The 57671-nt window shown below is 70.1% G+C and carries 47 protein-coding genes (1 of these 47 running past the window's edge); 19 read left to right on the top strand and 28 right to left on the bottom strand.

Features of this window, described 5'->3' with window-relative positions; genetic code table 11:
* Positions 1-35: 35 nt before the first annotated feature.
* From ADK54_RS11400 to pglZ, 4 genes are all read left to right on the top strand, one after another.
* Positions 36-227 (top strand): hypothetical protein, encoded by a 192-nt coding sequence (locus ADK54_RS11400; protein ID WP_053725530.1) that lies wholly within the window; start codon positions 36-38, stop codon positions 225-227.
* Complete coding sequence (locus ADK54_RS11405) at positions 224-487, top strand: hypothetical protein (RefSeq protein ID WP_053725462.1); 264 nt, start codon at positions 224-226, stop codon at positions 485-487. Before ADK54_RS11400 ends, ADK54_RS11405 begins: the two co-directional genes overlap by 4 nt.
* Positions 488-672: 185 nt before the next feature.
* Positions 673-4569, top strand: a complete 3897-nt coding sequence (gene pglY / locus ADK54_RS11410) for a BREX-2 system ATPase PglY (protein WP_053725463.1) — start codon at positions 673-675, stop codon at positions 4567-4569.
* Positions 4566-7469: a BREX-2 system phosphatase PglZ gene (pglZ, locus tag ADK54_RS11415; RefSeq protein ID WP_053725464.1), complete on the top strand. Its 2904-nt coding sequence runs from the start codon at positions 4566-4568 to the stop codon at positions 7467-7469. Before pglY ends, pglZ begins: the two co-directional genes overlap by 4 nt.
* A 9-nt stretch (positions 7470-7478) precedes the next feature.
* On the opposite strand, the gene ADK54_RS11420 is transcribed toward pglZ, so the two are convergent.
* Together ADK54_RS11420 and ADK54_RS11425 are read right to left on the bottom strand one after the other, a co-directional pair.
* Complete coding sequence (locus ADK54_RS11420) at positions 7479-8525, bottom strand: CBS domain-containing protein (protein ID WP_053725465.1); 1047 nt, start codon at positions 8523-8525, stop codon at positions 7479-7481.
* Positions 8522-10345, bottom strand: coding sequence for a DUF262 domain-containing protein (locus tag ADK54_RS11425; RefSeq protein ID WP_053725531.1), 1824 nt, complete (start codon positions 10343-10345; stop codon positions 8522-8524). The genes ADK54_RS11420 and ADK54_RS11425 overlap by 4 nt, the downstream gene beginning before the upstream one ends.
* Before the next feature lie 148 nt (positions 10346-10493).
* On the opposite strand from ADK54_RS11425, the gene brxD reads away from it, so the two are divergent.
* Both brxD and ADK54_RS11435 read left to right on the top strand, forming a co-directional pair.
* Positions 10494-11828 (top strand): BREX system ATP-binding protein BrxD, encoded by a 1335-nt coding sequence (gene brxD, locus ADK54_RS11430; protein ID WP_053725466.1) that lies wholly within the window; start codon positions 10494-10496, stop codon positions 11826-11828.
* Complete coding sequence (locus ADK54_RS11435) at positions 11828-14041, top strand: DEAD/DEAH box helicase (RefSeq protein ID WP_053725467.1); 2214 nt, start codon at positions 11828-11830, stop codon at positions 14039-14041. Before brxD ends, ADK54_RS11435 begins: the two co-directional genes overlap by 1 nt.
* 595 nt (positions 14042-14636) lie before the next feature.
* Here the strand turns inward: ADK54_RS11435 and ADK54_RS11440 are convergent.
* Positions 14637-15977, bottom strand: a complete 1341-nt coding sequence (locus ADK54_RS11440) for a class I SAM-dependent RNA methyltransferase (RefSeq protein WP_053725468.1) — start codon at positions 15975-15977, stop codon at positions 14637-14639.
* Positions 15978-16167: 190 nt separating this feature from the next.
* Positions 16168-18213 carry an APC family permease gene (locus ADK54_RS11445; protein WP_053725469.1) on the bottom strand — a complete coding sequence of 682 codons (2046 nt, stop codon included), beginning with the start codon at positions 18211-18213 and terminating at the stop codon, positions 16168-16170.
* A gap of 228 nt (positions 18214-18441) precedes the next feature.
* On the opposite strand from ADK54_RS11445, the gene ADK54_RS11450 reads away from it, so the two are divergent.
* Together ADK54_RS11450 and ADK54_RS11455 are read left to right on the top strand one after the other, a co-directional pair.
* On the top strand, positions 18442-19110 hold the full coding sequence (locus ADK54_RS11450) for a potassium channel family protein (protein ID WP_053725470.1): 669 nt from the start codon (positions 18442-18444) through the stop codon (positions 19108-19110).
* Positions 19110-19778 carry a potassium channel family protein gene (locus ADK54_RS11455; RefSeq protein WP_053725471.1) on the top strand — a complete coding sequence of 223 codons (669 nt, stop codon included), beginning with the start codon at positions 19110-19112 and terminating at the stop codon, positions 19776-19778. The genes ADK54_RS11450 and ADK54_RS11455 overlap by 1 nt, the downstream gene beginning before the upstream one ends.
* 69 nt (positions 19779-19847) lie before the next feature.
* On the opposite strand, the gene ADK54_RS11460 is transcribed toward ADK54_RS11455, so the two are convergent.
* The 8 genes from ADK54_RS11460 to ADK54_RS11495 all read right to left on the bottom strand — a co-directional run bounded on the left by ADK54_RS11460 (position 19848) and on the right by ADK54_RS11495 (position 27417).
* Positions 19848-20579, bottom strand: a complete 732-nt coding sequence (locus ADK54_RS11460; RefSeq protein WP_053725472.1) for a DUF3159 domain-containing protein — start codon at positions 20577-20579, stop codon at positions 19848-19850.
* 3 nt (positions 20580-20582) lie between these two features.
* Positions 20583-20981: an OB-fold nucleic acid binding domain-containing protein gene (locus ADK54_RS11465; protein WP_078966308.1), complete on the bottom strand. Its 399-nt coding sequence runs from the start codon at positions 20979-20981 to the stop codon at positions 20583-20585.
* Positions 20982-21087: 106 nt separating this feature from the next.
* A complete protein-coding gene (locus ADK54_RS11470; RefSeq protein WP_053725474.1) occupies positions 21088-21780 on the bottom strand; it encodes a response regulator in 693 nt (230 codons plus the stop codon).
* Positions 21781-21823: 43 nt separating this feature from the next.
* Entirely contained in the window at positions 21824-24367 is a 2544-nt protein-coding gene (locus ADK54_RS11475; RefSeq protein ID WP_053725475.1) for a sensor histidine kinase, read from the bottom strand.
* A 128-nt stretch (positions 24368-24495) separates the two neighbouring features.
* Entirely contained in the window at positions 24496-25251 is a 756-nt protein-coding gene (locus ADK54_RS11480) for an ABC transporter ATP-binding protein (RefSeq protein WP_053725476.1), read from the bottom strand.
* Positions 25252-25518: 267 nt separating this feature from the next.
* Positions 25519-26301 (bottom strand): DUF3710 domain-containing protein, encoded by a 783-nt coding sequence (locus ADK54_RS11485; RefSeq protein ID WP_053725477.1) that lies wholly within the window; start codon positions 26299-26301, stop codon positions 25519-25521.
* A gap of 1 nt (position 26302) precedes the next feature.
* Positions 26303-26836, bottom strand: a complete 534-nt coding sequence (gene dut, locus ADK54_RS11490; protein WP_053725478.1) for a dUTP diphosphatase — start codon at positions 26834-26836, stop codon at positions 26303-26305.
* Entirely contained in the window at positions 26833-27417 is a 585-nt protein-coding gene (locus ADK54_RS11495; protein ID WP_053725479.1) for a PaaI family thioesterase, read from the bottom strand. The genes dut and ADK54_RS11495 overlap by 4 nt, the downstream gene beginning before the upstream one ends.
* 57 nt (positions 27418-27474) lie before the next feature.
* Between ADK54_RS11495 and ADK54_RS11500 the strand changes: the two genes are divergently transcribed.
* Positions 27475-27933 carry a DUF3093 domain-containing protein gene (locus ADK54_RS11500; protein WP_053725480.1) on the top strand — a complete coding sequence of 153 codons (459 nt, stop codon included), beginning with the start codon at positions 27475-27477 and terminating at the stop codon, positions 27931-27933.
* A 10-nt stretch (positions 27934-27943) separates the two neighbouring features.
* Here ADK54_RS11500 and ADK54_RS11505 read toward each other — a convergent pair whose 3' ends face one another.
* The 4 genes from ADK54_RS11505 to ADK54_RS11520 all read right to left on the bottom strand — a co-directional run bounded on the left by ADK54_RS11505 (position 27944) and on the right by ADK54_RS11520 (position 31550).
* On the bottom strand, positions 27944-28951 hold the full coding sequence (locus ADK54_RS11505; protein ID WP_053725481.1) for a hypothetical protein: 1008 nt from the start codon (positions 28949-28951) through the stop codon (positions 27944-27946).
* Positions 28952-28962: 11 nt separating this feature from the next.
* Complete coding sequence (locus tag ADK54_RS11510; RefSeq protein ID WP_053725482.1) at positions 28963-29259, bottom strand: DUF4193 domain-containing protein; 297 nt, start codon at positions 29257-29259, stop codon at positions 28963-28965.
* 393 nt (positions 29260-29652) lie between these two features.
* On the bottom strand, positions 29653-30891 hold the full coding sequence (locus tag ADK54_RS11515) for a sensor histidine kinase (RefSeq protein ID WP_053725483.1): 1239 nt from the start codon (positions 30889-30891) through the stop codon (positions 29653-29655).
* 5 nt (positions 30892-30896) lie between these two features.
* Complete coding sequence (locus ADK54_RS11520) at positions 30897-31550, bottom strand: response regulator transcription factor (protein WP_053725484.1); 654 nt, start codon at positions 31548-31550, stop codon at positions 30897-30899.
* Between the two features lie 345 nt (positions 31551-31895).
* Between ADK54_RS11520 and ADK54_RS46715 the strand changes: the two genes are divergently transcribed.
* Positions 31896-32066 (top strand): hypothetical protein, encoded by a 171-nt coding sequence (locus tag ADK54_RS46715; RefSeq protein ID WP_189965484.1) that lies wholly within the window; start codon positions 31896-31898, stop codon positions 32064-32066.
* Between the two features lie 78 nt (positions 32067-32144).
* Here the strand turns inward: ADK54_RS46715 and ADK54_RS11525 are convergent, their stop codons facing one another.
* Together ADK54_RS11525 and ADK54_RS11530 are read right to left on the bottom strand one after the other, a co-directional pair.
* Positions 32145-32945 carry an inositol monophosphatase family protein gene (locus tag ADK54_RS11525; protein WP_053725485.1) on the bottom strand — a complete coding sequence of 267 codons (801 nt, stop codon included), beginning with the start codon at positions 32943-32945 and terminating at the stop codon, positions 32145-32147.
* 9 nt (positions 32946-32954) lie between these two features.
* The gene (locus tag ADK54_RS11530) at positions 32955-34112 is read right to left on the bottom strand and encodes a ferrochelatase (RefSeq protein WP_053725486.1); all 1158 of its coding nucleotides are present in this window, start codon (positions 34110-34112) and stop codon (positions 32955-32957) included.
* A gap of 186 nt (positions 34113-34298) precedes the next feature.
* On the opposite strand from ADK54_RS11530, the gene ADK54_RS11535 reads away from it, so the two are divergent.
* Positions 34299-35540, top strand: a complete 1242-nt coding sequence (locus tag ADK54_RS11535; protein ID WP_053725487.1) for an MFS transporter — start codon at positions 34299-34301, stop codon at positions 35538-35540.
* Positions 35506-36819 (top strand): D-arabinono-1,4-lactone oxidase, encoded by a 1314-nt coding sequence (locus tag ADK54_RS11540; RefSeq protein WP_053725488.1) that lies wholly within the window; start codon positions 35506-35508, stop codon positions 36817-36819. The genes ADK54_RS11535 and ADK54_RS11540 overlap by 35 nt, the downstream gene beginning before the upstream one ends.
* A gap of 5 nt (positions 36820-36824) precedes the next feature.
* Here the strand turns inward: ADK54_RS11540 and ADK54_RS11545 are convergent, their stop codons facing one another.
* Positions 36825-37793 (bottom strand): hypothetical protein, encoded by a 969-nt coding sequence (locus ADK54_RS11545; protein ID WP_053725489.1) that lies wholly within the window; start codon positions 37791-37793, stop codon positions 36825-36827.
* 499 nt (positions 37794-38292) lie between these two features.
* On the opposite strand from ADK54_RS11545, the gene sepH reads away from it, so the two are divergent.
* On the top strand, positions 38293-39336 hold the full coding sequence (gene sepH, locus ADK54_RS11550) for a septation protein SepH (protein WP_053725532.1): 1044 nt from the start codon (positions 38293-38295) through the stop codon (positions 39334-39336).
* Between the two features lie 177 nt (positions 39337-39513).
* On the opposite strand, the gene ADK54_RS11555 is transcribed toward sepH, so the two are convergent.
* Positions 39514-40362 carry a sulfurtransferase gene (locus ADK54_RS11555; protein ID WP_053725490.1) on the bottom strand — a complete coding sequence of 283 codons (849 nt, stop codon included), beginning with the start codon at positions 40360-40362 and terminating at the stop codon, positions 39514-39516.
* A gap of 211 nt (positions 40363-40573) precedes the next feature.
* Between ADK54_RS11555 and ADK54_RS11560 the strand changes: the two genes are divergently transcribed.
* Together ADK54_RS11560 and ADK54_RS42640 are read left to right on the top strand one after the other, a co-directional pair.
* Positions 40574-41347, top strand: coding sequence for a VOC family protein (locus ADK54_RS11560; protein WP_053725491.1), 774 nt, complete (start codon positions 40574-40576; stop codon positions 41345-41347).
* 163 nt (positions 41348-41510) lie between these two features.
* Positions 41511-41891, top strand: coding sequence for a helix-turn-helix domain-containing protein (locus ADK54_RS42640; RefSeq protein WP_078966309.1), 381 nt, complete (start codon positions 41511-41513; stop codon positions 41889-41891).
* Positions 41892-42770: 879 nt separating this feature from the next.
* Here ADK54_RS42640 and ADK54_RS11570 read toward each other — a convergent pair.
* Positions 42771-43259 (bottom strand): tetratricopeptide repeat protein, encoded by a 489-nt coding sequence (locus tag ADK54_RS11570; RefSeq protein ID WP_053725492.1) that lies wholly within the window; start codon positions 43257-43259, stop codon positions 42771-42773.
* On the opposite strand from ADK54_RS11570, the gene ADK54_RS11575 reads away from it, so the two are divergent.
* Positions 43252-43932 carry a hypothetical protein gene (locus ADK54_RS11575; RefSeq protein ID WP_159047730.1) on the top strand — a complete coding sequence of 227 codons (681 nt, stop codon included), beginning with the start codon at positions 43252-43254 and terminating at the stop codon, positions 43930-43932. The genes ADK54_RS11570 and ADK54_RS11575 overlap by 8 nt on opposite strands.
* 142 nt (positions 43933-44074) lie before the next feature.
* Here the strand turns inward: ADK54_RS11575 and ADK54_RS11580 are convergent, their stop codons facing one another.
* The 4 genes from ADK54_RS11580 to ADK54_RS11590 all read right to left on the bottom strand — a co-directional run bounded on the left by ADK54_RS11580 (position 44075) and on the right by ADK54_RS11590 (position 47170).
* Entirely contained in the window at positions 44075-45064 is a 990-nt protein-coding gene (locus tag ADK54_RS11580; protein WP_053725494.1) for a hypothetical protein, read from the bottom strand.
* 299 nt (positions 45065-45363) lie between these two features.
* Entirely contained in the window at positions 45364-45582 is a 219-nt protein-coding gene (locus tag ADK54_RS45875) for a hypothetical protein (RefSeq protein WP_159047731.1), read from the bottom strand.
* 41 nt (positions 45583-45623) lie between these two features.
* The gene (locus tag ADK54_RS11585; RefSeq protein WP_053725495.1) at positions 45624-46364 is read right to left on the bottom strand and encodes an SDR family NAD(P)-dependent oxidoreductase; all 741 of its coding nucleotides are present in this window, start codon (positions 46362-46364) and stop codon (positions 45624-45626) included.
* A gap of 167 nt (positions 46365-46531) precedes the next feature.
* On the bottom strand, positions 46532-47170 hold the full coding sequence (locus tag ADK54_RS11590; protein ID WP_053725533.1) for a thymidine kinase: 639 nt from the start codon (positions 47168-47170) through the stop codon (positions 46532-46534).
* A gap of 315 nt (positions 47171-47485) precedes the next feature.
* Between ADK54_RS11590 and ADK54_RS11595 the strand changes: the two genes are divergently transcribed.
* A complete protein-coding gene (locus ADK54_RS11595) occupies positions 47486-49081 on the top strand; it encodes a translation initiation factor 2 (RefSeq protein WP_234392012.1) in 1596 nt (531 codons plus the stop codon).
* Here ADK54_RS11595 and ADK54_RS11600 read toward each other — a convergent pair.
* On the bottom strand, positions 49069-50982 hold the full coding sequence (locus ADK54_RS11600; protein ID WP_234392013.1) for an NB-ARC domain-containing protein: 1914 nt from the start codon (positions 50980-50982) through the stop codon (positions 49069-49071). The genes ADK54_RS11595 and ADK54_RS11600 overlap by 13 nt on opposite strands.
* A 394-nt stretch (positions 50983-51376) precedes the next feature.
* On the opposite strand from ADK54_RS11600, the gene ADK54_RS11605 reads away from it, so the two are divergent.
* Both ADK54_RS11605 and ADK54_RS11610 read left to right on the top strand, forming a co-directional pair.
* The gene (locus ADK54_RS11605) at positions 51377-51778 is read left to right on the top strand and encodes a hypothetical protein (RefSeq protein ID WP_053725536.1); all 402 of its coding nucleotides are present in this window, start codon (positions 51377-51379) and stop codon (positions 51776-51778) included.
* Between the two features lie 319 nt (positions 51779-52097).
* On the top strand, positions 52098-55844 hold the full coding sequence (locus ADK54_RS11610; protein ID WP_053725496.1) for a hypothetical protein: 3747 nt from the start codon (positions 52098-52100) through the stop codon (positions 55842-55844).
* Positions 55845-56338: 494 nt separating this feature from the next.
* On the opposite strand, the gene ADK54_RS11615 is transcribed toward ADK54_RS11610, so the two are convergent.
* A complete protein-coding gene (locus ADK54_RS11615) occupies positions 56339-56986 on the bottom strand; it encodes a thymidine kinase (protein WP_053725497.1) in 648 nt (215 codons plus the stop codon).
* A gap of 38 nt (positions 56987-57024) precedes the next feature.
* On the bottom strand, positions 57025-57671 hold the 3' portion of the coding sequence (locus ADK54_RS11620) for an alkaline phosphatase family protein (protein ID WP_053725498.1). It continues 541 nt past the right edge of the window; the window shows 647 of its 1188 coding nt (coding positions 542-1188); the start codon falls outside the window, past its right edge; its stop codon occupies positions 57025-57027.

Here is a 57671-nt window from a genome sequence, read left to right on the forward strand (position 1 = left end):
CCCACCACCCCTCCACCACCGCCCCCCAGCGCAAGATCAAGGAAGCCCTGGACGCCCGTGATGCCCTCGCCACCGCGCTCACCCGGGCCGGCATCCAGTTGCCCGCCATGGACGTCCGTTCCCCATATCCCGACGAGACCCGCTACGCCCTCGTCCACCTCGGACTCTGCTCCGCGCCCGTGGCACACGCCCTCGCGGAAGTGATCACCCGGGGCGCCTCCCGGTGACGGTCGACGACGGCTCCCACTCCAGCCCCGGAACCCGGCCCAGTCCCACCATCGGCGACACCGTCCGGGACACCCGCCGCAACCGCTTCGGCATCGTCACCGACCGCATCGGCCCCTACCTCCGGCTCCGCCCCCTCACCGGCGGCCGGGCATGGGAAGCTGCATCGGAAGACACCGAGCCGGTCAGCGAGCCCGAAGCCCTTCGTGCGCGCCTCGCGGAAGTGAACGCCCGGAGCAGCAAGCCCTGTCCCGGTGGCTGAAGCGGCCTGCCGGGTCCGTGACCGCCGTTCGCTGTCAGTGGTCGCCGCCATCCTGCTCTATGGGATGTTTCCGCACATCAGGCCCGTAACCAGCGCCGATGCCGGACAATGTCCCGGGGGACTTCCTCCCGGTACCGGCACGGACTGCGACGGCGTACGCCGTCAGAAGGTGAGCGAGACGCGCAATGGCCCAGCAGCCGCCCCTCCTCCGCGATGTGATCAACATCAAGGAGTCGATCTCCACGTCCGACTTCGTCCTGCAGCTCTCCGAGGCCACCACCCCCGAAGGTGCCAAGGCCGCGCTCAAGGACTACGTCGTCACGGAACGGCTGCTGGAAAACTTCGACGAGGCTCTCGGGCTCATCAAGGCCTCCCTCGACGGGCACACCTCCAAGGCCGCGTACCTCCATGGATCCTTCGGTTCCGGTAAGTCGCACTTCATGGCCGTCCTGCACGCCCTCCTCAGCGGCAGCCCCGCCGCCCACGACCGCGCCGACTTCGACACCGTGCTCACCAAGCACGAGTGGCTCACCACCGACGGCAAGAAGTTCCTCCTCGTCCCCTACCACATGCTCGGCGCGAAGGCCCTGGAGCAGCGGGTCCTCGGGACGTACGTGAGCCACGTCAAGAAGCTCCACCCCGAGGCAGCGACCCCCCGGGTCTACCGCACCGACTCCCTCTTCGCCGACATCCACGCCATGCGCGAGCGGATGGGCGACGAGGCCGTCATCAAGGGACTCGCCACCATCGGCGGAGAGGCCGACGAGGACGACGAGTGGGGCGAGTCCTTCGCCTGGACCCCCACCCTCCTCGACACCGCGCTCGCCGCTGAGGAGATCCACGAGGCCGGGTACGCGCTCAACCTCGTCGCCCCCTCCACCCCCGTCGAGCTGCGCGCCCGCCTGGTTCAGGACGCCAGCACCAACCTGCTGCCCGGCTTCACACAGAACGCGCACGAGAACGAGCACGGCTTCATCTCGCTCGACGCCGGCCTGTCCGTGATCGCCGAGCACGCGAAGTCCATCGGCTACGACGGCCTCATCCTCTTCCTCGACGAGCTGATCCTGTGGCTGGCCACCCTCATCCACGACCAGAAGTTCGTGGGCCGCGAGGCCGGCAAAATCACCAACTTCGTGGAGGGTGCCGACGCCCGCCGGGCCATCCCGATCGTGTCCTTCATCGCCCGCCAGCGCGATCTGCGCGAGCTGGTCGGCGAGGAGCTGTCCGGGGCCGCCGAGTCCTCCATCCAGGACACCCTCAACCAGGCATCCGGCCGGTTCGACAAGATCACGCTCGAGGACCGCAACCTCCCCCAGGTCGCGCACGCCCGCCTGCTCCAGCCCAAGGACACCGAGGCCGCCGGCCTCATCACCACCGAGTTCGAGAAGACCCGTAAGGTCCGCCAGGAAGTCTGGGACACCCTCCTCGGCTCCGACCGCGGGGCCGACGGCGTCGGGGCCGACGAGGAGAGCTTCCGGCTCACCTATCCCTTCTCCCCCGCCTTCATGGACACCCTCGTCCACGTCTCCTCCGCGCTCCAGCGCAACCGCACCGGTATGAAGCTGATGGGCCAGCTCCTCGCCGACCACCGTCACGAGCTGCGCCTGGGCGACCTGATCCCGGTCGGCGACCTGTACCCGCTGATCACCGCGGGCGGCGACAAGCCGTTCACCGACAGCCTCAAGGTCGTCTTCGAGGCCGCCGACAAGCTGTACCGGACCAAGCTCCGCCCGTTCCTCCTCGCCACGTACAACGTGTCGGAGGAGGACGTCGAGCAGTACACGCAGCGCCCCGCCAGCATCACCGACGAGGAGCTGCGCGGCCGGGTGAAGACCTTCGTCGGCGACAACCGGATCGTCGGGACCCTGCTGCTCTCCGCGCTCGCGCCGAGCGTCCCAGCCCTCGCCGACCTGACGATCCGTCGCCTGTCCGCGCTCAACTACGGCTCGGTCGTCGCCCCGATCCCCGGCCGCGAGTACGGGATCCTCGGCAGCAAGGTCGACGACTGGGCGGGGCGCTTCCCGGAGATCAAGGTGACCGGGCCCAAGGGCAACCAGGTCGTCCGCCTGGAACTCTCCGGCGTCGACGTCGACTCGGTCATCGCCAACGCCAACGTCAACAACAACCCGGGCAACCGGCAGGCCCTCGCCAAGCGGCTGCTGACCGAGGAGCTCGACGTCGCGCACGGCAAGCTGACCGAGGAGGTGCAGTTCGTCTGGCGCGGCACCGACCGCGCCATCGAGGTGATCTTCGGAAACCTCGCGGACGAGGACGATCTCCCCGACCACGACCTGGTGCCCCGCGAGGAGGGACGCTGGCGCCTCGCCATCGACCTTCCCTTCGACGACGGGGAGTACGGGCCCGTCGAGGACGCCAACCGCATCCGGCGCCTGCGCGAGAAGCAGCAGGACGAGCGGTCGCGCACCGTCGCCTGGCTGCCCACCCACCTCTCCAGCCAGCGGTTCGCGGACTTCTGCCGGCTCGTCGTCATCGACAAGGCCCTGGCCGACGACCAGCGCTTCGACAGCCAGTACGCCGGCCATCTGAACGCCGACAACCGGGCCCGCGCCAAGGGGCTCCTGGAGAGCCAGCGCGAAACGCTCCTCACCACCGTCAAGGCGGCCTTCAAGCAGGCGTACGGACTCGCCGAGAAGAAGCCTGCCGACGTGGAACTGGGCTTCGGCGACCACCTGGAGTCCTTGCGTGAGGTCGAGGGGCTCACCCTCGCCTTCGGGCAGACGCTGCGCGACGGCGTCCGCCACATCGCGGGCAAGCTGCTCGCGAGCCAGTTCCCGGAGCACCCGGAGCTCGACCCGGAGAACACCGGGACGGTCGTCAAGGCAGCCGACGCGAAGAAGGTCTTCGGGCACGTCCGGGCCGCCGCCGAGGCGCGCGATCACCGGACCGAGGTTCCGGCCGGAGACCGGGCGCTCATGCGGCGGATCGTCGGTCCGATGCGCCTCGGGCAGCAGAAGGAGGCGTACTTCGAGCTGTCGACGTTCTGGGCCGATCACTTCCGCCAGCTCGCCCGCGACAAGGGTGTCACCAGCGATCTGACCTTGATCACGCTCACCGACTGGATCGACAAGCCGTCTCCTCGAGGACTGCCCGACTTCCTCGCCCGGCTCGTCGTGGCTGCCTTCGCCGAGATGGACGACCGGGTCTGGGTGCGCGAGGGCATGCCCCTCGACCCGGCCCCGGAGCTGACGCAGATCAAGGACCGCGACGCCCTGCGCAGCCAGCCCCTGCCCTCCCCCGAGGACTGGGAGACGACCCGGCAGCGCTTTGCCGCCGTCTTCGGACGGCCGGCGCCGACGATCCTGCGCGGCCGCATCGTCAACCAGTTCGCCCGGCAGATCACCGACCAGGCCCGTGCCGCACAGGAGTTCGCTGCCGAACTGCTCCAGCGGCTGGAGGCGCACGCCGGTTTCCTGCACCTCGACCAGACCGGCGATACGGGTCGCCTCGCGCTCGCCCGGCAGGCCGTGGAACTGCTGAAGGCCGTGACCGCCGCGTCGGGTCAGGGCGCCGCCGGTGCGAAGAAGACGGTGGAGGCCCTCGCCCGGTTCGACCTCGGGCAGCCGAGCGCCGAGCAGTACGGCACGTCCATCGCCCAGGCGCGCAAGGTCGCCGAAGCGCTCGCCGCCGCGTCCTGGAGCACCCTGGAGCTGGCTTCGGCCGAGGGCCCCGAAGGCGAGGCCCTGCTCGACTCCCTGCGCAATGTGGCCCGCAGCGAGCAGCAGCGGACGGACAAGCTGGAGGAGGCCCTCGTACGCACCCAGCGCGAGGTCCTGGCTCTGATGAAGCGGAACCGCGCAGTCGCCCCGCCCGCGCCGCCCGTATCTCCCAGCCCCGCCCCGGGCCCCTCCGACGTCTCTCTGAACACGAGCACCAGCGATCCCCGTATCCCGTTCGACCCCCAGCAGAAGTCCTCTGCCTCGGGGCAGAAGCACCGCACGAGCGGCGCCCGTACGACCACGGCCTCCCGCGCGGTGGCCGAGCTCCAGGCGGAGCTGGCCGAGCTGGCCGCGGCGGAGCCCGGTGCCACCGTGGAGATCGTCTGGCGGGTCGTCGGCGGATGAGTATCGCCTCCACCACGGTCGCCGTACGGCTGAACCTCGCGACCGTCACCCAGTACCTGTCGTCCCAGAGCTCCCTCACCACCTCGCTGGCCGGGAGCGGTCGGCGCCGTGCCGTGCTGCTGCGCTCGGCGCCCCAGTGGGACGGCCCGGCCGCGCCCGCATGGGGGGACGGGCTGAGCGCGCGCATCGCGCCCGCGCCCTCGCCGCTCGCCGTGCACGAGCTGCTGCTCGACCACCTCGACGGCAAGACGGCTGGACCGCCGGTACTCGTCGTCCTGACCGACCGCGAGCAGAATGAGCTCGACCCGGCCATCCTCGCGCGCGCACACAAGAAGCGCATCGACACCGTCGACAGCTGGGACGTGGTCCGCGACGCGTTCCGCGCCCAGCAGGTCGACCCCCGGCTCAAGGAATCCAACTGGGCCGCGGAAGCCCTCCTCGACGCCACCCCGCCGAAGGGAGGAGGCTGGCCGCCGGTCGCCGGAGGCATGCTCTCCCGGCGCACCGCCCTGTCCTCCCTGGCCCTGCGCCGGCTCCGGCTGGGAAGGTACGCCAGCGAGGCGCAGACCCCGGGCCGGGCGCCGGTGAGTGACGCCCTGGACCCCCATGCCCTGTTCGCCTGGTCCCTGACTGCGGGCGGCCCCGAGCTCATGCTGGAGTTGCGGCGGCCCGAGCGGGACGGACTGGCCGCGTTCCTGGGGGAAGAGGATCAGGCCGGACCCGCCGGGCGGGCGCTGCTCGCGCTCGTCGCGGCCGATCATGGCGCGGACGCGGTGGCCTTCGGTCTCGTCTGTGCCGCGCTGTGGGTCCACTGTGCGCCGGACGCCGTGTCCTACCGGGCCCGGGGGCGGGCCGAGCGGTGGTTCGGCGAGCAGCCGCTCGCCAAGGGCGACGAGCTCGACCTGCTCGTGTCCCGGTTCGCAGTGGCCACCGAGGAATACGTCGGCTCGCTGCTGACGTCCGCGGCCCGCGCCGACAGCGGGGACTCGGAGACCTCGCGTGAGGCCCGGCGGCTGAGCGACACCGTCCTGGACCGCGCTTCCGTACTGGTCCGCCAGTTCGGTGCGGAGGATGCCGCCGAGACCAGCGCACTGCTCGCGGCAGGGCTCGAGGCACGCTTCGCGGCCGTGGGCCGGGCGCTGGCCGACGGGCAGCCCCGCGCCGTCTCTGACGCTGTACGCGCTCTCGGTGAGCACAAGCGTGCCGACGGCCCGGAAGCACTGGCACGGGTGGAACGGGCCCGGATGGCCCAGCGGCTGGCCCAGTGGCTGGCCGGTGACCCGGCCGGCACCTCGGACACCGTGGCCGACGCCCTCCAACGGCACACCGCCGAGACCGGGTGGGTGGACAGCGCCCTCGAACACATCGAAGCGGGCGGCGATCCGGCCCCCGTGCTGAAGGCGGCGTACGACACACTCGGCGAACAGGTGCGCCGCAAGCGGCACGAGATCGACGGCGCCTTCGCGCGCGCCTTGGCCATCTGGACCTCCGCCGGCACCGGGCCGGGCTCGATGCTGACGGTGGAGACCTTCCTCGACCGGGTCGTGAAGCCGGTCGTACGCCGGGGCACCGACCGCCGCGTCCTCCTGCTGGTCCTTGACGGGATGAGCTCGGCGATCGCCGGCGAGCTGGCTGAGGAGCTGCGCGCCTCCTGGGCCGAGTTCGATCCTCTGGACGAGGGCGCCCCACGCCGCCGCGCGATGGCCGCCGCTCTGCCCACGCTGACCACGGTCTGTCGTACGTCGTTGTTCGCGGGAAGGCTGACGAAGGGCACTCAGGCCGACGAGAAGAAGCTCTTCCCCACCCACGCCTTCTGGGACGGAACGCCCGCCGCGGTCTTCCACAAGGACGAGCTGCGCGCCGAGGGCTCCGGCGATACCTTCGGGCCCGCCCTCACCGAGGCCCTCGGTGACGGGCGCACCCATGTCGCCGTGGTCCTCAACACCATCGATGACCGCCTCGCCAAGGAGCAGAAGCTCGGTGACGGCGCCTGGCACCTCGATGAAATAGGGCGGCTGCGCGATCTGCTGCGGGTGGCCGCCGCCCAGGGAATGGCAGTGATCCTGACCAGCGACCACGGCCACGTGGTGGACCGGCGCGACGTCAAGGTGAATGCCGCGGCCCCGGATTCGGCACGGCACCGCGCCCCCGGCGGACCCCTGGCGGAGGCGGAGGTCGTGCTGTCGGGCCCCCGTGTGGTCTGGCCCGAGGCGGACGGCTCGATCGTCGCTCTGTGGGATGCGGACTCGCGCTACACCACCCTCAAGGCGGGCTACCACGGAGGCGCATCTCTGAGGGAATTCACCATCCCCGTGCTCGCCTTCCTGCCCTTCGGCGCGACGCCGCCCGAGAGCTGGCGCGAGCTGGGCGACCAGCGCCCGGCGTGGTGGTTCCTGGAGAAAGCACAGCAGCCGCCGGTTCGTCCCGCCGCCCAGTCCCCCGCCTCGCCCGCTCTGCCGGAGAAGCAGAGCCGGCAGAAGCCGACGAAGGCACAGGCCGAACTGGCGCAGACGCACGACTCACTCTTCGACGTCGCTCTGGTTCCGGCGGCCGAACACGAGGGGGTCATCGTCACGCCCGTTCTGGTCGCGCCCGACGATGCTCTGATCACGGCGCTGCTCGTGTCCGATGCCTTCAAGGATCAGGTCGGGCTGCTGGCTCGCAAGCCTCCCCTGGACAAGCTGGAGAAGGCGATCCGGGCACTCCTGGAGGCCGGAGGCACCCTGCCCGTGACTGCTGTGGCGCAGCGCGTCGACTACCCGGCCACCCGTGCGGACGGCTTTGCCGCGGTACTGCGGCAAGTCCTCAACTACGACGGCGTGCAGGTCCTGCAGACCCTGCCGGACGGACGGACGCTCCGCCTCGACAGGAGTCTCTTGCAGTTGCAGTTCGGGGTGTGAAGCGGTGACTCAGCCGGCGTAGTCCCGCAGCAAGGTGGTGAAGGCGGTCAGCTCCCGCATCGACTCGAGGGGCAAAGGCTCCGCATCGAAGTGAGCGATGCGGTTCCGAACGTCCTTCACACGTTGCAGATGGCGGACGAACTGGCCGCGGTCCAGGGATTCACACTGGAGCGCGGCCCAGTTGAGGTCCGCCTGCTGGGCCATGGCCTGCTTCTTCTGCTCCCCGTTGAGGAGATAGACGTAGTCGCCGAACGTCAGGTCCTCGACCCTGCCCGAGCGGTGCTCTTCCTTCTTGTTCGTCTGGACCGCCTTGACCGCCTCCTCGGTGAGCCTGGCTCCCAGCCACCGGCGCAGGAGGGATTCGATCTCTCCGAGCAGGAAGAAGGGGCGGGCCGCGCTCTCGAAGCGGCCGACCACGTGCGCCTGCGTCACGATGCCGGACAGACTCCCGTCCTCACCTCGGATCAGAAGGTAGCCGTGCTCCGACAGCATCGGCAGGCAGGCGAAGAACTCCTGCCTCGTATCGGCAACGGGGAGCGACTCCTGCTGCATCGCGTTCTCCAGGCTGCTTTCCTTGCCCCGCTCGTACATGAGAGCCAGGGAACGCCAGGTGATCACGCCGTGGAGCGTCGTCATGCCCGTCGTGACGGGTATCTGCGCGTAGCCCCGCTGGCGCATCAAGTACGTCGCCTGGGACAGCCCCGCCGTGAGGGACACACAATGCACCCCGCCGCGGGCGGACGGCAGGTCACCGATCCGGAGCCGCTGCGGCAGCACGGCCGACGGAAGCGGATCCCGCTCCGCCTCGTCGGCTTCGTCAGCTTCGGGCGTGGCCTGCACCGCCGTGGCGAAGGCGACGATCTGGACACGGGCACCCGGAGCACAGTTGGCGAAGTCCGGAAGGGTGGCGAGCCCCGCGTCAGTCAGTGCCTGCTCGATCTCGTGCACGTTCCACGGCCTGCGCACCCGCACGCCGAACAGGTCCAGCAGTTCCCCGAGGGGCACCTCGGTGCCCTTGAGCGCGAGAAGCTCCTCGGTGCTCGGCTTCTGGTTCACTTGACCGCCTTGCCGTCGGTCATGTCACGCAGGATCGTCCGCTTGCCCATGGCCGCGTACACCATGTCCTCGAGCTGCTTGGCCCGTGCCGCGTAGAACGCCTCGTAGTCGTTGTTCCTCAGGAAATACGGATCGATCAGATGCGTCGCGATGACGTCGTCGAACCACTCCCGGCGCATATCGGAGGCAGCGGCGAGTGAGTCGATATAGGCAGCAGGCGCACCGGTGAGGGCCTGAGCCGCACGCAGGGACAGCGGTGTCTTGTTGACGATGGAGTTGGCAGGGGAGGTCTTGACCCCGTCGTACTGCCGGCGCACCCAGGCCCGGGGGAAGATGTGCCGGACGTCCACGCCGTACTCGTCCATCAGGGCGGGCTTCAGCGGCGTCTCCGTGTGGTGCCAGTCCACAGCGCCCTGCTTGATCAGCAGCGCATAGATTCCCTTGTAGGCAGCGCTGTTCCGCGTGGTGAGCGTGTCCAGCCGCTCCGGGAAGAAGTAGGCGTCGGTGACGGTCTCCGGGGCGGTGCCTTCACGCCGGACCCATGCCACCAGCTGTTCGACGTCCCGCGTGAAGCGGGTTTCGGTGGAGCCGCCGTACATCTCACCGAGCACACCGCACCAGTACCACTGCGTGATCATGTCTTCGGCACCGAGCGTGTCGGTCGCCTCCCCGAGGATGGCCCTGACCGCGGCGAGAGGCACCAGCTGGGTGCGGTACGGCAGCTCGGCGGCGCGCACGATGCACTGCCTCTCGAGAAAGGCGCCGGCCCAGGCGAACGCCTTGGCAAGCCTCGGCGCGAGGGACTCGAAGTCCGCGAGGGGCAGCTCGAGGAGGTCGCGGCGCTTGCAGGAGACCCCGGTGCCCAGCCCGTCCTGCTTCCGGGACCACGTGCGCACCAGTGCCACGGCCTGGAGGAAGTCGCTGCTGCTCAGTCCGTTGTCGACGCCCACCTCGAACCGTCCGAACACTGGATAGCGGCCGGCCAGGTCCTCCTTGATCGCCCGCCAGACCTGAGGCAGCTGGTAATAGTCGTCGGTCCGCTCGCGGTAGCCCCGGTCACCGGCGTAAGTCGCCGTCAGGAGCTCGAAGACGTTGAGGGCCACTCCCCCCGTGTTCACCCGCTCGAAGACCGCGCACACGGCGTCCATGGACGTGGAGGCAGCCAGCTTGATCATGGGTACCTGGAAGGAGCGTACGGGCTCGAGGACCTGCTCCTCGAAGCGGCTCCATCGGTCGAAATGACCGTCGTCCATCTTCTCGTACGCGCGTCGCCAGGCGTTTACCTTCGCGGTGTCGAAGACGATGCTCAGGGGGAAGAGTCCTGCAGCGCACTCGCCGTCCGCCGTGGTCAGGTCATGAACGATGTTCCGGGCGAAGTTGGACCGCTGGACCTTGTCCTCGGGTACGGACACGATGGCCTCGTCGCGGTCCGCGGGCGAGCCGATGGCGTTCTTGATGTCCACGTAGTACCAGCGCCTGACCGAGTTGCCACGCGCGTCGGTGGTCTCGACGGGGCTGTCCTGGAACAGAGCCTGGAACAACGAGGTGAGACGCTGCTGTCCGTCGAGGAGCAGCAAGCTGGGCGTCACCTCCTCCGCCACCTGCGCGCCGGTGAGTGCACGGGCGCGGAAGGGTGAGTCACCCCCCGTCTCCAGCGTCATCACCACACCCAGGGGGTAATCGAGCGTCACCGTCGCAACAATGGCGCGAATTCGATCGTCATCCCACTTCCAGTCCCGCTGGAAGTCGGGCAGTTGAAGGGAGCCTGACGCCACATCTGCCAAGAGCGCCTTGAGTTTCACATTATCGAGTCCGGCCACGTGCTTGTTCCCCACCCTCACAGTGCTGCGCTTTCTTCACGCGAGCGGCGATTAGACCAATCACGCGACATGCAGGTCAACGAGACCGACTGCACAAGAGTCGACTTCGGCCAACCGCCGTGCGCCGCCGGAATGGGAGACTGGTGGCGTGAGTACCGCTGCTTCCTCCCGCCCCTCCCCCGCCAGCGCGGCCCGTCGTCGTGCAGTGATCGACGCTCTGCGCCGTGGCGCCGTTCCCGAAAGCGGGCTCGACCTCCTGGCTACTGGCCTGAACAGGTTCGAGGCAGCACTCGATGACGAGCTCGACGCGGTCGCCTCCGGATCGTCGGTGTTCAAGGCCGTCCGCGGGGAGTACGGGTCAGGCAAGACCTTCTTCACCCGATGGCTGGGTGAACGGGCCAAGCGGAGGGGCTTCGCGTTGGCTGAGATCCAGATCTCCGAGACGGAGACCCCGCTCCACAAGCTGGAGACCGTATACCGGCGCCTCACCGAGCGGCTGGCCACCGCGAGCTTTCCCCCGAGCGCGCTCCGGCCCGTCGTGGACTCATGGTTCTACACCCTGCAGGAGGATGCCCTCGCGGACGGCGCCGACGAGGAGGGGCTCCCGCAGGCGGTCGAGCAGCTACTGACGGCGCGATTGGCCGAGGTGTCCCGGCACGCGCCCTCGTTCGCCACGGCACTGCGCGGCTACAAGTCGGCCCTCGCCGGGGGCGACGAGGCGACTGCAGCGGCCGTCCTCGCCTGGCTGGGCGGCCAGCCACATGTGGCTGCGGCAGCCCGGCGCTCCGCCGGAGTCCGCGGCGACCTCGATCACTTCGGTGCCTTCGGCTTCCTGCAGGGCCTCCTGACCGTGTTGCGTGACTCCGGACACAATGGTCTGTTCGTCGTCCTGGACGAGGTAGAGACCCTGCAGCGAGTCCGTTCGGATGCACGGGACAAGGCGTTGAACGCCCTTCGGCAGCTCATCGACGAGGTTCACTCCGGCCGGTTCCCCGGCCTCTATCTCCTGATCACCGGAACTCCGGCGTTCTACGACGGACAGCAGGGGGTTCAGCGGCTCGCTCCTCTCGCCCAGCGCCTCGCCACCGATTTCACCACCGACCCTCGCTTCGACAATCCGCGTGCGGTGCAAGTCCGGCTGCCGGGCTTCACCCAGGAGTCTCTGGTAGGCCTCGGAGTGACCATCCGCAACCTCTATGCGCAGGGTGCCTCTTCGCCGGACCGCGTGAAGTCACTCGCCAACGATGCGTACGTTGCCGACCTCGCCCGGGCGGTGGGCGGAGCCCTCGGAGGGAAGGCAGGTGTGGCGCCACGGCTGTTCCTCAAGAAGCTGGTCGGTGACGTCCTGGACCGTATCGACCAGTTCGAGGACTTCGACCCCTGTCAGCACTACCGGCTGACCGTGACGAGCAGCGAACTCACGGACGTGGAGCGTAATCACGCGGCATCCGGATCAGCCGACGACATCGACCTGGACGTGTGATGAGCCGAGACGAGTCCGGGGATGCCTGGTCCTCCCACACCACCACCCAACGATCCGGCGCGGACCCCGTCGACCGGCTCGATCCCGTAGTCCTCCACCATGTCGTGAACACGCTGGGCTGGCCTGACCTGCGCCCTCTACAGCGGGCCTCGATCGATCCCCTCATGGACGGCGAAGACGCCGTGCTGCTCGCGCCCACTGCGGGTGGCAAGACCGAGGCAGCATGCCTGCCCATTCTTTCGGCCATGTCCCGCGAGCGCTGGTCCGGAACGTCCGTTCTCTACCTTTGCCCGCTCAAAGCACTCCTCAACAACCTGGTGACCCGCGTCGACTCCTACGCTCAATGGCTCGGCCGCAGGGCCGAGCTGTGGCACGGAGACACCAAGGAGTCCCAGCGCAGGCGCATCCGTACGGATTCACCCGACATCCTCCTCACCACGCCCGAGTCACTGGAGGCCATGCTCATCGGGGTGAAGACCGACCACGCCCATCTTCTGGGCGGGGTCCGGGCGGTCGTGGTGGACGAGGTGCACGCGTTCGCGGGCGACGATCGCGGCTGGCACCTGCTCGCCGTGCTGGAACGTCTGGAGCAGGTAACAGGACGCCCCATCCAGCGGATCGGTCTTTCCGCAACCGTCGGGAATCCGGAGCAGCTCCTCACCTGGCTCCAAGGTTCCGGTGCGGGCAAACGCCCGGGCCGGGTCGTCGCCCCGGACCTCGCACTCTCGCCCGCTGCCGACCCGACCGTGGCCGCCACAAACGGCAACCTCCGGCCGCCGGGCGAGGTGGAGCTGGACTACGTGGGCTCCCTCGACAACGCGTCCAAGTTGATCGCAACTCTGCACAGGGGTGAGAAGCGGTTGGTGTTCTGCGAGTCCAGACGACAGGTGGAGGTACTGGGAGCCGCTCTACGAGCACGCGAAGTGACGGTGTTCCTCTCGCACGCCTCGCTGTCGGCCGAAGAAAGAGCCCGATCGGAGCAGGCCTTCGCGGAGGCACGCGACTGCGTCATCGTCTCCACCTCCACACTGGAGCTGGGCATCGATGTGGGCGACTTGGACCGCGTCATCCAGATCGACTCGCCCCGCACCGTGGCGTCCTTCCTCCAGCGCATCGGCCGTACAGGGCGGCGCTCGGGGACCACGCGCAACTGCCTGTTCCTCGCCACCACCAAGGACACCCTGCTACAGGCCGCCGCTCTCCTGCTGCTCTGGGGCCGCGGCTGGGTCGAGCCGGTGATCCCTCCGCCACAGCCGCGCCACCTCGTAGCACAACAGCTGCTCGCCGCCACGCTCCAACAGCACCGCATCGGCAACCGGACGTGGGCAGGAATGTGGAACGGGCTGGCCCCGTTCGACGGATCGGCGGCTCCCATCCTGCGACACCTGGTGGACGAAGGGTTCCTCGACGAGGACGGCAGCATGCTCTTCATCGGTCCCGAGGCGGAGCGGCGATTCGGCCGGCGGCACTTCATCGAACTGACCGCTTCCTTCACTGCTCCCCCGCAGTTCACGGTGCTATCCGGTCGTACCGAGATCGGGCAGACCGACCCTTCCGTGTTGACGGAGGAGCGGCCGGGCCCGCGCCGGTTGCTGCTCGGCGGACGCAGCTGGCAGGTGACGTTCATCGACTGGGGACGCAAACGGGCCTTCGTCGAGCCTGCCGATGGTGGCGGCGTCGCCAAGTGGACGGGCGGGTCGCTCGCCGGCCTCTCGTACGCCTTGGCCCGCTCGATGCGCGACGTACTTCTCGGAGCAGACCCCCTGGTTTCTCTCACCCGTCGGGCCGAGGCGTGCCTGACCGAGTGGCGCGAGGACGAATCTCCTCAAATCACCCACGCTGACGGCTCCCTGATCACCCGACTCGGAACGGATGTGCGGTGGTGGACATGGGCCGGTTACCGAGCGAACGCGACACTCGCTGCCACGCTTCCGTCGATCAGCGACCCAGTTCAACGGCCGACGGACTGCTACGTGCGGCTACGAGAAGACCTGACAGCCGGCATGTGGCGAATGGCTCGTTTGGATGCTGACAACGGAAGCGTCCTGGTGCTACCTGATGTCGATCGCCGGGCGGTACACGGCCTGAAGTTCTCCGCAGCGCTCCCCCAGCGCCTTGCGGTGGCCACCGTTGCCGCGCGGCTGGCAGACTTCGACGGAGCGCGCACGACACTGCAAGGTCCAGTCCGTTTCCATACCGGATCCCTCACGTGAGACGACGGCAGGCCTTGATACTGGCGGCGGCGTCTGACGTCGTCAGTGCCACCGTTTGGCATTCGTCAGCCGCAAAGCACCACACCGTCGAGGTGGCGTCTCAGGATGTCGTGCCCTGCTTGCCTCCTCAGGCAGAGACGGGACTTCGCCCAGGTGGGCAAGGCCCCGAAGAGCCGTAGGGCACGGACAAAGAGATCGGGGTCAGCAACGATTCGGCGGCGCCTCGCCTCGGAGCACGAGCCCCATGGACCACGATGCCATCCACTGCCCAGTCTCGAACGGCTTGCACAGGTCGGGCAGTGACTCACCTACTTAGGCGTTCGGAACAGCAAAGGGCTACTTACCTACCAACCCCACCCCCATCACATCGGCCCGGCCGCGTGCTTGGACGTGGCCGGGCCGATGTGATGGGGCTTCAGAACGTGCGTCATTCGAGCGTCAGAAGTTTGAGGAGCGCCCGACCACCGCTACCAACGACCGTGGCCCTCCGCACTGAAACCGCAGGTCAAGCAGTCCTCGTAAGCTCGAGCAGGCCTTCACGCGTTGCGTACACGGAAACCGGTCGAACAGCCGAAGAATTCCGAGAAACCGCAGGTCAGGCGCCCTTCGCCACCGGCTCCAGGATCGCCACGCACTCCACATGATGCGTCATCGGAAACAGATCAAACGCCCGCAGCGTCCGCGCCCTGTACCCCGCCTCCGCGAAGTACGCCAGGTCGCGGGCCAGGGCTGCCGGGTCGCAGGCCACGTAGGCGATGCGGCGGGCGCCCAGGGCTGCCAGGTGCTTGACCGTCTGCTTGCCGGCGCCCGCGCGGGGCGGGTCCAGGACGATCAGGTCGGCTTCGGTGATCTTGGTGCGGGGCAGGACCTGCTCGACCTTGCCCTGCTCGATGCGGACCCGGGGCAGGTCGGCCAGGTTGTGGCGGGCGTCCTCGACGGCTCGCTTGGAGGACTCGATGCCGAGGACGGCGCCGGTCTCGCCGACGCGCTCCGCGATCGCACCCGCGAACAGGCCGACGCCGCAGTACAGGTCGAGCGCCATCTCGCCCTTGCGCGGCATCAGGCCCTGCATCACGGCCTTCACCAGCGTGTCCGGCGCCTGCGGGTGGACCTGCCAGAAGCCGCCCATGCCGACCCGGTAGGTGCGGCCGTCCGCGCGCTCGCGGACGAAGGCCCGGCCGTGGACGCGGTGGACTCCGCCGTCCTTCTCCTCGACCCGGAGGACCGAGACCGGCTTGTCCAGTTCGACCAGGGGGAGGCGGCCGCCCGGCCGGGGGGTCAGGACGACCTGGCGGTCGTGCGAGCCCGACGCCGCGATCGCCTCGACCGACGCCAACTGCGGCCACTCGCGCTTCTCGATGCCCAGTTCCGACACGCCCGTCGAGGCGATCATGCAGTGGTCGACCGGCTCGACGTCGTGCGAGCGGTGCTTGCGCAGGCCCGCGCGGCCCTCGTCGTCGATCGCGTACTGGACGCGGGTGCGCCACGCCGGGACCTGGCCCGCGGGCAGCTTGTCGCCCTCGGCGGGCATGACCGTCCCGTCCCAGCCGGCCTCCTCGGGGGTCAGGCCCGCGAGCCGCTGGAGCTGCTCGGCGACGACCTCGCCCTTGAGGCGGCGCTGGGCGCCGGGCTTGGCGTGCTGCCAGTCGCAGCCGCCGCACTTGCCGGGTCCGGCGAAGGGACAGGGGGCCTCGACCCGGTCCTTGGACGCCTCGATGATCCGCACCGCGTCGGCACGCAGGAAGCGCGAGTCCTCCTCGCCCTCGGTGACACGGGCGACGATCTTCTCGCCGGGCAGGGCGTGGCGTACGAACAGGACGCGGCCCTCGGCGGTGCGGGCGATGCAGTGGCCACCGTGCGCGACGGGGCCGACCTCGACCTCGTACTCCTCCCCGACCAGCGACGACAGCGACGGCTCGGGTGCGTTCTGCTGCATGGGTGGGTGACTCCAGAGGTGAGGGGAAAGACGGCGGCGGCCGGGTGAACAGCCCACCAGTCTACGTGGGTGTCGCCCGGCCGCCCGCCACAGGCACGGCTCGGCTCCCGCGCGGGTGTCTCACCGACCCCCGCCACGGTCACCGCCGGTTCCACGCGGACGTCTCCCCGACGCCCGCGACCGGTATCGGTCAGCTCTTGTTGCTCGGCTCCTTGGGCCGGGACACGGGACCGCGGCGCACCGAGCCCGGCGCGTTCCAGTCGGCCCGCCTGCGGGCCCGCTTCTTGGCGGCCTCGGAGGACTCCAGCTGGTAAGGGACGGAGGTCACCATGACGCCGGGGGTGAAAAGGAGGCGGCCCTTGAGCCGCAGCGCGCTCTGGTTGTGCAGCAGGTGCTCGTACCAGTGGCCCACCACGTACTCGGGGATGTACACGCTGACCGCATCGCGCGGGCTGTCCCGGCGCAGGCCCTTGACGTACTCGATGACCGGCCGGGTCACCTCGCGGTACGGCGAGTCGATGATCTTCAACGGTACGTCGATGCCGCGCCGCTCCCACTCGTCCTTGAGCGCCTTCGTCTCGGCCGCATCCACACTGACGCTGAGCGCCTCCAACTGGTTGGAGTGCAGCAGCTTGGCGTAGGCGAGGGCGCGCAGCGTCGGCTTGTGGAGCTTGGAGACCAGGACGACGGAGTGCACGCGCGAGGGGCGTACGTACTCGTCGGGGCGCTCCTCGGCGGCGGCGATCTCCTCCGCGACCTTGTCGTAGTGCTTGCGGATCGCGGTCATCGTTCCGTAGAAGATCACCATGCCGAGCAGTGCGACCCAGGCGCCGTGGGTGAACTTCGTCGCGAGGACCACCACGAGCACCAGGCCCGTGAAGAACGCGCCGAACGCGTTGATCGCGCGCGAGCGGATCATGCGGCGGCGCTTGGCGGGGTCGTTCTCGGTGGCCAGGTGGCGGTTCCAGTGGCGGACCATGCCGGTCTGGCTGAGCGTGAAGGACACGAAGACGCCGACGATGTACAGCTGGATCAGCCGGGTCGAGTCCGCCCCGTAGATCACGACGAGCAGGACTGCCGCGCCGGCCAGCAGCACGATGCCGTTGGAGAACGCGAGGCGGTCGCCGCGGGTGTGCAGCTGGCGGGGCAGGTAGCGGTCCTGGGCGAGGATCGAGCCGAGCAGCGGGAAGCCGTTGTACGCGGTGTTCGCGGCGAGGAACAGGACCAGCGCGGTGGCCGCGGCGAGCACGATGAACAGGAAGCTGCCGTTGCCGAAGACGGCCTCGGCCACCTGGGAGATCACCGGGTTCTGGACGTATCCGGAGCCGAGCGGGGTGCCGTTGTGCAGCAGGTCCTCGCCGGGCTTCTCGGCCATCCGTACGTGGGTGCTCATGGCCAGCGCGATGATGCCGCAGAACATGGTGACGGCCAGGCCGCCCATCAGGGCCAGCGTGCTCGCGGCGTTCTTCGACTTGGGCTTGCGGAAGGCAGGGACGCCGTTGCTGATGGCCTCGACGCCGGTGAGCGCGGCGCAGCCGGAGGAGAAGGCGCGAAGGAGCAGGAAGACGAGGGCGAAGCCGGCCAGGCCCTGGTGCTCGGCGCGGACCGTGTAGTCGGCGGTGGGCGCCTTCATGGTGTCGCCCATGACCAGGCCCCGGTAGGCGCCCCAGGCGATCATGATGAAGACGCCGGCGACGAAGACGTACGTCGGGATCGCGAAGAGCTTGCCCGACTCCTTCACACCGCGCAGGTTCATCAGTGTGAGCAGCACGATCACGGCGACGGCGCACAGCACCTTGTGCTCGACGACGAAGGGGATCGCGGAGCCGAGGTTCTCGATGCCGGAGGCGATCGAGACGGCCACGGTCAGCACGTAGTCGACGAGCAGGGCGGAGGCGACGGTGAGTCCGGCCTTGGGACCGAGGTTGGTGGTGGCGACCTCGTAGTCGCCGCCGCCGCTCGGGTAGGCGTGCACGTTCTGCCGGTAGGAGGCGACCACGGTGAACATCAGCACCACGACCGCGACCGCGATCCAGGGGCTGAAGTGGTACGCCGACACACCCGCCACGGAGAGCACCAGGAGCACTTCTCCGGGAGCGTACGCAACGGACGAGAGCGGGTCGGAGGCAAAGACGGGGAGTGCGATGCGCTTGGGGAGGAGCGTTTCTCCCAGCTTGTCGCTTCGCAGCGCCCGGCCGATCAGGATCCGTTTGGGCACGTCGGTCAGTTTGGACACGCAGAGGATCGTAAGCGTTGCGTATGAATAAGGCCTACCCGGCTCCCGTCCACGGCTTTGCGCGATAGGGGCACTGAGTGAGTGCATCCCGGGGCGGGCCGCATAAGCTCATCAGGCGGCAACGTGGATTTCTGTTGCCACGCTGTTGCCCGGCTAGCCGAGAAGGAAGTAGTGAGCAGGGTGTTTGCGCAGGTCATCGGGGCGACCAGGAGTGCGGGGTAAGGGGACGTGCACATCGTCATCATGGGCTGCGGGCGAGTGGGAGCCGCTCTCGCGCAGACCCTGGAACAGCAGGGGCACACGGTCGCGGTGATCGACCAGGACCCCACGGCCTTCCGTCGGCTGGGTTCGGGCTTCGGCGGGCGCCGGGTCACCGGCGTCGGCTTCGACCAGGACACCCTGCGCGAGGCGGGCATCGAGGAGGCCGGGGCGTTCGCCGCGGTCTCCAGCGGCGACAACTCCAACATCATCGCGGCCCGGGTGGCGCGCGAGATGTTCGGCATCGAGAACGTGGCGGCGCGGATCTACGACCCGCGGCGTGCCGAGGTCTACCAGCGGCTCGGCATCCCGACGGTGGCCACGGTCAGCTGGACGGCCGACCAGATGCTGCGGCGGCTGCTGCCGTCCGGCGCCGAGCCGCTGTGGCGCGACCCGAGCGGTGGCGTGCAGCTGGCCGAGGTGCACACCTCGACGGCCTGGATCGGCCACAAGATCAGCAAGCTGCAGGAGGAGACCGGCGTCCGTGTCGCGTTCCTCACCCGGCTGGGCGAAGCGGTGCTTCCGACGTCCCGGACGGTGCTGCAGGAGGGCGACCTGGTGCACGTCATGATGCGTACCGACGAGGTCGAAAAGGTCGAGGCGGCGTTCGCCCAGGGTCCCGAGGAGGGCGGTCACTGATGCGGGTTGCGATTGCCGGGGCCGGCGCGGTGGGCCGTTCCATCGCGGGCGAGCTCCTGGAGAACGGGCACGAGGTGCTCCTCGTCGACAAGGCGCCCACCGCCATCTCGGTGGAGCGGGTGCCGCTCGCGGAGTGGCTGCTCGCGGACGCCTGCGAGATCACCTCGCTCGACGAGGCGGCGCTGCAGCGCTGCAACGTGGTCATCGCGGCCACCGGTGACGACAAGGTGAACCTGGTCGTCTCGCTGCTCGCGAAGACCGAGTACGGGGTGCCGCGGGTGGTGGCCCGGGTCAACAACCCGAAGAACGAGTGGCTGTTCAACGAGTCGTGGGGCGTGGACGTCGCCGTCTCGACGCCGCGTCTGATGTCGGCGCTGGTCGAGGAGGCGGTGAGCGTCGGCGACCTCGTACGGCTGCTGCGCTTCAGCCACGGCGACGCCAACCTGGTCGAGCTGACGCTGCCGCCGGAGTCGGCGCTGGCGGGCACGCAGGTCGGGGACGTGGCCTGGCCGGAGGACACCTCGCTGGTCACGATCATCCGCGGCACGCGGGTGCTCACGCCGAGCCAGGAGGAGACCCTGGAGGCGGGCGACGAGCTGCTTTTCGTGGCCGCGCAGGCCCGCGAGGAGCAGTTGGAGGACCTGCTCTCGGTGCGCCGGGAAGGCTGATCCCTCCTCGTGAAATGGCCGAAGGGCCCGCAACCGTGACGGTTGCGGGCCCTTCGTTCGCGCCGGGGGTTACGCCTCGCCCGTCGCGGCCTTGCGGGCCTTCTCGGCCGCTTCCTCCGCCTCCATCTCGGCGAAGACGTCGATCGGCGCCGGGGCCTTCGCGAGGAAGACCCAGGTGAGCCAGACCGCGAGCAGGAACGGCGGGATCTTCAGGGCGATCAGGACCCAGCCGAGCTGCGAGGTGTTGGCCCACCAGTACAGCGGGAAGAGGATCGCGCACTTGGCGAGCAGGATGAGCCCCCAGGCCCAACTCGCCTTCGCGTACGCCTTCTTGCGGCCCGGGTTGCGGGTGCGCCAGGACAGGTTCTCCTTGAAGACCGGGCCGAGGATCAGCCCGATCAGAGGGACCCCGCACACGGTGGTGACGATGTACGCCAGCGCCAGGCCGAACGTGTAGAGCATGCCCGGCAGGTAGAAGTCCTTGGCGTTGCCCGTCATCATCGCGAAGACCACGCCGAAGGCCACGCCGAAGACGCCGCTGAAGGCGTGCTTCATGGTGTCCTTGCGGACCAGGCGGACCACGACGAGCAGCAGCGACACCGCGAGCGCGGCGATCGCCGAGGTGTGCAGGTCCTTGTTGACCGTGAAGATCGTGACGAAGAGCAGTCCCGGCAGGACCGTCTCCACCATGCCGCGCACCCCGCCGAACGCCTCGAAGAGCGCGGCCTCGGTCACGGCTTTCGCGTCGTCGGCGGCCTTGGCGGGCGTGGGGGCGGTGGTCGGCTTGTCGACTGACGTCACCGGCTACTCCTGTCCGAGCGGTCGGAGTTCGTATTTGGGGTTGAACAGGACCCGCCGGCCGTGGCTCATGGAGATCCGGCCCGAAGCGATGAGCTTGCGGCCCGGCTCGATGCCCACGATCGAGCGCCGTCCCAGCCACACCACGTCCAGTGGGGCGGTGCCGTCGAAGAGCTCGGCCTCCAGCGCCGGCACACCCGCCCGCGGGCGCAGGGTGACGGTCCGCAAGGTACCAGTCACTTTGACTATCTGGCGGTCACTGCACTCGGAGATGCGGGTGCACCCCGTGGCCTGCGTGTCCTCCTGCAGTTCCGCGGAGTGCAGGTCCTCCTGCGAGGTGGACAGCCGGTCGAGCATCCGGCGGAAGCGCCCCGCGGGCTTCTCGGTACGAAGGTCAGCACTCATACAGAAAGCGTACCCGGGGGCCCCGCCGCCGGATCAAAGCATGTGGTCAGCACGGATATGGCCGCGCTACGGCACCGGGGCCACCCGGTTCGGCGGGCGCGCGGGGTCAGCGTTCGAAGCGGTAGCCCATGCCCGGCTCGGTGATGAAGTGGCGCGGGTGCGAGGGGTCGAGCTCCAGCTTGCGGCGCAGCTGGGCCATGTAGACCCGGAGGTAGTTCGTCTCGGTGCCGTACGAGGGCCCCCAGACCTCCTGGAGCAGCTGCTTCTGGCTGACCAGGCGGCCGGTGTTGCGCACCAGGACTTCGAGCAGGTGCCATTCGGTGGGCGTGAGCCGTACGTCGCGGCCGTCCCGGTTGACCTTCTTGGCGGCCAGGTCGACGGTGAAGCCCTCGGTCTCCACCATCACCACGTCGTCGGCGCCGTCCGCGCCGCCGACGGGCTCGGCGCGGCGGACGGCGGCGCGCAGCCGGGCGAGCAGCTCGTCCATGCCGAAGGGCTTGGTGACGTAGTCGTCGGCGCCGGCGTCCAGCGCCTCGACCTTCTCGTCGGAGGTGTGGCGGGCGGAGAGCACCAGGATGGGGACCCGGGTCCAGCCGCGCAGGCCCCGGATGACCTCGACGCCGTCCATGTCGGGCAGGCCGAGGTCGAGCACGACCACGTCGGGGTGGCGGGCGGCGGCGAGCTGGAGGGCGGTCGCGCCGTCGGGGGCCGCGTCCACCTCGTACTTCCGTGCCTTGAGGTTGATCACGAGCGCGCGCACGATCTGCGGCTCGTCCTCGACCACGAGCACCCGGGTCATCTGGGATACCTGCCTTCTGCGTCTGCCGGCTGAGCGGTTCGGTTCATGAGGTGACCTGGGCGGAGAGGTCGGCGGGGGCGCGGTCCGGGCCGGGGGCGGCGCGGACGGTGAGCACCATGGTGAGGCCTCCGCCGGGGGTGTCCTCGGCGGCGAGGGTGCCGCCCATGGCTTCGGCGAAGCCCCGGGCGACGGCGAGGCCGAGGCCCACTCCGGCGCCGCGCGGGGCGTCGCCGTAGCGCTGGAAGGGCGCGAAGATGCGGTCCTTGGCGGCGTCGGGGACGCCGGGGCCGCGGTCGGTGACCCGTATCTCGACGCGCTCGGCCATGCCGCTGGCGGCGACGGTGACGGGGCTGTCGAGCGGGCTGTACTTGACGGCGTTCTCGACGATGTTCGCGACGGCCCGCTCCAGGAGGCCCGGGTCGACCTCGACCATGGGCAGGGTTTCGGGGATGTCGAGGACGACGCTGTCCTCGGGGACGCCGCCGAGCGCCATCGGCACGACCTCGTCGAGGTCGATCTCGCGGATGAGCGGGGTGACGGTGCCGGTCTGGAGCCGGGACATGTCGAGGAGGTTGCCGACGAGGTGGTCGAGCCGGTCGGCGCCGGCCTCGATGCCTTCGAGGAGCTCGGCGCGGTCCTCCTCGGACCATTCGACGTCGTCGGAGCGCAGGGACGTCACTGCTGCCTTGATGGAGGCGAGCGGGGTGCGCAGGTCGTGGCTGACGGCGGCGAGCAGCGCGGTGCGGATGCGGTTGCCCTCGGCGAGCTTGCGGGCCTCCTCGGCCTCGCCCACCAGGCGCTGGCGGTCGAGGACCACGGCGGCCTGGGCGGCGAACGCGCCGAGCACACGGCGGTCCTCGGCGGGCAGCACCCGTCCGGACAGGGCGAGCGCCATGTGGTCGCCGACCGGCATGTCGACGTCGGCGTCCTCGGGGCGGGCGACCGGGTGCGGCCCGACGCTGCCCGCGCGCGTCCAGGGCTCGACGTCGCTCTCGCGCTCCAGGAGGGCGACCGACTCCATGGCGAAGGTCTCGCGGACCCGCTCCAACAGGGCGTCCAGGCTGGTCTCGCCGCGCAGGACGCTGCCCGCGAGGAACGAGAGGATCTCGGACTCGGCGCGCAGCCGGGCGGCCTGGTGGGTGCGGCGGGCGGCGACGTCGACGACGGAGGCAACCGAGACGGCCACGAGCACGAAGATGACGATGGCGACGATGTTCTTGGGATCGGCGATCGTGATCTTGTGGATGGGCGGGGTGAAGTAGTAGTTCAGGAGGAACGAGCCGAACGCGGCCGAGGCGAGCGCCGGGATCAGGCCGCCGAGCAGGGCCGCGGCCACCGTCAGCGTCAGGAACATCAGCATGTCGTTGGCGAGCCCGAGGTCCGCGTCGACATTGGTGAGAAGCACGGTCAGCAGGGCGGGGCCGATCACTCCGGCCGCCCAGCCCCACACGATGCGGGCCCGCCCGAGCCGGGCCCCGCGCGCCACGGGCAGGCCGCGGCCCTTGGCGACCTCTTCGTGGGTGACGATGTGGACGTCGAGGTCGGGCCCGGAGTCGCGGGCCACGGTCTGCCCGACGCCGGGGCCGAGGATGTACTGCCAGGCCTTGCGGCGGCTGGAGCCGAGGACGATCTGGGTGGCGTTGACGCCGCGCGCGAAGGCGAGCAGCGAGGCCGGGATGTCGTCGCCTATGACGTGGTGGAAGCTGCCGCCGAGGTCCTCGACGAGGGTGCGCTGGACGGCGAGTTCCTTGGGCGAGGCGGAGGTGAGGCCGTCGCTCCTGGCCACGTACACCGCGAGGATCTCGCTGCCGGAGCCCTTGGCGGCCATCCGGGCGGCGCGGCGGATGAGGGTGCGGCCCTCGGGTCCGCCGGTGAGGCCGACGACGATGCGCTCGCGGGCCTGCCAGGTCGACTTGATGTCGTGCTCGCCGCGGTACTGCTGGAGGTACTCGTCGACCCGGTCGGCGACCCACAGCAGCGCTAGTTCGCGCAGTGCGGTGAGGTTGCCGGGCCGGAAGTAGTTGGACAGGGCCGCGTCGACCTTGTCGGACTTGTAGATGTTGCCGTGCGCCATGCGGCGGCGCAGCGCCTGGGGCGACATGTCGACGAGCTCGATCTGGTCGGCCCGGCGCACCACCTCGTCCGGCACGGTCTCGCGCTGGCGTACGCCGGTGATCGACTCGACGACGTCGCCGAGGGACTCCAGGTGCTGGATGTTGACGGTGGACACGACGTCGATCCCGGCCGCGAGCAGCTCTTCGACGTCCTGCCAGCGCTTGGTGTTGCGGGCGCCGGGCACATTGGTGTGCGCCAGTTCGTCCACCAGGGCGACGGCGGGGCTGCGCTCCAGGACGGCGTCGACGTCCATCTCGGTGAAGACGCTGCCGCGGTACTCGATCTCGCGCCGCTGGATCTGCTCCAGGCCGTGCAGCATCACCTCGGTGCGCGGCCGGCCGTGGTGCTCGACGAACGCGACGACGCAGTCCGTGCCGCGCTCCACCCGGCGGTGGGCCTCGGAGAGCATCGCGTACGTCTTGCCGACGCCCGGTGCCGCGCCGAGGTAGATCCGAAGCTTGCCGCGTGCCATGGCCCCATTGTCTTTCAGAATTCAGCTGCGTACGCTGCGTCGACCTTACGGCCAACAATTCCGGCAAATGGGGTGGGGGTGGGGCGGGGGCCGCGTATTGACGCGATTCTGATGCCCCGCCCGCGTGATCACGCGCTGTTCAGCCGTGGGCCGTGGTCGACGAGCTGCCCGTCGCCCAGTTCCAGGACGCGGTCGGCGAGGCCGAGGAGCTGGCTGTCGTGGGTGGCGACCAGGGCCGTGACGCCCTCGCTGCGCACCACGGCGCGAATGAGCTCCATCACCGCGAGGCCGGTGTCGGCGTCGAGCTGGCCGGTGGGCTCGTCCGCGATCAGCAGGGCCGGCCGGTTGGCGAGCGCGCGGGCGATGGCGACGCGTTGCTGCTGGCCGCCGGAGAGCTCGCCGGGGCGCTGCCCCGCGTGGTCGCCGAGGCCGACGAGGGAGAGCAGCAGGGCGACGCGTTCCTCGCGCTCGCGCGGGTCGGCCTTCTTGAGCCGCATCGGGACGCCCACGTTCTCGGCGGCGCTGAGGATGGGGATGAGGCCGAAGGACTGGAAGATGAAGCCGATCCGGTCGCGGCGCAGCTCCAGGAGGCCCTGCTCCCCCAGGCCCACGACGTCGGTGCCGTCCACGGTGATGGCGCCCTCGTCGGGCTGATCGAGCCCGCCGAGGAGGTTGAGCAGGGTGGTCTTGCCGGAGCCCGAGCGCCCCTTGAGGGCGACGAGCTCACCGCGCGGCACCTCGAAGGAGATCCCGCGCAGCGCGTGCACGGCGGCGGCGCCGCTCCCGTACGAACGGTGCAGGTTGTCGACCCGGATCATCGGCCCGGTCGGCCTGTCCCCGGCGACGGCCGTCCCGCCGCCCCGTCCGCTGGTGCTCTGCGTCATGCCGGTCTCCCCCGTACGTGCGTGTGCGCGGCCGGGCGCCAGTATGTGCAGGTTGCACCCGGCCGGGCAATGGATCGCAGGGGATCTGCCCGGATTGCCCGCGCGAACGGGGGTCTCGCGGGCAACGGGGCGGCGGCCGGGGCCGGCCGGTCCCTCAAGTGCCGCCCGCGGACGCCGCGTTGGCGCTCGGGGCGCCGGTCCCGGACATGCCGATGGGCCGCGCCCCTGTCCGGGAGCGCGGCCCATCGGGCACGTGGCCGGTGGTGGTCAGCGGATCTCGGTGATCTCGGGTCCGCGCTGGAGCTGGCCCATGCCGCCGGAGAAGCGCGAGCCCTCCTGGTCCTCCTGCTGCACGCCCTCGGGCACCATCTGCGCGTCGTCGGGCAGCTTCAGGACGATCGGGTCGCGGGGCGCCATCGGGCCCTCGCCGCGCACCACCACGGTGTCGCGGAAGATCGTCTCCAGGAGCCCGGCGGCCTGCGGCTGCACCGCGCCCTGGCCGGAGATGACACCGCGCAGGAACCAGCGCGGGCCGTCCACGCCCACGAAGCGGACCAGCTGGACACCGTTGGTGCCGTCGGGCAGCTGCACGGGGACCTGCGCGCGCAGCTCCCAGCCCAGCGGGCCCTCGACCTCGTCGATGATGCCGCCCTGCTGGGTGATGCCGGAGGCGATCTCCTCGCGGACCTCGCCCCAGATGCCTTCCTTCTTCGGTGCCGCGAAGCCCTGCAGCTGGACCGCGCTGTCGTTCAGCACGACCGTGGCCGCCACGATCGCGTCGCCCGCGACCTCGACCCGCAGCTCCATGCCCTCGACCCCGGGGACGAAGAGTCCGCCGAGGTCCACCCGGCCCTCGCCGGGCTCGGTGACCTCGGACAGGTCCCAGGGCCCGTCCGGACGGGGCGCCGGCGGCAGGTTCACCCTGCGCGCCCCGCTCGCGTCACCAGCTGCGTCGGCGTCGATTCCATCGGACGCAGTGCCCTCGACAGCCTGCTCGGCCTCGCCCGCCGAGTCCTCGGCAGTACCGCTCTTCTTGCGACGTCCGAACACGTCACTGTCCTTCCCGGTCGGATACGACCGAAGCGTATCGATTCCCACCCGTAGTGCCGCCACCGGCGGCCGAACCGTCCACGGCGGCATGACCGCCGGTGGACCCGAAGCCCCCCTCGGCCCGCGCCGAGCCGGGAAGCTCCGCCACCTCGTGGAAGCGCACCTTCTCGACCTGCTGGACGACCAGTTGGGCAATGCGGTCGAAACGCTCGAACCGAACGCTCTCGCGAGGGTCGAGGTTGACCACGATCACCTTGATCTCCCCACGGTACCCGGCATCCACCGTCCCCGGGGCATTCACCAGGGCGACACCGCAGCGGGCGGCGAGACCCGAACGGGGGTGCACGAAGGCCGCGTACCCGTCGGGCAGCGCGATGGAGACGCCGGTCGCCAGGACCGCCCGCTCGCCGGGAGCGAGCTCGGCCGCCTCGGTGGTCACCAGATCGGCTCCGGCGTCGCCCGGATGCCCGTACGCCGGGATCGGCACCTCCGGGTCGACACGGCGGATGAGGACGTCTACGGGTTCACGGGTCACGGGTTCACCTCGAAGGCGCGGGCGCGCCTGACCTGGTCGGGGTCGGACATCGCGGCCTGGATCTCGGCCGGACGTCCGTTGTCGATGAAGTGGTCCACCTTCACCTCGATGAAGAGGGCCTGGGCACGGACCGCCACGGGTCCCTCGGGGCCGCCGATGCGGCCGGTGGCCCGGGAGTAGATCTTGCGGCCGGCCACCGCGGTGACCTCGGCCTGGAGGTGCAGGACCGTGCCGACCGGCACCGGGCGGGCGAAGTCCGTCTCCAGGCGGCCGGTCACCGCGATCACCCGCAGCAGCCAGTTCAGCGAGCCGAGCGTCTCGTCGAGCGCGGTGGCGAGCACCCCGCCGTGGGCGAGGCCCGGGGCGCCCTGGTGGGCCTCGCGCACGGTGAACTCGGCGGTGACGGTCACGCCCTGGCCGGCCCGCGCGGCAAGGTGCAGTCCGTGGGGCTGTCCGCCGCCGCAGCCGAAGCAGTGCCCGTAGTGCGCACCGAGCAGCTCGCCGGGTGCGGGCGCCTCGGGGTGCCGCACCGGCGCTATGGCGTCGGCCGGGGGTGTCAGGGACGCAGATGTAGCAGTCACAGCCGCAGACCTTACCCGCGGTCAAGGCGCAGGTCGCGCCGTGCCAAGCTAGCTTTCATGCAGCCCAATGCCCCGCAGTACGCAGAACGCCTCACCGCGCCCAGGTCGTGGTGGTTCATCTCCGTCCTCGTCGGCGTCGCGTGCGCGCTGATGCTGCTGCCGCTGGGCACCCTGCCGATGCTGGCCGGCCTGGTGGGCGGCACGGCGGTGTCGTGGGTGGTGGTGAGTTCGTACGGCTCGGTGCGGATCCGGGTGCTCCCGGACACCCTGGTCGCGGGCGAGGCCCGGATCCCGGTGAAGGCGCTGGGCGAGCCCGAGGTCCTGGACGCCGAGGAGGCGCGGGCCTGGCGGCTGCACAAGGCCGATCCGCGCGCGTTCATGCTGCTGCGGGCCTACATCCCGACGGCGGTGAAGGTGGAGATCACGGATCCGGCGGACCCGACTCCGTACGCCTACCTCTCGACCCGGGACCCCGAGGCGCTGAAGGCGGCCCTGAACGCGGTCCGCACCGGCTGAGCCCGGCCCTTCAGCGGCCGAGTTCCCTCGGGTTCCCCTGCGGCAGCGGGTTGTCCGGCTGTTCCAGGGCGGGCAGCTCGGGCAGCGCGTCCCAGGGCACCTGGCGCTCGCGCAGATCCTTGCGGATGTGCCCGGCGAGCTTCTTGGTGTCCCGGCGGTTCATCACGGCGCCGACGGCCGCACCGACCATGAACGGCGTCAGGTTCGGCAGATTGCGGACCATGCGCTTCATGATCTGCTGGCGCAGCTCGCGCTTCATCTGGCCGCCGAGCGCGAAGTTGAGCGACGTCGGCTTGGTGACGTCGATGCCGCGCTCCTCGGTCCACGACGTCAGATAGGCCATGGAGCGCTCTTTGAGCGTGCCGGGCGGCCGCATTCCGTAGACCTCGTGCAGCTCGGCGATGAGCTTCAGCTCGATGGCGGCGACGCCGGTGATCTCCGCGGCCAGCTCGGCGGGCATCGCGGGCGGTACGGGCAGCATCGCGGCAGCGCCGATTCCCGCGCCGACCGTGGAGGTGCCGTTGGCAGCGCCGGCGATCAGTTTGTCGGCGATCTCCTCCGGGCCGAGACCCGGGAAATGGGCGCGCAGGGTCGCCAGGTCCCGCACGGGAATGCGGGGGGCGACTTCGATGACGCGGTCGGCAAGGTGGCCGAGCGAGGCCTTCACGCCCTCGCCGCCCTTGCGTACGCCCTTCTTGAGCACCGGAACGCTCTTCCTCAGGGCGGGAACGCCCTTGTCGAGAGCGCCCTTGCGCAGGGCGTCCAGGCGGCGGGCCCCGGCCGCGGGCCCCGCCTTGTGTTCCGAATCCGGTGCCGTGACGGCTGCTTCGAGCGAGGCCTGGTGGCCCCGCTCGGCGTCACGTGCACCGTCGACAGCGCTGACCGCAGGGAGGCGGTCCGGCTCGGCGGGGTCTTCCACGCCTTCTGCCGGGCCTGTGCCGCCCTGTGGCGCCTCGGTGGAACCCGGGGCACCCTTCCTCCGGAACGGTCGCTTCCGGGGCGGTTTCGCGCCTGCCACAGCCGGCCTGCTCAGTCGCAGTCGCGACAGATCGGCTGGCCGTTCTTCTCCCGGGCCAGCTGGCTGCGGTGGTGCACGAGGAAGCAGCTCATGCAGGTGAACTCGTCGGCCTGCTTGGGCAGGACGCGAACGGCGAGCTCTTCGTTGGACAGGTCCGCGCCGGGCAGTTCCATGCCTTCGGCGGCCTCGTACTCGTCGACGTCGACAGTCGAGGTGGACTTGTCGTTGCGCCGGGCCTTCAGCTCTTCAAGGCTGTCGGAATCGACGTCGTCGTCGGTCTTGCGTGGGGTGTCGTAGTCCGTTGCCATGTCGCTCTCCCCCTCTGGGTGGTTGCGGTGTCTCAGCGCACGTAACGCGTGAGAGGCCGGACTTGTGCCCGACCTGAGGCGGAGATTTTGCCTCACATCAAGGTCTGTTACTCAATCGACACCCAACCGCACTCCTCAAGAGTGATCGTCTTGGATGGCGATCGGGACCGTACACGGTCCTAATGTCGCACTTCACCAGCGCCACCCCGTGTACTTCCCGTGATCTCACCCCCTGGAAACCCGGACTTTTCCCGGGATTCCAGCGGATTCAGTGATCACGGAGAGTAGGTGGCCGGAAGTTTGCCTTTGTGACTGATCGCACACGAAACTCACAGGAACAGGTCCCGAAAATTCCGCGCAAAGCGAACTGCCAAAACAGCTTCGAGCAGCGTCTCAGACCGGCAGGGTGACACGCATCACGAGGCCGCCGCCTTCGCGGGGCTCCGCGATGATACGGCCTCCGTGAGCCCTCGCGACCGACCGGGCGATGGACAGGCCGAGGCCGACGCCCTTGTCGCTGCCGGTGCGCTCGGTGCGCAGCCGCCGGAACGGCTCGAAGATGTTGTCGATCTCGTACGCCGGAACCACCGGCCCGGTGTTGCTCACGAGCAGCGTCGCGTGGCCGTCCTTGAGCTCGGTGACCACCTCGACCCAGCCGCCTTCGGGGATGTTGTACCGGACGGCGTTCTGCACCAGGTTGAGCGCGATGCGTTCCAGGAGGACGCCGTTGCCCTGGACGACCGCGAGGCCTCGCTCGCCGCGGACCTCCACGCCCTTGGCGTCGGCCTCGCCCCGGGCCTGGTCGATGGCGCGGGACGCGACCTCGGCGAGGTCGACCGGCTTGCGGTCGATGATCTCGTTGTCGCTGCGGGCCAGCAGCAGCAGGCCCTCGACGAGCTGCTCGCTGCGCTCGTTGGTGGCGAGCAGCGTCTTGCCGAGCTGCTGGAGCTCCACCGGGGCGCCGGGGTCGGAGAGGTGCACTTCGAGCAGCGTGCGGTTGATCGCGAGCGGGGTGCGCAGCTCGTGCGAGGCGTTCGCGACGAACCGCTGCTGCGCGGTGAAGGCCCGCTCCAGGCGGTCCAGCATCTCGTCGAAGGTGTCGGAGAGCTCCTTGAGCTCGTCGTCGGGGCCGTCCAGCTCGATCCGCCGGGTCAGGTCCGTGCCGGCCACCCGGCGGGCGGTCCGGGTGATCCGGCCGAGCGGCGACAGGACGCGGCCTGCCATCGCGTACCCGAAGGCGAAGGCGATGACGCTGAGGCCGACGAGGGCGAGCAGCGAGCGGCTCAGGAGGTTGTCGAGGGCGTGCTGGCGCTGCGCGGCCATGCAGGCGCTGATGGCGTCGTTGAAGGCCCCGGGGGTACCCCGCTCCGGGAGTTGGCAGCTGCCGCTGGAGACCACGATGTTCTGGCCGTCCACGATCTTGAACGGGGTGCTGCCCGCGTGCAGGGCCTGGGCGGCGAGCAAGTAGATGATCGAGAGGAGCAGTATTCCGGCGATCATGAACATGCCGCCGTAGAGCAGCGTGAGGCGTATGCGGATGGTGGGCCTGAGCCACGGGAAAGGGGGCTCGGCGGACTTCGGGGCCCAGGTGGGCTTCGGGGGCGCCGTCGGCGGCGCGGGGGTCGCGGCCATCGCCGTCAGATCCGGTAGCCCGAGCCCGGCACGGTGACGATCACCGGGGGCTCGCCGAGCTTGCGGCGCAGCGTCATGACGGTCACGCGCACGACGTTCGTGAACGGGTCGGTGTTCTCGTCCCAGGCCTTCTCCAGGAGCTGCTCGGCCGAGACCACGGCGCCCTCGCTGCGCATGAGCACCTCAAGGACCGCGAACTCCTTCGGCGCGAGCTGGATCTCCCGGCCCTCGCGGAAGACCTCGCGGCGATTGGGGTCGAGCTTGATGCCGGCCCGCTCCAGGATGGGCGGCAGCGGCACGGTGGTGCGCCGGCCGAGCGCGCGGACGCGGGCGGTCAGCTCGGTGAAGGCGAACGGCTTGGGCAGGTAGTCGTCCGCGCCGATCTCCAGGCCCTCCACGCGGTCGCTGACGTCACCGGCGGCCGTCAGCATCAGGACACGCGTGGGCATGCCCAGCTCAACGATCTTGCGGCAGACGTCGTCCCCGTGGACGAGCGGGAGGTCCCGGTCGAGCACGACCACGTCGTAGTCGTTCACTCCGATGCGCTCCAGGGCCGCGGCGCCGTCGTACACGACGTCGACGGCCATGGCCTCCCGGCGCAGTCCGGTGGCCACCGCATCGGCGAGCAGTTGCTCGTCCTCGACGACGAGTACGCGCACGGCGCATTTCCTTCCGTAGGGACCCGCGTCGTTCGCGGGCATATCTGTGCACTGAACCAGTGACTGTGCGCTTCCATCCTGCCCTTTACGCCCATAAACCGGCGGTAAGACGGTGCCGGACCGGAGTCCGCCCGCTACCTGCGGCTTTCAGCCGGACGAGGTGGGCGCCGCGGGAATGGACAGGATTGGCGCGGCAGTTGAGGTTTCTTTGAGAGTGGGCTTGGGGAGGACGACTGCACACCCCGCGATCACGCCCTGTATGTGGCATGCCACACCCTCATGTCGTGGTCGCGACCCACCGTCGGCACACCCCCGTGCCACCGACCCACGACGAGGGGGCGCACCATGGACGCTTTTACCGCAGGACTTCTGCAGCGCATCAGGACCACGGAAACCGACCTCACACGGGCGCGCGAAACCGGCGACGACTTCCTCGCCGACGTCGAGCAGGCAGAGCTGGACGACCTCCGTCGTCTCGCCGCCGAGCACGGCGTCGAGGTAGCCGCAGCGCTCTGACCCCACCCACCAGGAAACCCCGGCGCCACGGGACGGCGCCGGGGTTTCGTCATGCCCGCGGGCCGCGCCCCGGGGCGCTCAGTCGTGCCAGGCCCCGTACTCCTCCAGGAGGGACTGGAGCGGGCCGAAGAGTTCCGGGGATGCGGCGATCGTCAGCTCGCGGGACGGGGGCGTGCCGGGGCGGCCGCCGGTGAGAGCGCCCGCCTCGCGGGCGATCAGGTCGCCGGCCGCCAGGTCCCAGGGGTTGAGGCCGCGCTCGTAGTACGCGTCGAGCCGCCCGGCCGCCACGTCGCACAGGTCGATCGCCGCCGAGCCGCCGCGGCGGATGTCGCGGAACTGCGGGATCAGCCGCTCGGCCACCTCGGCCTGGTGGGCGCGGACGCTCTGGACGTAGGCGAAGCCCGTCCCCACCAGGGACTCGGACAGCGGGGCCGGCGGGCGGCAGCGCAGCGGGCGGTCGCCCTCGAAGGCGCCGCCGCCGAGGACGGCGTGGTAGGTCTCACCGCGCATCGGGGCGGCGACCACGCCCGCGACCCGCTCGCCGTCCTGTTCGGCGCCGATGGAGACGGCCCAAGTGGGCAGCCCGTAAAGGTAGTTGACGGTTCCGTCGAGCGGGTCGATGACCCAGCGGATGCCGCTGGTGCCCTCGCTGGAGGCGCCCTCCTCGCCGAGGAAGCCGTCGTGCGGGCGGTGCTCGGAGAGGTAGCCGGTGATCAGCTTCTCGGCGGCGATGTCCATCTCGGTCACCACGTCGATGGGGCTGGACTTGGTGGCGGCGACGGCGAGGTCGGCCGGGCGGCCGTCGCGCAGCAGCTCGCCGGCCCGCCGGGCGGCCTCCAGGGCGAGGCCGAGCAGTTCGCGGTGCAGAGGGTCGGTCATCGGTGCTCCTTACGCGTACGGGCTGTCGGCGCCCGCGGCCGCGGGCTTGGCGCCACCGCGGGCGGCCGGGCAGCAGCCGACCGCGCAGAGGTCGTGCGAGGGGCCGAGCGACCCAAGGGCGCACCGCTCGGCGGGCAGCCCGCGCTCGGCGGCGGCCCGCTCGACGACGAGCTCGCGCACGGCCGAGGCGAAGCGCGGATCGGCGCCGACGGTCGCGGAGCGGGCCACCGGCAGGCCGAGCTCGGCGGCCTTGGCGGTGGCTTCCGTGTCGAGGTCGTACAGGACCTCCATGTGGTCGGAGACGAAGCCGATGGGGACCATGACGACGGCCGGGACGCCCTCGCCGTGCAGCGTCTCCAGGTGGTCGCAGATGTCGGGTTCGAGCCAGGGGATGTGCGGGGCGCCGGAGCGGGACTGGTAGACGAGCCGCCAGGGCCGCTCGACGCCGGTCTCGGCCTGGACCGCGTCGGCGATGATCCCCGCCACGTCGAGGTGTTCGCGGACGTAGGCGCCGCCGTCGCCGTGCTCCTCGACGGGGCCCGAGGTGTCGGCCGCTGCCGTGGGGATGGAGTGCGTCGTGAAGGCGAGGTGGGCGCCCGCGCGGACGTCCTCGGGCAGCTCGGCGAGCGACTTCAGGACGCCGTCGATCATGGGGCGGACGAAGCCGGGGTGGTTGAAGTAGTGCCGCAGCTTGTCGACCTTCGGCACCGCGAGCCCCTCGGCCTCCAGCGTCGCGAGCGCCTCCGCCAGGTTCTCGCGGTACTGCCGGCAGCCCGAGTACGAGGCGTACGCGCTGGTGGTCAGGACGGCGATCCGGCGGCGGCCGTCGGCCACCATCTCGCGCAGGGTGTCGGTGAGATAGGGCGCCCAGTTCCGGTTGCCCCAATAGACCGGCAGGTCCAGGCTGTTCTCGGCGAAGTCCTTGCGCAGCGCGTCGAGCAGCGCGCGGTTCTGCTCGTTGATGGGGCTGACCCCGCCGAACAGGAAGTAGTGCTGCCCCACCTCCTTGAGCCGCTCCTTGGGGATGCCGCGGCCGCGCGTCACGTTCTCCAGGAACGGGACCACGTCGTCGGGGCCTTCGGGGCCGCCGAAGGAGAGCAGCAGCAGGGCGTCGTACGGGGCGGCGGCCGCGGCCGCTCCGGGAGCTGGATCGCGCAGTTCGGACATGACTCGATCCTGCCATCCGCCTCTGACAGGCAGGGAACCGAGCCGGAGGAAGCCGGGGCCCTTCGACGAACGCGAGGCGGGAAGCGCGGCGGGAACCCGGTAGGAAAAGGCGGTGCGCCGGTCGACTTCAGCATCGTAAGCTTTAGGAATTAATTACACGCGTCACGCCGGATCCCGGAGCCTCCGTTGCCCAGTCCCTACCGCGCGATATTCGCCGCCCCCGGCACCAAGGGGTTCTCCGCCGCCGGCCTCCTCGGGCGGATGCCGCTGTCGATGATGGGCATCGGCGTCGTGACCATGGTGTCCCAGCTCACCGGCCGCTACGGCCTGGCCGGCGCGCTCTCGGCGACGCTCGCCATGTCGGCCGCCGTGGTCGGCCCCCAGATATCCCGCCTTGTCGACCGGCACGGCCAGCGGCGGGTGCTGCGCCCGACCACCGTGGTCGCGGTCGCCGCCGTCACCGGGCTCCTCCTGTGCGCCCAGCAGAGCGCCCCGGACTGGACCCTGTTCGTCTTCGCGGCGGGCGCCGGCTGCGTGCCGAGCGTCGGCTCCATGGTCCGGGCCCGCTGGGCCGAGATCTACCGCGGCGACGCCCAGAACCTGCACACGGCGTACTCGTGGGAGTCGATCGTCGACGAGCTGTGCTTCATCCTCGGGCCGATCCTGTCGATCGGGCTCTCCACCGCCTGGTTCGCCGAGGCGGGGCCGCTGATCGCCGCGTGCTTCCTGCTGGCCGGCGTCTTCCTGCTGACCGCGCAGCGCGCCACCGAACCCGTACCGCATCCGCACGAGCACCACAGCGGCCGCTCCGCGCTGAGCTCGCGCGGACTCCAGGTCCTGGTCGCCACGTTCGTCGCCACCGGCGCGATCTTCGGCTCGGTCGACGTGGTCACCGTGGCCTTCGCCGACGAGCGCGGCCACAAGGCGATGGCGAGCCTGGTGCTCGCCGTGTACGCCCTCGGCTCGTGCGTCGCGGGAGCCGTGTTCGGGCTGCTGCGCCTCAAGGGTGCGGCGTCGAGCAGGTGGCTGGTGGGTGTCTGTGCGATGGCGGTGAGTATGATCCCGCTCCAACTGGCCGGGAACCTGCCGTTCCTAGCCGTGGCGCTCTTTGTCGCGGGCCTGTCCATCGCACCGACGATGGTGACGACGATGGCCCTCGTCGAACAGCACGTACCGCGCAGCAAGCTCACCGAGGGCATGACCTGGACGAGTACCGGGCTCGCGGTCGGTGTGGCCCTCGGCTCCTCCGCCGCAGGTTGGGTGGTGGACGCGGCGGGAGCGCAGGCGGGGTACCTGGTGTCCGGCGTGTCGGGAACGCTCGCGGCGGTGGTGGCGTTCCTGGGGTACCGCCGGCTTCGCAGGCCGGTGACGCATCGGGAGGGGCTCGAAGCAGATGAGCGGAGCGAACGGCAACAACACCTGGCGTAACTGGGCGGGCAACATCACCGCGCGGCCGGCGAGGGAAGTGTCCCCGGCCTCCGCGGCCGAGCTCGCCGAGGCCGTGCGCCGGGCCGCCGAGGACGGCCTGACGGTGAAGGCGGTCGGCACCGGCCACTCCTTCACCGCGGCCGCCGCCACCGACGGCGTGCTGATACGTCCCGACCTGCTGACCGGCATCCGCGAGATCGACCGCGCCGCGATGACCGTCACGGTGGAGGCCGGCACCCCCCTGAAGCGGTTGAACGCGGCGCTGGCCAGGGAGGGCCTGTCGCTCACGAACATGGGCGACATCATGGAGCAGACGGTGGCGGGTGCGACGAGCACCGGAACGCACGGCACCGGCCGCGACTCGGCCTCGATCGCCGCCCAGATCAAGGGACTTGAGCTGGTCACGGCCGACGGCTCGCTCCTGGCCTGCTCCGAGAAGGAGAATCCCGAGGTCTTCGCGGCGGCCCGGATCGGGCTCGGCGCGCTCGGCGTCGTCACCGCGATCACTTTCGCCGTGGAGCCGGTCTTCCTGCTCACGGCCCGCGAGGAGCCGATGGCCTTCGACAAGGTCACCGCCGAGTTCGACGAACTCTTCGCGGAGAACGAGCACTTCGAGTTCTACTGGTTCCCGCACACCGGCAACTGCAACACCAAGCGCAACAACCGCAGCGCGGGCCCCGCCGCTCCGCCCGGAAAGCTCAGCGGCTGGATCGAGGACGAGTTCATGTCCAACGGGCTTTTCCAGGTGGTGTGTTCGCTCGGCCGGGCCGTGCCCGCCACGATCCCGTCGATCGCCAAGGTCTCCAGCCGGGCGCTGTCCGCCCGCACGTACACCGACATTCCGTACAAGGTCTTCACAAGCCCGCGCCGGGTGCGGTTCGTGGAGATGGAGTACGCCCTGCCGCGCGAGGCCGTGGTCGGGGCGCTGCGTGAAGTGAAGGCCCTGGTGGAGCGCTCGCCGCTGCGGGTCAGCTTCCCGGTGGAGGTCCGCACCGCGCCCGCCGACGACATCGCGCTCTCCACGGCCTCGGGGCGCGAGACCGCCTACATAGCCGTGCACATGTACAAGGGCACGCCGTACCAGGCGTACTTCACCGCGGTCGAGCGGATCATGACCGCGCACGCGGGCCGGCCGCACTGGGGCAAGGTGCACACGCGCGACGCGGCCTACTTCGCCGAGGTCTACCCCCGCTTCGCCGAGTTCACCGCGCTGCGCGACCGGCTCGACCCGGAGCGCCGGTTCGCCAACACCTATCTGCGGCGCGTGCTCGGCGAGTGAGGCCGCTACGGGGTGGGGGTGCCGCCGGACTTGCTGTCCGGGGTGGCCGGGTCGCCGGCGTCGCTCCCGGATCCGGCGCCCTTCGAAGTGGACGGAGTGGGCGTCGGAGTCGGCGTCGTACCGCCCGAGCCGGATCCGGAACCGGATCCGGTCCCCGAACCCGAGCCCGAATCCGTGGACTTGGAGGGGGACGGCTCCGGCGACGGACTGTTCGTCGAAGCGTCCCCTCCGGTCGCGCCGCCGCCGCTGGTTCCCGGCGTCGGCGAACCGCCGGTGCCGGGCGAGTGCTTGTGGCCGTCGCCGGTGTCCGAAGGCGCGGACGGCTTCTCCTGCTTCTTGGAGCCGCCGGTGAGCACGGACCCCAGGGTGGTCCCGGTGCCGTTGCCGCCGACCTCACCGCCGGAGAGCAGTTCGTACGTGGTGATGCCGCCCATCGACACGCCGAAGACGACGGCCGCCGCGAGCACCGGCCGCCTCCATCCGCGCAGCCGGGTGCCGTGGACGCTCGCCTCGTTGAACTCCTTCGCGGGGCGGGCCGCGGGCGACAACAGCTGGGTCTCGTCCACCGACCTGAGCGGTTGGGTGCGGTCCGTGTCGGCCCCCGGCAGCATCGCCGTCTCGTCGATCGACTTCAGCAGCTGGGTGCGGTCCACGTCGGCCTGCGGCAGGACCGCGGTCTCGTCCCGCGCCCCCTTGTAAGGGGAGACCACCGGTACCTGGCGCGAGCCGGCCTTGGCCTGGACGGTGACCTCGCGCAGTTGCTCGCCGGTCCGTTTGAAGAAGTGCTGGAAGACAGTGCCGCCGCAGGTGGCGACCACGCTCACGACACCGGCGCCGAGGAACGTGCCGTACACGCCCAGCTGGGAGGCGAGCACCGCGGCGGTGACCGCGGCGAGCGCACTGCCCGCGACCTGAGGCACGCTCAAGTCGATGCGCTTCTTCTCTTCGGTCCCGGTGTCCGACTTGTCACCCATGCCCAGCCTCTGTTCGCCCTTCTGGTCCGTCTTGCACAGAGAAAGGACATTTGAGCGAAAGGAATAGTTCCGTTTCCGTGAATTGTGTGAAGCAGGACACGTGCGGATCACTCGCCAAGGCTTTACAACGGGTCCAACTCCCGTACCCCGCGAGAACTTCGGCGGCGCGCCGGTCCACCCCGGTGGCCCGAATGGAGTACTGTGGCGAGCCCTGGGCCCCGGGTCCCACACGGGTATCCGGGACTTACGGGAGGGGGCCGAACGCGGCACTCGAACCGGCGGCGCCGCGGCTCCGCACGGGCGCCTGCTGCACAGAGTGACCATCCCGGTCACTCTGCGTTGCAAAAAGGTAACCGTGCCATAACGGCGTTCCAGGGCCCATGCCCGACACGCCGGGCAACTCGGCAATGTTGTGGCAGGCTGCACCCGGGCAGGCCACACTCGACTAGCGGAAGCAGCGACGCACGTGACGTCGGCAGGCACCACCCGGGAGGTCCCCATGCCCGAACTGCGTGTCGTGGCCGTCTCCAACGACGGCACACGACTGGTGCTCAAGGCTGCGGACAGCACGGAGTACACGCTTCCGATCGACGAGCGGCTCCGGGCCGCTGTGCGCAACGACCGAGCCCGCCTCGGACAGATCGAGATCGAGGTGGAGAGCCACCTCCGCCCGCGCGACATCCAGGCGCGTATACGAGCCGGTGCCTCCGCCGAGGAGGTCGCCCAGCTCGCCGGCATTCCGGTCGACCGCGTACGCCGTTTCGAAGGCCCCGTCCTCGCCGAGCGCGCCTTCATGGCGGAGCGGGCGCGGAAGACCCCCGTGCGGCGTCCGGGCGAGAACACCGGCCCCCAGCTCGGCGAGGCCGTCCAGGAGCGGCTGCTCCTTCGCGGCGCCGACAAGGACAGCGTCCAGTGGGACTCCTGGCGCCGCGACGACGGCACGTGGGAAGTCCTGCTCGTGTACTTGGTCGCGGGTGAGCCGCACTCCGCGAGCTGGACCTACGACCCGCCGCGCCGACTCGTGCAGGCCGTCGACGACGAGGCCCGCTCGCTCATCGGCGAGTCCGACGACACCATCACCACGGTTCCCGAGCCGAGCTTCCCGTTCGTGCCCCGGATCGCGCGGCTGCCCCGGGACCGGCCCCTGGACCGCGCCCTGGACCGGCAGTTGGAGCGTCCGGCGCCGCCGCCCGAGCCGGTGGCGGACGAGAGCGACTCGCTGACCAGCCTGCTCGAAGCCGTGCCGAGCTTCCGCGGCGACATGGTCGTCCCGGAGCGTCCGACGGCGCCGCCCGAGCCGCCCGAGACCGAACCGGCCGCCGAGCCGGAGATCGAGGAGCCGCCCGCGCCGGCCGCTTCGGCGGGTGCGGGTTCCGCGTACGCGGATGTCCTGATGCCGCGCACGGTGGCCGGTCACCGGGACCGGCTCACCGGGACCACCGATCGGCAGGCCGAGGCGGACGGGGTCCGGCCCGGGCGGCGGGCGGCTGTGCCGAGCTGGGACGAGATCGTGTTCGGGACGCGCAGGAAGAAGCAGGACTAGCTCAAGAAGCAGGACTGAGCGTTCTGCTGGGTGCGGCCTCGGACGCCGGTTGTTCGACTGCGGGTCCGCTGTGGCTGGTCGCGCCCCTAAAGGCATGCAGGAGGGCCGCACCTTGCGTGCGGCCCCCTCAAGGAACGCGCGGGCCCGCACCATGTGTGCGGGCCCTTTCCTTACCCCCTACTGCGGGTCCGGCCCCGTGGCCACCGGCCTCGACTCGTCCGAGGACCACTCCGACCACGAACCGGCGTACAGCGCGGCCGGGATGCCCGCCACCGCCAGGGCCAGCACCTCGTGGGCGCCCGAGACTCCGGAGCCGCAGTACACGCCGACCTCGGTACCCGAGGCGCCAAGGGACTTGAAGCGGGCGGCGAGTTCGTCAGCGGGCAGGAAGCGGCCGTCCGGGCCCACGTTCTCGGTGGTCGGCGCCGAGTGGGCGCCCGGGATGTGGCCGCCGACCCTGTCGATGGGCTCCACGTCGCCTCGGTACCGCTCCCCCGCACGGGCGTCGAGCAGCAGCCCGGAGCGGGCAAGCGCCGCCGCCGCGTCCGCGTCGAGGAGCTTGACGGCTCCCGGCTCGGGCCGGAAGTCGCCCTCGGCGGGGGCGGGGATCTCGGTGGAGAGCTCGCCCGCCCAGGCGGCCAGGCCGCCGTCCAGGACACGGACGTCCTGGTGGCCCGTCCAGCGAAGGAGCCACCAGGCGCGGGCGGCGGCCCAGCCCTGACCGCCGTCGTACACGACGACCGGCGTCCCGGCCGACACGCCCGCGCGGCGCATGACCCGACCGAATTCGGCCACGTCCGGCAGCGGGTGGCGGCCGCCGGATCCGGGCGGACCGGCCAGTTCCGCGTCGAGGTCGACGAACACGGCGCCGGGCAGGTGCCCGGCCTCGTAGGCGGCCCGGCCGTCGAACGCGGGCTCGCCGGACGCCTTCGCCATGCTCAGCTGCCAGCGGATGTCGAGCAGCACCGGCGGGCGCGGCCCGGCCGCCTCGGCCGCGAGTTCGGGTGCGGAGATGATGGCATTCATGGACTCATCCTTGCGCAGAGTCCACCGGGAACGTAACGCCCAGGAAAAGGATGAGAATCCCCAAAACGGGCATCCTCCTGCGGGAACGCGCCAAAAGCGGCGCGGCCGGGGCGCGCTGCGGCGCTGGTGGTGGAAGCATCGGCCCGGGTGCGCGGGTTCCCGAACCGCACCACCGAGCAGCAGTTTGGCGACGGTCGAGGAGAGAGTGACGATGACCCAGTCGGAGACCCGGCGCACACCTGGCACGCCCTGCTGGGTGAGTCTCATGGTGCACGGTCTGGCCGAGACCCAGGAGTTCTACGGAGCACTGTTCGGCTGGGAGTTCCGGCCAGGACCGAACCAGCTCGGCCCGTACGTCCGCGCGTTCCTCGACGGCAAGGAGGTGGCCGGAATCGGCCAGCTGCCGCCCGACCGGCATCTGCCGATCGCCTGGACCACGTATCTCGCGACCGACGACGCGGACGCGACGGGCGAGACGATCCGGCACTGCGGCGGCACCGTCGGCGTCGGCCCGCTGGATGCGGGCGAGGCGGGCCGGATGGCGATCGCCTCGGACCCGGTGGGCGCGGTGTTCGGCATCTGGCAGGCCGGTGATCACGCCGGCTCCGCCGTCGCGGGCGCGCCCGGCACCCCCGCCTGGAACGAACTGGTCACGCGCGAGACCTCGTCGGTCGGCAAGTTCTACCAGGCGCTGTTCGGCTACGACGTGGAGGCCGTCGTGTCGGCCGACTTCGACTACGTGACGCTCCATCTGGAGGGCCGCCCGGTCGCCTCGCTGCACGGCGTGGGCAACGCCCTGCCGCGCGACAAGGGCGCGCACTGGATGACGTACTTCGAGGCCGCCGACGTCGACGAGGCCTCAGTACGGGTCGCCGACCTGGGCGGGCACATCCTTCAGCAGCCGCACGAGGGCGCGAGTGGACGCCTCGCGACGGTCGCCGACCCCGAGGGAGCCGTGTTCACCCTCGTACGATCGAACGGATGAGCCCAACTCCCATGTCCCGTACGTGAGTTGCGGCTGACTGAGCCGGGGCACGCGCGCGGTCCACCGTGGCGTACACAAGACGTACCCATCACCTCCTCGCGCCCGGTTCCGGCCCGCTCGGCCGACGTGTGCTGCGGGACACTGGCCGCCGGGGGGGAACCGCATGGGGGATGCAGGACACTCGGGGGCCCGCAGCGTGCTGGAAGGCACCTTCGCGCTCCTCACCGCGATGGAACGGCTCGGCCAGGCCGGTGTGACCCGCCTCGCCGAGGAGAGCGGACTGCCGAAGGCCACCGCCCACCGGCTGCTCCAGCAGCTGGCGGATCTCGGCGCGGTGGAGCGGCAGCGGCAGAGCCAGTACCGCATGGGCCCGCGGATGTTCCGGCTCGGGCAGGCCTGGCAGCCCTACCCCGGACTCGGCGCGGTCTTCCCGTGGGCCACGGCCGCGGGCAAGCTCCTGGTCGCCGAGGCCCGGCCGAACGGACGCGGTGCGGCAGGCAGGGTGCGCCATCAGTGCCGGACTGCGGGCGGCGCGTTCCGCTGAGCGGAACCGGGCGTGACAGCGGCAGGACCCCGGGGCCAGGCTTCCAATCCGGCGGACCAGCCGCGAGCCGAGGAGAGCCGAAGGGGGAAGGCGATGAGCGGGGGAAGCAGGCCACGGCGGTGGAACTTCCATGTTCTGGCGACCGTGGTGGTGTGGGTCGTGGCGCCCGAGGTGTGGGGCGACCGCGACCGGTCGGGCAGGGGCGGCGCATGACCGGCGCGCCCCGGCCGGGCGGTCCGGCGACTGGCGAACTGGCCCGGCTGCTGCGCTGCAAACGGATCGAGACCGGGCAGTCGATGCGGGTCCTGGCCCACCGGGTCGGCCTGTCCGCGCACAGCCCGATCTCTCCGACTACGAACAGGGCAGGCGGCTGCCGCCGCCGGATCTGGACCGGGCGCTCGAAGCGGCCCTCGACATTCCCGGCGGCACGCTCGCCCGGCTGCGCCGCGAGGCGCTCGCCGAGCCCGGCCAGGCACTGCGCGCGGCGGCACAGCAGCGCCGCGAGGTCCGCGCCGGGCAGCGCGAGCGCCCTGGTCAAGTCGGCCAGGGCGGGCTCGGCGTCCCCCGCGGCCAGCAGGGCGAAGACCCGGTTGTACAGCACGTCCGGGTGCTCGCCGCCCAGTGCGAGGGCCGCCGCCAGATCGGTCACCACCCCCTGCGCGTCGCCCTGCTCGAAGGCGAGCACCGCGCGGTCGGTCAGCGCCGGGACGTCTCCCGGGGCTGCGGCAAGGGCTCGGTCGTAGGCATCGCGCGCCAACTCCGGCTCTCCCAGCGCCTGTTGGGCGAGTCCGGCCAGGTAGAGCAGCCGGGCGTCGTCGCCGTGCAGACCGAGGCCCGCCCGCACGTCGGCCAGCGCCTCCCCCGGCCGGTCCGCCTCGATCAGCAGGGCGATGCGCGCGAGCCGGTTCCCAGCTCGTCCGGCTCCAGTTCGAGGGCGCGGGTGAAATCGGCGCGCGCCCCTTCGACGTCCCCCGCCTCGGCCCGCACGTCGCCCCGGTTGTGGAACAGCTCGGGCATCGGAGCCGAGACCCGCACGACCCGGTCGTACCCGGCGAGCGCCCCCGCCAGGTCACCTCGGCGGCGACAGAGGTTGGCGCGGTCCACGTGGTACTCGACGTAGTACGGGTCCCAGGCGATCAGCTCGGTGAAGTCCGCGTAAGCCTCGTCCAGTCGGCCGAGCGCGTACCGTACCCGGGCGCGGTTGTGCAGGAGCTGGGAGCGGTGCACGACGTAACGGCCGAGCGGCACCAGGGTGCTCGCGGCCTTGGCGGTGAAGTGGCAGTGGTCCTGGGCGTCGGTGTCCGGGTCGCAGAGGGCGCGGCCCCGCATGCCGAGGTCGGCGGTCGCCTCCGAGTAGCCGATGGCCACGCAGAGTTTCGAGGGCGGCGCGCAGGGCCCGGCGGCCCTCGCCGTGCGGATCGGCCCCCCGCTCGCGGTGGTTGGGGATCGCACCGAGCAGCAGGCCACGGTCGGGGCGGGCCTCCAGTTCGGCGGCGCGCTCGTCGTGCAGCGCGGCCCGCGTCGCCTCGGGGAGCGCGCGGTAGGCCGCGTACGCCTCGGGGTCGTCGCTGGTGCAGTCCGTCCAGACGTAGCCGCGGGCGTCGAGCACAGGGCCGCCGGGGGCTTGCGCCACCGGAACGCTTTCGGTGAACTCCCGCAGGATTTCGGTCAGTTCAGTGGTCAACGGCCCATCGGCTCCGGCGACCGCGACCCTCAGGACGCGAGGGTCGGCGCGCCGCACGAGCAGCGCCAGGAACTCCTGCTCGGTGGTGGAAGCGGCGTGCACGTCGTCGAAGGCGAGGGTGAGCGGCGGGCCCTGGCAGTGGCGGGCGTGGGCGAGCAGGAAGTCGATGATCCCGTGGCTGGTGGCCCGGATCAGGCGCTCGGCGAAGTACCGGGTGCGCTCCTCGTGCGGGGTGTCGTTCACCAGCGAGGGCGGCGGCGGGCCGATGCGGCCTGCCAGTTCGGGGACGAGGTAGAGCAGGGCGGCCCGGTGCTCGTCAACCAGTTCCGGCCGGATGCCCAGGCCTCGGGCACGTAGCGGTGCAGCAGCGCGGTGAGCGCCGTGCACGGGCCGCGCAGCCACCGGTGACAGGTGGTGGTGAACTCGAAGGGGCCGGCGGCTTCGAGCGCGGCCCGGCGATCGGCGCTGCGGGCGCCGGTGATCCGGAGGTGGCGAGCGGTCATGACGGGGCTCCACGGGAAGTACGGCGACGACGGAGGTGGACCCGCACGGCCAGCCAGGCCCAGAAGGCGATCTGCACGATGTTGAGCGCGGCGAACACCAGGCTGTCCCAGAACGGCAGTCCGTTGCCCGCCGAGGAGATCCCGTCCGCGAGCAGCCGTACGGTCTGCACGAAGAGCGGCACGAACACCAGCGGCGCCATGGCGAGCAGCACGGCCACCCCGACGATGAAGAACGGGGCGTACCAGCGGGCGACGGCGAGGTCGCGCCGGGTCCACTGGGACAGGTCGATGCGCGCCGGGCGCCCGATGACGCGGCGCAGCCGGTTCAGGACGAGGGCGCGGGTCGCGGCGGGCAGGTCGTGGCGGCCCAGCGCGGTGGCGAAGACGTAGTAGACGTCCGTCTCCAGGAACAGGAAGAGCGGGTAGCCGTAGCGGATGAGGATCGGGCACGCCATCGCGAGCAGCAGCCGCCCCGCCACCGGCTCCGTGCCGTCGGACGCGCGCAGCGCGAAGGCGACGAGGCCGAGGGTGCTGACCACCACCAGGTCGACCAGCTTGCCGGCGAGGAACGGCAGGTACCGCTTGCGCCGCTCGACGGTGAGCAGGCCGTTCATCCGGGTTTCGAAGACCACGACGTAGAGGCGCGTCCCCATGCCGAGTTCGCGGGGCAGCCCGAGCCGGCGCCCGGCCAGGACGTGGAACGCCTCGTGCAGGCCGCCGAACGGCAACTGCCGGAATACCACGACGAGTTGGACCAGGAGCAGCGAGTCGATGTAGAAGACCTGGCCGGGGTGGGGCGCGAGATCGGGCGTGGTGGCGATGACGGCGAGCCAGGCGGCTACGAGCAGCCCGTAGCAGCAGAGCGCGGGGCGCGAGAACAGGACCTGGGCCAGGCGCTGGAAGCGGACCTCGGGCGCGGCCTCCTGAGCCTCGTCCGCGCCACGCACGAAGCCGAGTGCGCCGATGGTGTCGAGGAAGTCGGCCATGTGCCGGCTGTTCCCCGTAGCGCTCGGCGTACCAGACGGCGGCCTGCGCGGGCGTCTGCCCCTCGGTCATCCGCCGCAGCGCGGCGGCCCCGTCGGGTGGCAGGACGGCGAAGTCGTCGGTGTCGGGCCGCCCCACCAGGACGTCCTCGCCGGCGGGAACGAAACTCGGGCGGTGGAAGGAGACAGGACTGTCGAGGAGCACGGGACGCCTCCCGGTAGGTGTAAGGGATGGGGACGGGGCCCGCGCCCCTTGGTGAAGGCGCGGGCCCCGCTGCGCACACGTCGCTGGAGCGTGCCGGTCAGAAGGCGAAGATGTTGTAGTGCGTCTGGCACGGCGCGGTCAGGCGGATGGAACCGGTCTTGCGCACGACGATCTTCTTCATGGTGTCCTCCTTGAAGGGAGTCGGCCGCTGTGGCGGCGACAGCCCAAGGAGTACAAGGGCTCGGGTGGTCGTGGTGTTCGGGCGAACCCATGCGGAACAGGCCCGTACCGGTTGGGCGCCAGTCGCCGAACGCACTTGATTCCAGGGCGAGTTGAGAGGGGTGGCTCGCGCTGGACTCAGACCAGATGCCGTCCGCCGTCGACCATCAGCACGGAGCCGGTGGTGTACTCGGCGTGCGCGAGGCCGAAGACCGCCTCGGCGACGTCTTCGGGCGAACCGACCCTGCGCAGCGGGGTGTTGGCGGTGATCCAGTCCCGCGAGCCCTCCCACACCTCGGGGGCGTCGTCGTACCACGGCGTGTCCACGAGCCCGGGCGCGACCGCGTTCACCCGGATCTCGGGGCCGAACGTCGCCCCGCACAGCCGGGTGAGGTGGTCGACGGCCGCCTTGCTGACGGCGTACGGGATCGAGCTGCCCATGGCCCGACTGCCCGACACGGACGAGATGTTGACGATCGAGCCGGATCCGGTGGCCTTGAGGTGCGGCTCGGCCGCCTTCATCATGTGCCAGGTTCCGATGACGTTGACGTCGAAGATCTCCCGCCAGACCGACTGGTCGACCGCCTCGATGTCGTCGAGCGGGATGAACCGGGTGAGCCCGGCGTTGTTCACCAGGACGTCGAGCCGGCCGAACTCCTCAACGGTCGCCTCGACCAGGCGCCGCGCGTCCGCCGGGTCGGAGACATCGCCCTGCACGTAGATGGCCCGGGGCAGCTCGGCGGCCAGCTCTTGGCCGGCCTTGACGGACGCCGTCGAGTTGATGACCACGCACATTCCGGCATCGGCCATACGGCGGGCGACCGCGGCACCGATTCCCGATGACGAGCCGGTGATCAGTGCGACACGAGCGTCGTTCACGCATACCTCCACAGGTCACAAGCGGGGGCAGACGTGATGTCTTCAGGCCACCCGTTCGCATCCGGAATCGCCTGACGCCCCCGCGACATGATCCCGAGGATAGCATCTAGTGGAATTTCATTTCCGCATTGTGGAATTAAGGGAAGTGCGCTCACCCGGCCGGTCGATCAGGGCGTCGCGACGGGCAGCACGTCCGGCGACAGGGCCGCCGCCCGCGCCGAGGCGCTCGTCATCCGGCGGCGGTGGTGGCGCCGGCACAGGACCTCGTAGCCGATCTCGTCCTGCGACTGGTTGACGTCGCCGACGACGACCTGGGCACCCTCGACGACCATCCGGCCGCCGATGGTGCGGGCGTTGTGGGTGGCGCGGGCCCCGCACCAGCACAGCGCCTCGACCTGGAGCACCTCGACCCGGTCGGCGAGTTCGACGAGCCGCTGCGAGCCGGGGAACAGCTTGGAGCGGAAGTCGGTGGTGATGCCGAAGGCGAAGACGTCGAGTTCCAGATCGTCCACGACCCGCGCGAGCTGGTCGATCTGCTCGGGCGCGAGGAACTGGGCCTCGTCCGCGATGACGTAGTCGCAGCGGCCGCCCTTGGAGAGGTGGGCGACGAGGTAGGCGTAGAAGTCGAAGCCGTCGGCGGCCTCCACCGCGTCGGTCACCAGGCCGAGCCGGGACGACAGCTTGCCCTCGCCGGCCCGGTCGTCACGGGTGAAGATCATGCCCTGCAGGCCGCGCGCGGAGCGGTTGTGCTCGATCTGAAGAGCGAGGGTGCTCTTTCTTGACCATCCACCAACTCGCGCGGAGATAGCATCGCCGCCTGGCACCGTGCCCTCAGTCTGTTGGGCCAGCCGCGGGACACAGCACACCTCATCAGGCCGACCACAGCGAAGCCGGATCCTGGCGTTGCGCCGCCGGTACGATCAACGGTATGCCGCCAGAGGCCCTTGACGATTTCGCCCCGTCCGCCAGGAACAACGTTCCCCTTAGTAGCTTTTCAGCTAGAATTGATGATTTGCGGGCAGCGGGCAGCGGGCAGCGGGCAGCGGGCAGCGGGCAGCGGGCAGCGGGCAGCGGGCAGCGGGCAGCTGGCAGTCCTCGTCGCCGTTCGTTCCGCGGGGGCTTTGCACCGCCTTCTCGACGTACTGCCCGTCTTCGATGGCGACAAGCGCATCGCCGTCAAGTTCACCCTGGTACCGGGATCTGCGTTCGACGTGGGCGCCCTCGCGGCATTGGAACATTCCGGCGCCCGAACGCTCACCTGGGACGAAGCTCATAGCCGCGAGCACGACCTGATCCTGACCGCCAGCCCGAAGGGACCTCTGCGGGCGCTGTCCGGGCCCCGGGTAGTCCTGCCGCACGGCGCCGGCTTCAATAAGGCGGTCAGCGGCGACGGTTCACCGCAGCTCCCGTCCGGACTCGATCCGTATTACCTCCTCGCCCAAGGTGAACCCTGGGCCGACCTCCATGCGCTGGCGCACGGCGACCAACTCGCCCGCCTCACCAAGTACTGCCCTCCCGCCGCCGCTCAGGCGACGGTGGTAGGCGACCCAACCCTGGACCGGCTGCTCGGCTCGCTCGCCCACCGGGAGAGCTACCGTTCGGCCCTCGGCACGGGCAGGCGACGCCTCATCGCCCTCACGTCCACATGGGGGTCTGAATCCCTGCTCGCCCAGCGGCCGGAGTTGCCGGGCGAACTCATCGGCCTGCTCCCCCACGACGCGTACCAGATCGCGTTGATCCTCCATCCCAACGAGTACAGCCGGACGGGCTCGTTCGACCTCTCCCGCCAGCTCGCTCCCGCCCTGGCAGCAGGCCTGGTGTTGCCCGGTCCGTACGAGGAATGGGCCGCCCTTCTGGTCGCGGCCGATGCCGTGGTCACCGATCACGGCTCCACCGCCCTCTACGCGGCCGCTCTGGGCCTCGCGGTCATCGGCGCGTACGACGGCGGGAACGAGCTGATCCCAGGTAGCCCCATGGCGGAGGTACTCGCGCGGGCGCCCAGGCTTTCCGAGGCCGCCGAGCTGCCGGGTACTCTCCAGGCTGCCGCGACCCACGACGCCGGCGGCCTCGCAAGCGCTGCTTTCGCCCACCAGGGTCAAGCCCTGCCGCGGCTCCGCCGCGAGCTCTATCGACTGCTGGGACTACGGCCACCCTCCATTCCAGTGGCGCCGCGCCCCCTCCCGCGGCCAGTAGTCGTGCCGCCACGGCCTGCCGCTTTCGCGGTACGGGCCGACGTATCCGGGAACCTGATCACCATCTCGCGGTTCCCCCCGTCCACCTCCGAGGCTGCGCACCATCTGGCGGCCGAACACCCGGAGGCCGATCAGCGCCACTTGCAAAGCGCGTCGGTGCTGTGGTGCCGAGCCCGATCCGTCTCCCCCGCTCCACACACCAGCGCCTGGACAGCGGCGGGCTGGACTGCCCGCGCCCTGGACGAGGCTCCCGGCTGCCGGACCGCAGCTGCAATCCTCACCCCCGAGCGGTGCCTGATCAGGCACCGCTCGGCGGGACTGCTCAGTGTCCGGATCGAGCCGTGCAGAGCCTCCGGACGTGTCCTGCGCTCCGATCCGGCGGCCGTGGTCTCAGCGGTCCACTCATGGCTGGGCGCCAACGAGCGGTGGACACCTCCAGTGCCGCTCGTGTGTGACACCGGACCGTTCAGTGTCCGTATCCACCTGGACCGGGCTGACGAGGAAGACCTCGGTTATGAGCTCTGATCGTCGCTGGGCACTGCACCGGAGCGCGTAGCCAGCAGCCGCGCCGCGGTCCGGTGCTGCTCCGCTTCCGTAACCTCACCCAGGTCGTCCGCAAGGGCGGCCAGTTCCTCCAGGACGCGCACTTCATCGGCGGTGGACCCTCGCTGACGGGCATTGTCCAGTGCCGCTCGCACCAGACCGGCCGCTTCTGCTGCCCGGCCTGCACGCCTCAGCGCACGGCCGAGTTCGAATCCGGTCCGCGCCGTCATCCGCTCACGTTCCTGCTCCCGCGCCATGCTGTGGGCCTCGCTCAGGAGGACGACCGCCTGTCCGTGCTCGCCCTGGCACAGCGCCGTGCGACCCAGCAAGTAGGTCTGGAGCAGGACTCCGTACGCGTTGCCGATCCCCACGTGTACTCGACTGGCCTCCTCGAAGTTCGAGGCGGCTCCCGCCCAATCTCCCTTAGCGGACTTCAACAGGCCCTGGAACTCCACTGCCGACGCCTTCAGCTTCCGGTCCCGCGTGGATTCACCCAGAGCTTCGGAGGCACTCAGCGCCTGCCGCAAGTGTGCCTCGGCCTCGTCGTAACGCTCTTGCTCCCACAGCGGTCTGGCCAGCTGGCACCGCATCCGAACCATCGCCGGCAGGTATTCCAGGCGATCGGCAGCTACCACTCCGATGTGGAAGGCATCTGTCACGTCCCCATAGTGCGGGTGGTCGAGGAAGTGAGTCCACAAGGGTTCGCACAGAGCCCACGCGTCCTCGTACTCCCCTGCCTCGAAGGCGAGCCGGACACAGGCAAACAGAGCGAGCCGCTGCGACTCCAGCCACCTCAGAGCCGCCGTCTTGCCGCCGAAATCGATGTCGGGTACGTCCCCGCTCGGTGGGCCGGGCAGGTCGGCGAAGGTCATGCGCGGGCCGGCACCCAGCAGATCTGCCCGCGCCGACTGGCGCCGGTACCAGCGAATGAGCCGACGGAGTGCCTCTGTACGGTCCGCTCCTTCGGGATCGGCCTGGCGTGCACGGCGGTCGGCATGCCCGCGCAGCAGGTCGTGCATCCGGTATCCCTCGGCCCGGTTCTCCAGGAGGCCGGCCGACTCCAACTCCTCCAGCGCGTCCTCGGCCGGCACCAGTCCACCCCCGAGGATCGCCGCGGCGGCCGGAGCGGTGACGGCAGGGGCGGGAAACAGCGACAGCAGGCAGTAGAGCCGTGCGGACTCCGGCCCGAGTCCTGTGTACGCGGCGTCCCACACCGCCTCCACCATGGGGATGCCCCTCTCGTACAGCTCCGCGGTCAGCTCGGCGACCAGCCGGGACAGACTGCGCCGGCGGTACTTGCGGATCCACTGGCCTGCCACGTGGAGCGCGGCCGGCAGTCCCCCGCAGCCACGGGCCAACTCCGCAACAGCCTCCGGCTCCGCCGACAGCCGGGGATCGTCCACGACGCGCCCGAGCAGTCGGACAGCATCGTCCACCGCCAGGAAGTCGACGGGCACCTCGACCGCCGCAACACCGTGGAGGTCGTACAGCGAACCTTGGCTGTTCACGATGACGAGACTCCCGGCGGACGCCGGAAGGAGCGGTACGGCTTCCGCTCCATACCGCGCGTTGTCGACGACCACGATGAGCCGCTTGTCCCGGGTACGTGTCCAGTACTGCTTCGAACGGCCCGCGAAGGACCGCTCCAACCACTCCGGCGCGACCCCAAGCCCGCTCAGCAACTCCGCGACGGCGTCCGCCACCTCCACCGCTCCGTCCCGGCGCAGGTCGTCCAGATCTACGTACAGGATCCCGTCCGGATACCTTTCGCTGAGTTGACGGGCCACGTGGAACCCCAGAGCGGTCTTGCCGATCCCGCCGATCCCGGTCAACCCGACTACCAGCGGCCCGGTGTGGCCCGAGTGGCTCTCGGCAGCCCGCATGATCCGTTCCTGTTCCGCCTGCCGGTTCTCGAAGTGCACGATTGCGGGCGGCAGCTGAAAGGGCACTGGCTGAGCCGGAAACGTCACCCCATGCAGGTGCTGATGCAACTCACCGATACGGCCGGCCTGGACAACCACCTCGGCACATCCGTCCAGCCTGTTGTACGTCTCCTCAGCCATCCCCCAACGGTACGTTCCGCAAGGCGGGATGGGTGGAAGGACCACTGAATCACGACACCTACTGCAGGCGCCTCCTTGGCCGGAATTGAGACCGCCAGAATGAGGCCTTCCCGCCCGGCATGTCCAAGCACGCCCTGGGCCTTGTTCGAAATCGCTACGCCTGGACCTCGACGCTCCTATGGTGGGCACAGACGACGACTCAGGGAGCGTAACCATGGATCCGATTACGGCGGCCGCCCTTGCAGCACTGGCTGGAGGGGTCGGCGGGGAAGCCGGCCATCATGCGTGGCAAGGACTCACCGCGCTCGTCCGGCGGCCCTTCCGGCGTGGCGAGTCCGAAGAGACGCCCCCTGGTGTGAGTTCAAGCCAGCCGGAGCTCGCCTCGCTGGAAGCGGATCCCACCGATCCGATGCGAGCGCAGGCGCTGGCAACCGCCTTGGGCGTGCGGGCGGCGCTGGACGCCGAGTTCCGAGGCCTTCTCGAAGAATGGTGGCAGCGGGCGCAGACCGTGAGCTCAAGCGGCGAGGTCCACAACCACATCAGTGGGGGAACTCAGCGCGAGGTGCTCCAGGGACGGGATTTTTCTAACATCACGTTCAATGTTCCTACTGACTAGGGCAATTCCTCTTCCTGTTGTGCTTCCGCCGTTGGCGTCCCGACGGCGGAAGGTTCGAGGACGTCATAGGGACTGGGGTCCCCCGCAGGGTCATCCACCATCTCAGCCGAGCCCGCTGCATGCCACGCGTGAGGTCGGAGTCGGACTCCGCCGCCATGCGGCGGTGCCACGAAGCGACCAGTACGCCGCGTTGAGTGCAGCATCGTCGTTGATGGATTCACTGGTGAATTCCAGCTGCCGGAAGCTGACCGGTTGACTGCCCACCTCTCTTGCCAGAAGGACGCCCCTGGGCGCACTGGCCTCCGGCAGAATCGAGTGGGTGTCGAATTACATCGAAGGCGGGGAGTTCCACGGTCCGACGGTGCAGGCCGGGACCGTGGGCGAGTTGCATATTCACACCGCCGGTGCACGTGTCGACGGACAACTGCTTGCCGAGTCCGAGCCACCTTCCGCCGGGGATCAGATTGCTCACCGCGTCGACCTCGATCGCAAGGCGCTGGCTACGGCGCGCAGCATCCGCCGGACTACCGACGCCGCCGGGCTGCAGACTCCGTGGCTGCATACTCCGCTCAGCGATGTCCTCGAGGAGCTGGCCTCTCCCGGGACGGTCGCGGCTCGCATCCGGTTGGCGGCCGAAGCACTGCGGCGCTGGGTCGACTGGGATCCGCCTGCCGAAGGATTTCGACAGCCAACGGCCAAGCGGGTCGAATCAGCCCTCGCGGTGTGGCGTAGCCAGGAGGGCGACCGCGCGGAGTGCCTCCTGCGGATCGAGGAGCTGGCCACCATGCTCGAAGGCGTGCCGCCCGGGTCCGCCAGGGACGGCGGCAGCACCATCGGGCCGGTTCTGGAACTGGCGGCCTCAGCGGCGGAGGCCATGGGAGTCGTAATCCGTGAGCTGTGTGCGGCGTTCAAAGCATCAGGGCCGCATGACGATTTGCCTTTCGACCACGTTACTGCCGAGCGGAGGCTGTTCTCCGCGTTGCAGGAACTGCACGCATGCCAGCGTCGGCTGGCTGGTGTCGGCATCGACGCTTCCCTGCTCGCCCGAGCGACTGGTGCTCTGCTGATTGCCGGAGGGTGGGGCACCGGCAAGTCCTACGGCCTCGGGGCTTGGGCGGAGGCCCGGGTCGCGGCCGGGGCCCCGGTGGCGTTCGTCAGCGGCCGGGAACTCGGCGGCGAGCAGTGGGAGGAGGAAATCGCCGGCGTGGCTGCGCCGGGTGGTCGGGGTGGTCCCGTTCGGAACCTGCTGGCGGCGCTTCAAGGGCATGCCCGCGCCAGCGGGAAGAGTGCCACGCTGGTGATCGACGCCCTCAACGATGTTGCCGCTCTGCGCGGTCATGAGCTGGACGGGTTCACGTCCCTGACGGCATTGCTGAGGGAGTTCCCCGATGTCTTGCTCGTGGCATCCACCCGCCTGGACCGGCGCATGTCAGGGGACGAAGGTGCGGTCGGGGTTTACGGGATCCACTGGGCGAGCGGTGTGGCGGACCCGGAGAAGGCCTGGGAGCTCCTGCGGGATGTCTACCAGGTGCCCGCGCTGGTTCTTCCACCTGATGTCGCCGAACTGCGCCGCCCGCTGATGCTCACCGTGCTCGCCTGGTGCCTGCATCGCGAGCCTGACGAAGTGGATGGCGATGCACCCGTGCAAGTGCCCAGCATCGGCTACCTCTTCGAGCGGTGGATGAAGATCCTCGACGACGATTACTTCCGGTACCTTCATGGTCGGCCATCCGCCGTCGGCCAACCCTTGGTGAGCCGGGCCTGTGCACTCCTCGGCAAGCGTCTGGGGCTGCAAGATTCCCTCGACCACGGCTCGGCATGTGCGGCTCTGCGCAGCGCGCCTGAACTGGGAGAGCCCGTACAGCTTCTGGAATGGCTCTTCCAGGCGGGTGTCTTGGCATCGGATCCAAAGAATCAGCGGATCGGATTCGCTGTGCAGAGGTTCGCCGAGCACGTCTGGGCCCGCAACCTGATGGACGGACCCGAGCACCGGCGTCAGCTGTCTTCCCTGGTGAAAGATCTGTCCGGCCCTGATGAAACCGCCAATCGGGCCCACCGGTTGCTGTCGGCTCTGGCCGCCGTGGTGCCCTACACTCACCCGAAGAAGGAGCTCTCGCACTTCCTGCAGAAGCGGTTGCCATCGGCCGCCGTCATGGCTGTTCTGGATTCCCTCGAAGGCAGGGGTCGCGATCAGGTCACGGGCCAATCGCTCCGTTTCCTGAAGCGTTGGACGTCTGACCCCGAGCTGGCACCGTGGGTCTGGTACACAGTGCTGGTGAACTCGGCCTGCAGGGAACATCCAGCTGGTGCCAGCTTCCTCCACTCTGAGCTTCGCGGGCTGAAGAAGCACCAGTTGGCAAGCCGTTTCGTCGTTCCGATGCTGCACCTCTTGGAAGACCGCGACGGAATGGCGATGGTCCAGCAGTTCATTCGATGGGCGGGCTGTGGGGATGACGAGGTTCGGAAGAATGCCACAGATGTGACCAGAGTGCTGCTGTGGCTTGCTGCCATTCCCAGCCCTCCACTGCGCGCTCAGTGCGTGCGTACAGTGGCGCAGATCTGGCGGGATGTTCCCGGAGCGGCGATCGAACAAGTGGAGATCTTCGGGAAGCACCACGATTCGTACATTGCCGAGGCGAGTTGGCTGGCCGCCTACGGCGCACTGTTGCTGGGATGTGAGGCAGTTCCGGTGGAGCAGTGGAACGCCGTCATGATGCGTGACCAGTTCAGGGCACACAGAGGCGTCCAACAGACGATCTCCAGCTTGCGGACGTTGCTCTGGCCATCGTCTGCCCTGCCGTGCGAGGAGCCCCGGGTCCGACTGCCATGGGCTCCTCCGCTGCCGGTCTCGCGGCGAAGGCTGGAGCGGTGCGAGAGGTACTTCGGGTCGATGGTCGAGAAGACCGACAGCCATCCAAGGCGCTATCGGTGGCTGGTCCAGCGGTCCCGGATTCTCAAGCCGAGGCGGCTTGACGTAAAGATGCGCCGCCGGACGGGCTATCGCCTTGCGGAGTGGCCTGCCTACGCCCAGCAGCAGAAGGTCCTCGAGACCGTTCTGGCGGAATGGCACGGCACGACCAAGTCCGGCCTGGGCGGGCTGCGCGCTTGGTCCGAGCTCTCCGTGCTCGACCGGCGGCACGGGATCGACCCCACCGTCCCACCCGGGTGGCCGACGTCCTCGGCCCACCTGAGTCGGCGGTCCGACTCCTGGTGGTGTGCCTTGGTGGGCGAGAGTGACATCGCCGATGTGCTGAGAGGCATGCAGCCACCCCGGTTTGCGATGGTGCAAGACCCCGAGGGGGTGGCCTGGTATGTGCTGCGCGCCGAATACAACCTTGACCGGCCTGACGACGCGGAGAGAGAAGGCCAACTTCCGGTTCTCGTCACCGACCATTACACCGTTCTGCGACTGGACGGGGGCTCGTCGGCGCCCGCCAGACCGGGTACCGGCCAGGAGCATGTTCATGTGGAGGTGGAGACAGTCCTTGTGCGGAGCGACATGCGGGCGGGCGCCATCGCGACTGTGCTGGGTACTGGGGAGTCACCACGGCTGAGCGAGCGACTGCCGCCGCAGATGTACCTCGCGGAGTACTTCCGGCGACCAGGAGCCATCACAGGATCCTCATCCGGCAGTGAAACCACGTCCCCCAGCACGGCGGAATACGAGGATGCCTACCTCGTACGCCTGCCGGACGGTGCCAAGGGCAAGCCGGAGAACCGGGCGGTTCCATCACGGACGCTGACCGACCTATTGGACCTCCATTGGAGCGGCCGGCACCTCGACTTTCATCTTCCCGGGGAAGTCCAGCCCGCCCTCCACGACCCGGGCATCGACCGCCACGGACCTCCGGCCTTGCTGCTGGCGACGGCTGCCATGGACACGCTTGCCGCCAAAGGCTGGAACCTGGCTTGGAGAATCAGGGTGACCGAAAGCCATCGCTTCGGCCGGACGACCTGGACTGGTGTCTGCAGATTCAATGGCGAAGTCCTCTGCGGTCAGGAGGGCTTCGGTGAACGGAGCGGTGGTTGGCAGGTCGAACGTCACAACTACTGGCGCCAGTACTGACGGTCCCGGATGGGCGAGGGCGTTCTCAAGACTCGTCGACTGGAGTGCGCTGCTGAGACGCGGGGGCTTTCGGTACCGGGTGAACCTTCCCATTCCGGGGAAGCGTCGGCGCCGCGCGGACGTCACGTTCGTGCGCTGGCGGACCGCGGTGTTCGATGCGCAGGAGTGCCTTGCAACTGGGTCCCGGTGGTGCTGTTCACGACCCCGCTCGCCAGGGATCAATACCCGCACGAGGCCAGAGCAGCTGAAAGGCACTCGGAAGGCTGCGAGGATCGCTCGACCTATTGCAGCTGGGAAGTGCAGGTGGCAGCCGCTCTTCCACCTCGGGAGTTTCCCGAGAACCGCGGAACATTTAGGCGGCTGGTTGTCTGCCACGGCCGCTCGTGCTGGTCACGGGCATAACACCCCTACAGACACCAGGTGTCTAAGCACTTGGCCGCAGGCGCAGCCGTCCCGGAGGCATACCATCCCGGGAACGACGATGCGACGGGGTATCAGGCGTGGTTGACGGGGAGGACGTCCGGGGAGAGGGCGCCGGCCTGGGCCGAACCGCTCGTCATGCGGCGGCGGTGGTGGCGTCGGCACAGGACCTCGTAGCCGGTCTCCCCCGCCGGGCTCACGTCGCCGACCACCACCTGGGCGCCTTCGACGACCATCTCACCGTCTATCGTCCGGGCGTTGTGCGTGGCCCGGGCGCCGCACCAGCACAGGGCCTCCACTTGGAGCTGCTCGATCCGGTCGGCCAGCTCGATCAGGCGCTGGGAGCCGGGGAAGAGCTTCGTGCGGAAGTCCGTGGTGATGCCGAAGGCGAAGACGTCCATCTCGAGGTCGTCCACGATGCGGGCCAGTTGATCGATCTGGTCCGCCGCGAGGAACTGGGCCTCGTCCACGATCACGTAGTCCGCCTTGCCGCCCTTGGAGAGACAGTCGACGAGGTACGCGTACAGGTCCATGCCCTCGGACGCTTCGACCGCCTCCGTGACCAGGCCGAGGCGGGACGACAACTTGCCCTCACCTGCACGGTCGTCTCGCGTGAAGATCACACCCACCAGGCCCCGAGCCGACCGGTTGTGGGTGATTTGCAGAGCCAGAGTGCTCTTTCCGCAGTCCATCGTTCCGGAGAAGAACACCAGCTCGGGCATGGGAAGGTGACGGCCTTTCAGATGTGGGAGGGGGGTGGTTACGAGCGTACTTCGAGGAGCGGTACGAGCTGTTCCACCGGGGTCATCGAGCCGTGGTTGCCGACCATGAGGGACTCGTGGGGCTCTCGCCGCGAGGCGGTGATGACGACGTCGTCACGGGCCGCGGCGACCACGTCGCCGATCCGGCCGTAGACCCGCTCGTCGATGTGCGGGCCGAACCAGCCCGCCGCGATCGCCTCGTCGCGGCCGGCGACCCAGAACTGCTCGCCGAGCACCTCGCGCCAGCAGGTCAGCACGTCCGAGGCGGCGCCCGGCACGGCGTAGACATGGCGGGCCCGGCCCTCGCCGCCGAGCAGGGCGACGCCCGCACGCAGCTCCCAGTCCTCGTCGAAGTCGATGCGGGACTGCTCGTCGAACGGGATGTCGATCATGCCGTGGTCGGCGGTGATGTACAGGGCCGCGCGCGGCGGGAGCTGTTCGGCCAGGCGCTGGGCGAGCCGGTCGACGTACATCAGCTGGCCCCGCCAGGCGTCCGAGTCGACGCCGAAGCGGTGACCCTTGCCGTCCACCTCGGAGTAGTACGTGTAGACCAACGACCGGTCCCCGGCGGCGAGTTGGGCCGCCGCGAGGTCCATCCGCTCCTCGCCGGAAAGACGGCCGCGGAAGCTGCCGCCGCTGAGCGCGA

The sequence above is a fragment of the Streptomyces sp. WM6378 genome (genome assembly GCF_001279695.1).
GTDB lineage: Bacteria > Actinomycetota > Actinomycetes > Streptomycetales > Streptomycetaceae > Streptomyces.

Excerpts from the sequence above, each read along its gene's own strand:
- ADK54_RS11530 (WP_053725486.1), bottom strand. The coding sequence starts at position 34,112 with ATGTCCGAACTGCGCGATCCAGCTCCCGGAGCGGCCGCGGCCGCCGCC.
- pglY (WP_053725463.1), top strand. The coding sequence starts at position 673 with ATGGCCCAGCAGCCGCCCCTCCTCCGCGATGTGATCAACATCAAGGAG.
- ADK54_RS11500 (WP_053725480.1), top strand. The coding sequence starts at position 27,475 with ATGCAGCCCAATGCCCCGCAGTACGCAGAACGCCTCACCGCGCCCAGG.
- ADK54_RS11455 (WP_053725471.1), top strand. The coding sequence starts at position 19,110 with ATGCGGGTTGCGATTGCCGGGGCCGGCGCGGTGGGCCGTTCCATCGCG.
- ADK54_RS11580 (WP_053725494.1), bottom strand. The coding sequence starts at position 45,064 with ATGGCCGACTTCCTCGACACCATCGGCGCACTCGGCTTCGTGCGTGGC.
- ADK54_RS11480 (WP_053725476.1), bottom strand. The coding sequence starts at position 25,251 with ATGACGCAGAGCACCAGCGGACGGGGCGGCGGGACGGCCGTCGCCGGG.
- ADK54_RS11545 (WP_053725489.1), bottom strand. The coding sequence starts at position 37,793 with ATGGGTGACAAGTCGGACACCGGGACCGAAGAGAAGAAGCGCATCGAC.
- ADK54_RS11470 (WP_053725474.1), bottom strand. The coding sequence starts at position 21,780 with ATGACCCGGGTGCTCGTGGTCGAGGACGAGCCGCAGATCGTGCGCGCG.
- ADK54_RS46715 (WP_189965484.1), top strand. The coding sequence starts at position 31,896 with ATGGACGCTTTTACCGCAGGACTTCTGCAGCGCATCAGGACCACGGAA.
- ADK54_RS11435 (WP_053725467.1), top strand. The coding sequence starts at position 11,828 with ATGAGCCGAGACGAGTCCGGGGATGCCTGGTCCTCCCACACCACCACC.
- ADK54_RS11575 (WP_159047730.1), top strand. The coding sequence starts at position 43,252 with ATGGCCACGCAGAGTTTCGAGGGCGGCGCGCAGGGCCCGGCGGCCCTC.
- sepH (WP_053725532.1), top strand. The coding sequence starts at position 38,293 with ATGCCCGAACTGCGTGTCGTGGCCGTCTCCAACGACGGCACACGACTG.
- ADK54_RS11510 (WP_053725482.1), bottom strand. The coding sequence starts at position 29,259 with ATGGCAACGGACTACGACACCCCACGCAAGACCGACGACGACGTCGAT.
- ADK54_RS11560 (WP_053725491.1), top strand. The coding sequence starts at position 40,574 with ATGACCCAGTCGGAGACCCGGCGCACACCTGGCACGCCCTGCTGGGTG.
- ADK54_RS42640 (WP_078966309.1), top strand. The coding sequence starts at position 41,511 with ATGGGGGATGCAGGACACTCGGGGGCCCGCAGCGTGCTGGAAGGCACC.
- ADK54_RS11600 (WP_234392013.1), bottom strand. The coding sequence starts at position 50,982 with ATGCGGGCTGCCGAGAGCCACTCGGGCCACACCGGGCCGCTGGTAGTC.
- ADK54_RS11515 (WP_053725483.1), bottom strand. The coding sequence starts at position 30,891 with ATGGCCGCGACCCCCGCGCCGCCGACGGCGCCCCCGAAGCCCACCTGG.
- ADK54_RS11615 (WP_053725497.1), bottom strand. The coding sequence starts at position 56,986 with ATGCCCGAGCTGGTGTTCTTCTCCGGAACGATGGACTGCGGAAAGAGC.
- ADK54_RS11605 (WP_053725536.1), top strand. The coding sequence starts at position 51,377 with ATGGATCCGATTACGGCGGCCGCCCTTGCAGCACTGGCTGGAGGGGTC.
- ADK54_RS11465 (WP_078966308.1), bottom strand. The coding sequence starts at position 20,981 with ATGAGTGCTGACCTTCGTACCGAGAAGCCCGCGGGGCGCTTCCGCCGG.
- ADK54_RS11540 (WP_053725488.1), top strand. The coding sequence starts at position 35,506 with ATGAGCGGAGCGAACGGCAACAACACCTGGCGTAACTGGGCGGGCAAC.
- ADK54_RS11475 (WP_053725475.1), bottom strand. The coding sequence starts at position 24,367 with ATGGCACGCGGCAAGCTTCGGATCTACCTCGGCGCGGCACCGGGCGTC.
- ADK54_RS11440 (WP_053725468.1), bottom strand. The coding sequence starts at position 15,977 with ATGCAGCAGAACGCACCCGAGCCGTCGCTGTCGTCGCTGGTCGGGGAG.
- ADK54_RS11525 (WP_053725485.1), bottom strand. The coding sequence starts at position 32,945 with ATGACCGACCCTCTGCACCGCGAACTGCTCGGCCTCGCCCTGGAGGCC.
- ADK54_RS11555 (WP_053725490.1), bottom strand. The coding sequence starts at position 40,362 with ATGAATGCCATCATCTCCGCACCCGAACTCGCGGCCGAGGCGGCCGGG.
- pglZ (WP_053725464.1), top strand. The coding sequence starts at position 4,566 with ATGAGTATCGCCTCCACCACGGTCGCCGTACGGCTGAACCTCGCGACC.